Here is a 50,794-nt window from a genome sequence, read left to right as displayed (position 1 = left end):
ATTGACGCCAGCTCCCCGCGCAGGTCGATCGCGAGATTGCCGTCTTCCGGCGTCAGCACCACCGCATCGATGAGCGCTCGCAACCGTTCGAACGCTCCCGCTCTCAGCGCCTCGGCGCGGTCTGGCTGTTCACCATCGAACGCAAAGACTGGCGAGCGAAGCGCGGTCGCCCCGCCGCCGTCATCGGGCTGTTACCCGTGGAACGCGGGCCGACGTTGGCCGCAGACTATCTGCGATCGGTATTCAGCCCTGGCATGACCGCCCCGGTCCACATCCACTGGCGACCGGCCGCGTTCTTGCACTCACTGGCAACACCTGCCTGGAGACGCCAGAGGGATCGCAGGTCGGTCGAGGACCGGGCAATTGACTGACGATCAGGCCGGGGCCGCCCATGCTGCTCATGGCTGTCGGCAAAGAGGAGCGACGCGGTTTTGCGCTCATCCTGCATGACGCTACCAAATCGCCAACCACCTTGACTCAGCATTGGCGACCGCAAGGCTTTTGCGCACAGCTGTTGACCGTCGATCAAGCTCGGTAGCCGCTAAATCGTTGCTTATCCGTCATGCCGTTCAGCATGCGCGAGACGGTGCTCTAAGTCGGGCGTTCTATGGATGAACGAATGGCAGGTTCTTAGCGATGATCGATCTCTGATCGACGTCCAGGATCGGGTCGAGCCCGCAAACGTAACGCGGACACCACCGCGGACGGGTGGGCCAGCAATCACGCGCCCAACTTGGCCACTTCAGGATCGGTGACCCCGATACTGAAGCGGCCATTTCCGACGCGTGCGGACGCGCCTCACATCTACGTGTCGATAACGCCGCCATCCACACGCAACGCCGCGCCCGTGGTCGCCGACGCCAGTGGTGACGCGAGATAGACGACCATGTTCGCCACTTCTTCCACCGTGGCGGCGCGCTGAAGGATGGAACTGGACCGGTGCTGCTGCACGAAGGTCGCGGCAACCTCCTCGACCGGTTTGCCCGAACGGGCGCGCTCCGCCTCCAGCATTGCCTCGACGCCTTTGGACAGTGTCGGCTCAGGCAGCACCGAGTTCACGGTCACGCCGGTCCCGGCCATCCGTTTGGCGCGCCCGCGCGCCAGCGCGACGTCGGTCGTCTTGCTGACGCCATAGTGGATCATCTCGACCGGGATGTTGAACGCCGATTCCGATGCCAGGAAGAAAAAGCGGCCCCAGCCACTGGATTCCATCCCCGGCAGATACGCCCGGGCGAGCCGCACGCCGGCCATCACGTTGACCTGCCAGTGGCGATCCTAGATCGCGTCATCGGTCTCGAAGAAATCGGCCGGCTGGAAGATGCCGAGATTGCTGACGACGATGTCGGCCCTGGGCTCTGCGGCGACGAGCCGGTGGTGGCCGCCGATGCTTCCTAGGTCGGCCGCCACGCCGCGCGCGCTGCCACCAATGCTCGCGACCGCAGCGTCCACCTTGGCCTGCGTGCGGCCGTTGACGATCACGGTTGCGCCCGCGCGAGCCAGTCCCACCGCGATGCCGAAGCCGATGCCTTCGGTCGAGCCGGTGACGAGCACGGTCTTGCCATTGAGGTCGATGTTCATGGTGTTGGTCCTTTGATGGGTCGGAATGGTGTGCCGGTGGGGATCGAGGGCATGCCGGAGTCTTCGTGTGAGCGTTGTGACCGGGAGCGATCTTCATGGGGCCAATTCGGAGGCGCGCTGCTGTATCCAGTTACCGATATCGTTCGTGACACGGTCCCGGTCGAGATCGTTGAGCAGATCGTGGTAATGCCCTTCGTACAGCTTGAGCGTCTTGTCGCTCGCACCGGCAGCCTCGAAGAAGTCTTGGCTTCCCTGCGCGTTTGCCGCCTTGTCCCCGGTGCCGTGCAGGATGAGGATGGGCAGGACGATGCGGCCGAAGTCCACGCGCCATCGATCGGCAGCGCGCGCCAGTGCCGCTACCGTCTGCACCGGTTGCACTTCATCGCGCACCAATGGATCCAGCTCGAGCTGTTCGACCCAGGCGGGGTCGCGCGAAAAGTCCGCCATCTTCAGCCGCAGCACCCGCGCGTGCGGCACGATGTGGCTAGTGCCCTTCAGGATCGTCAGCGCGACATCGGGCGCGAACACGCGATAGGCGAAGCTCTCGCAGATCAGGCCGTCGATCCGCCGCGGATGGTCGAGCGCATAGGTCAGCGCAATCACCCCGCCGGCGCCGTGTCCGAGGAGGTAGACCGGCAGATCGGGGGTCAGCGAACGCGCAAGGTCGATGGCGCGAGCCAGATCCGACACATACGCGTCGAACGTGTCGACGTAAGCGCGCGCGCCTTCAGAACGGCCCCGGCCGCGCAGGTCGAGCGCGGCGACGGCGAAGCTGCGCTGGGCGAACACCTCGGCGGCACGCGCATAATGGCCGCTATGCGCATGGAAACCGTGGCAGAGGACCAGCGAGGCGCCGCCCGTGCCGATCGCGGGCCAGTGCCGGACGAATAACCGTCCGGCACCCCCGTCGAGTTCATGCACCTGCATGGTGGTCGAAGCGAATTGTGGCATCTCCTGTCTCCTTGGCGTGGGCGGATCAGCGCGGTGTTGCGGCGGAGACGAAGGCGGTATCGCTCGGCCCGGTGCCGGTGATGCGGACGACGGCCGCTTCGTTGCGGGTAGCCGCGAAGTGCGGCACCTTGCCGGGCTCGGTGTAGAACCCGCCGGCGCCCAGCGCGCGAAGCGTTGCGGTCGAGGTATCGGCGCCATAACCAAAGTACCAGGTGCCAGAGACCACGGTCGCCACGCGGTCTTCGCGGTGCGTGTGCGGTGCGATCGTGGTGTGCGCGGGTACGCGGATCTCCAGCGTATAGGGTCCGGGCTTGGCCGGATCGCCCGACAGCAGCACCGTGCGGATCCCGGCCATGCCCGATGTGCCGGTGCCGGCTCCCGTCGTCGCGATGCGATCAACCTGTTCGCTCGAGAGCGCGACCGGCCCGAACCGCACCCGCGTCGTGACGACCGGCGCGTCGAGATAGTCGCGGATCGCCTTGACGGTCGCGTCGGGTTGCTCCTCCATCAGCCAGTGGCCGGCATCGGCAATGACGCGTTCCTGCACATCGACCGCGCCGGCACGGGTGACCGCTGCCATGGTCGCGCCGAACGATTTCTCGCCGCCGATCGCGAGCACCGGCATGGTCAGCTTGCCGTGCGTGGCGATCCACGCCCGATTGTCGATCGCGTCTTGGTCGAACGCGGCGAATTGTAGGAAGCCGGCATGCATGCGGCCGGGGCCAGCGTAAAGCGCCGCATAATGCGTGCGATCCGCTTCGGTGAAACGCGCCGGCTTGGCCGAGAAATCGTTCCAGAAGCGATCGAGGTAGATCCGCTCGCGGCCCGCGACCAGCCGCTCCATGTCGGGCCCGCCGAAGCGGAAGTGCCACAGCAGCGGGTTCTTGAGGATATCTTCCCATGGCCCGATGCCAGGCACCGGCGCGTCCATCAACACCAGCTTGGTCACGCGGTCGCCATGTCGCGCCGCGAGCGCGTAGCCGACCATGTTGCCAATATCGTGCGCGACGACGTCGGCGCGCGCTGCACCCAGCGCATCCATCACGCCGACGATATCGTTTGCCTCGTTCGCCTTCTCGAAGCCGCTGTCGGCACGCGCCGACAGGCCCATGCCGCGCAAATCGGGCACGATTACCGTGTGGTCGCGCGCGAGTGCGTTGGCGAGCGGTACCCACATGTCGCCGGTGTCGCCATAGCCGTGCAGCAGCACGACCGCCGGACCCGATCCGCCGACGCGGACGTGGATCGTGGTGCCGTTGGTGGGGATGTCCTGTTCGTGGAAGCTGGCGGGGAAATGCGGAGCGCTCTGCGCGAGCGCGGTGGTGCTCGCGAGGCTGAGCAGGGACGCCGCCGCGAAGGCGAGGCGGCGGGGCTGGCGGTGCGTCGTCATCGTCTGTCTCCTGAAGGCGCTCCATGCGCCCAGGCAAAAACTAGACAGATTGTTGTCCTGTGATTAGCTAGATTGGAGTGCAAGAACTTTTGATTCCGGAGCAAAGATGGCCAGTTTCGATCGTGCGCGCGACCTCGCGGTGTTTGCCGCCGTCGCATCTACCGGCAGCTTCTCCGCAGCGGGCCGCCAGCTCGCGCTGACGCCGTCGGGAGTCAGCCGGACGATCGACCGGATCGAGGCGCGGCTGGGCACACGGCTGCTGTTGCGCACGACGCGCGCGCTTACCCTGACTGCTGAGGGCAGGACCTATCTTGGTGGTGCGCGGCGAATCCTCGCCGATCTCGACGAAGTCGAGCAGGGGATCGCCGACCAAGGCGCGCCGCGCGGCCGGATACGGGTGAGCGCCGCGGTCTCGCATGGCCGCGTCTGCATCGTGCCGCTGCTCAAGGCGTTCACGCGCGATCACCCGTTGATCGTCATCGACATCAACCTGTCCGACGAGAAGGTCGATGTCGCGCAGGGGCAGGCGGACGTCGCAGTGCGTTCGGGCCCGTTGCCTGACAGCCTGCTCATGGTCCGCCGACTGGGCGACAACGGTCGCACGATCGTTGCCTCGCCCGACTATCTCGCCGAACGCGGCACGCCCCGCGCGCCGGCGGATCTCGCGCAGCACAATTGCCTGAACTTCAACTTCCGTCGCGCCGAGCCGGTTTGGCCGTTCCGGACCGAGACCGAGACCGAGGGAATGACCGTACACGGCACGATCGAGGCCAATAGCGGCGAAACGCTGCTGCAACTGGCGCTGGACGGCGTCGGAATAGCGCGCGTCGGCAATTTCGCGATCGGGCGCGCGATCGCGGAGCGGAGTCTGGTGCCGCTGCTGGAGCCGTTCAATCCCGGCGACCGGGAGGTGTTTCACGCCGTCTTCGTCGGGGGGGCGAACATGCCGGCGCGCACGCGCTTGTTCGTCGATTATTTGGCGGAGCATTACGGCGAGTACAAGCACCAGCAATCTTAGCGGCTGCAATCGGCAGGGCCGCGAACGTTTGCTGCGGCGGTCGGCTGAGCCTAGGCGTACTTGGAAGATGAACCAATGTCCGCTGCTGGGAGCCGAAACCAGACCGCTAGCGACCGGGAATGGGTCCAGCTGCTTGCCAGTGCGTATTGAGATAGCTCGTTGGTGATGCCCACACTGCACGATATGTCCCGCAAAAGGCGTTTGGTCGCACTTGCGCTGAGACATTCTGCTCTCAACAGATTATGACAAAACCGTTAGATTGATAGTGACTCGCAACAGCGCTTCACCTAAAGGCCCTCCGTCAACGGGGGTTCAGTATGAGTTTTTCGAGTATATTGCTGGCGAGTGCAGCGTTTGTCGGGGCGCCTTTGCCAGCTCCGGCCGAGGAGCCCAGGACCGTAGAAGGGTCCACCAGATCGGACGATGCGCAGAAGTCGGACGAGATCATGGTCCTCGGCAAGAGCTATGGTCGCGAAGTCGGCAAGACCGTGACTCCGCTGAAGGACACGCCCAACACCATTACCGTGATCGACCGCGAGCAGATCGAGGCGCAGAACCTGTTCACGCTTGAGGACGCGCTGACCGCGACCAACGGCATCACCGTCAACGGCATCGGCAGCGAGGACCCGGCGTTCTTCTCGCGCGGGTTCGCGATCACGAATTACCTGATCGACGGCGTCCCGAGCTTCGCGTTCAACTTCCCGTCCGCGGTGCCGGACCTGTTCTTCTACGACCGGCTGGAAGTGCTCCGCGGCCCGGCAGGTCTGTTCAGCGGATCGGGCAATCCCGCCGGCAGCATCAACATGGTGCGCAAGCGGCCGCTCGACGCGTTCAGGATGCAGGCGAGCGCCGGTGCCGGCAGCTACGACAATCTACGCTTCGAGCTCGACGTCTCGACGCCGATCGGCAACAAGGCGGGCTTGCGGTTCGGCGCAATGGCGCAGGACCAGGACCAGTTCTTCGCAACCGCGCATCGCAACCGCATCGGCGGGTTCGCCGTCGGTTCGCTCGAGATCGGCGAGCGCACCATGCTGACGGTCGGCGGCTATTATGACCGCTTCCGTCCGGCGGTGCAGTCGGGGCTGCCCGGCATCATCGGCGGCGCCGACGGCAGCGATGGCCAGCTGCTCAAGGTAAAGCGGTCGACCTATCTCGGCGCCGACTGGAACCGGTTCAACGCCGAGACCTGGACCGGGTTCGCCGAACTGGCGCACAAGATCAGCGACCGCTGGACGTTGCGCGCGACCGGGCTGTTCACCGACGTCGATCGCGTCGACATCTACAGCTATATCGGCAGCCAGCCGGTCACCGCGACCAACGGCTCGACCAGCCACATCGCCTATCGCGGCGACAGCAAGCAGCAGACGCGCTCGTTCGACTTCAACGGCATCGGCAGCTTCCCGCTGTTCGGACGCGACCAGACGTTGATCCTCGGCACCGATTACCAGGCGAGTTCGGGCACGTCGTACAACACGCGGCTGTCCAACTATGCACGGATCGACGTGTACAATCCGGTATCGCCGTTCGAGCCGCCGCTGAACCCGTATGGCGCGTCGCCCTACTATCCGGTGCAGGGGACGGGGGCGACCTGTCCCAGTTCCAGCACCGCGATCACGCCGGCGCCTGCCAATTGCGTGCTCCAGGCCTATGGCAGCACTGGCACCGATATCGAGCAATACGGCATCTACGGGCAGATGCGGCTGAGCCCGGTCACCGGCCTGACGCTGATCGGTGGCGGGCGCGTGACGTGGTGGGATACGACGACGACCACGCTGCTGACGCCGAGCGGCGTGCTGCCACCGTCGACGCGCTACGGCGTCGACAACCGCTTCACGCCCTATGCCGGCATCGTCTGGGACGTGACGTCGCAGCTCAATCTGTATGCGAGCTACGCCGACAGCTTCACGCCGCAGGCCGCACCGGTCGGTCGGGCACGTCCCGACGGGCAGCAGATCGAGCCGCTGGTCGGCGCGCAATATGAGGCGGGTACCAAGCTTTCGCTGATGAATAATCGCCTGCTGCTGTCGGCGGCGGCGTACCAGATCACGCAGACCAACCGGTTGTTCAACGATCCCGACATCGCGACGGTCGTGCTTCAGACCGGCAAGGTCCGCGCGCGCGGTATCGAGGCCGAGGCGACCGGCGAGATCCTGCCGGGCTGGCGGATCAACGGCGGCTACACCTACACCAAGACCAAGTATCTGGAGGACCAGACCGCTGCGTTCGAAGGATTGTCGCTGGTGCCGATCGTGCCCAAGCACATGATCAAGGCGTTCACCAACTATGCGCCGGTCGACGGGCCGCTGGCGGGCGCGAGCCTGGGTGGCAGCGTGACGTGGTTCAGCGGCACCTATGGCGGCAATGCGGCGGTGTTCAACGCTGACGGTACGCTGCGCACCCGCTCCACGATCGTACGCCAGCCGGGTTATGCGGTGGTCGACCTGCGCGCGGGGTACAAGTTGAGCGAGCGGGTGGGCGTCTCAGTCAACGTCGCCAACGTGCTCGACAAGACCTATTACGCGCGCATCGCAGCGACCGGTCGCGGCAATTACTATGGCAGCCCGCGCACCGCGTTCGCGACGCTTCGGTACACGTTCGAGTGACGGCGGGCGACGCGCATGCCCGCGCGCGCTGGGCGCGGCGTGGCGACATCGCGTTGCGCGTCGTCGCTGCGGTTCCGCTGGCGTATGCTACGGCGAGCCTGTGGGCGATGGCGATCGCGCGGCTGCTGCCCGGTGACCGTGCCGAGGCGAGCGTCACTGCCGCGCTGATCGCGCTAGCCTTGTGCGCGATCGCGGCGATGTGGGCGTTCGCGGCGCGTAGCGGTTGGCGGGCGATCTGGACGCTGGCGCTCGCCGCCGGGATCGCCGCGGCGATCGCATGGATCTCGATCGACGCGACGGGGCGGTTATGAGCAAGGGCTTTCGACAATCGCAGGCGTTCCTGCACACATGGTCCGGGCTGCTGCTCGGCTGGATATTGTTCCTCGTGTTCGTCGCCGGCACGATCGCGTTCTGGCGCGAGGGGCTCAGCCGCTGGATGCGGCCGGAGATCGCGCGCGTCGAACAGCCGATGCGCGTGCTGGCCGGGTCGCAGGCGTTCCTGGCCAAAAAGGCTCCCGACGCGAAGAGCTGGATCATTTCGGTGGCGACCGAACGATCGCCCGGTGCGCAAGTCTTCTGGGTGCCACAACCCAAGCCGGGCGAAGAGCGTGGCAGGCGGGGCCGGCGAGGGCGCGGCGACACGCAGGCGCTGATCGGTGCCGACGGACAGGTCGCGCAGGCGCGCGAGACGCGGGGCGGGGAGTTCTTCTACCGCTTCCACTTCGATCTCCATTACATGCCGGTGATCTGGGCGCGGTGGCTGGTCGGGTTCGCGACCATGATGATGCTGGTCGCGATCATGAGCGGGATCGTCACGCACAAGAAGATCTTCAGGGATTTCTTCACCTTGCGCCGCGCGAAGGGCCAGCGATCCTGGCTCGACGGGCATAACGCGACCGCGGTGCTGGCGCTGCCGTTCCACCTGATGATCACATATACCGGGCTGGTCACGCTGATGGCGATGCTGATGCCGTGGGCGGTCGTCGCGAATTATGCCGATCAGAAAACCGTATTTGCCACACTGTTTCCCACCGCTGCGGCGGTCGAGCGGACCGGCCGTCCCGCACCGCTGGTCGACCTGCGACGGATCGCGGCGGATGCCGAACGCCGGCTCGGCGCACCGGCGAGCTTCATCGAGGTGAGCGATCCCGGCGATGCCGCCGCGCGCGTGTCGGTGAGCCAGAGCGCCAGTTCGATGCTGTCGTCGCGGACGCCGCGATTGACCTATGACGGCATGACCGGGCGCCTCGTCTGGCGTTCGCCGCCACCGGGCGCGGCGGCCGAGACCGCGGGCGCGATGATCGGGCTCCACGCCGGACGGTTCGCAGGAGACGGCGGCCGTTGGCTCTATTTCCTGTGTGGGATCGCCGGCACGCTGATGGTCGCGAGCGGCCTCGTGCTGTGGACGGTCAAGCGTCGCGAGCGCCTGCCCGACCCGACCCGGCCGCATTTCGGGTTCCGCCTGGTCGAGCGGCTCAACGTCGCGGTGATCGGCGGTTTCCCGCTCGGGATCGCGTGCTTCTTCTGGGCCAACCGCCTGCTGCCGGTAACACTCGGCGGGCGCGCGGACTGGGAGATGCATGTGATGTTCATCGCCTGGGCTATCGCCGCGGCGACGGCGTTCGTCGTCAGGCCGGCGCGCATGTGGTCGGCGCTGTTCGCGACGACCGGCGTGCTACTCGTCGTGTTGCCGGTGTACGACGTCGTCGCGACCGAGCGCGGGCTGTTCGCGTCGCTGGCGATCGGCGACCTGATGATCGCGGGCATCGACGCGACGATCGTGGTGTTTGGGGTCGCCTTTCTACTGCTCGCCCGCCGCGTCGCGCGCCATCGCCCTGCTGCGAAGCACGTTCGCAACCCAAGGGCCGTCACCGCCTCCAAGGTTCTGGAGCCCGCCGAATGAGTATCTTGTCACTCTTGCTCGCAACCGCGGCGTTTGCGCTGCTCGGCCTCACCACCGACGCGCATCATCGCCGTAGGTTCGGGAAAAGTCCGCAGGCGAGAGGCCGCAGGATATTGCGGACCGGTGGCTGGCTCACGCTGATTGCCAGCGTGGTCCCCGCGATGCTCGCCCGAGGCTGGATCTTCGGACCGATCCTGTGGGCGGGCGCGATCATGGCCGGTGCCGGGATCGCCTTCCTCGCCCTCAACTTCATTCCCGCACGCGACGCGCGGCGCTAGAAAGGACTTCGATTATGCGTTTCCCCTTGATCGCAGCATTCATTTTCTGCCTTCCCTCGACCGCGTACGCACACGAAATCTGGATCGAACGCGATGGCACCGGCCCCGCACGCATTTATCTGGGAGAGCCGGGCGAGCCGATGCCGGTTGGCGGTGATCCCGAATTCGCCAAGCTAAAAGCGCCGCGGATACTCGCTCAGCCAAGCGCGGTCCTGACGCGGCGCACCGGCTTCCTCGAAACGAACCTGCCGGCAGGCGACGTGCGCGCGTGGGACGATTCGGTGTTCGCGCTTTGGGGGCAGGACGGGAGGAAGGAGGGCGTAGTCTATTACGCGCGCGCCGGCCGTGTCGAGGCGCAGGCCAAGCTGCCGTTCGAACTCGCGCCGATCACCGCGAACGGATCGCGGTTTGTACTGACGCGCTCCGGCAAGCCAATGCCCGCTGCCACCGTCACGATGTACGCGCCCGATCGTTCGAAGATCGAGCTCACGACCGATGCCGCGGGTATGATCGACACGGGTATCGCCAAGCCGGGACGCCATCTTCTGGTCGCCACCGCCAAGGAGAATGGCCCGATTGCGCTTCCGGACGGCATTGCGCAGACCGTGTACCGCATCACGACGACCTCGTACGTCGTGCACTAGAATGGTGACGTTGTCGCGCAACGAACGGGCACTGCGTTCTATAGCAAAACCTCTCACCAATCGCGGCCGGACCCTCAACCGATCGGTTTTCATCGGTGAACGCGTCAAACCGCCTATGTAACGGTTTGGTGAGCGAGCGCTGCCCACCCGTCCGATGAATGAATGGCCGATATTGGTTAGCTGATAACAGCCTGCGAATGTCGGCTTGTGGGTCCGCTCGAACAAGCTTGGAGCCAGCGATCAGCGTAACTGAGTCGTGGTTGAAAAACGACCTCTGTCTGGCTGCTGACGCGGTAACATCGCCACGGTACAGGGTATTGGAGTTCTTGCGTGGACTGCGATCTGAACCTCCGGGCAGCCGCTCATGACATTCGTCTTCGCGATCGCGTTCATTGCCGATGTGGCCAGCTAACCGGTATGCGCAAGAAACTGTACCAGCGACGATGACGGAGACGACCCGATCCACCTGAATCCAGCAAAATTCGTTGCGCTTCCTCGGGCGTGGATGGCCAAGGCAACCGAAGACGTCGATCATGACGGCGTCCTTCGACAGATCGCGGAGGAGGCGGGGTGGTCGGGGCGCTATGCCTTCCTGATCATCATTTCGGCCGCGATCTCGCTGCTCGGGCTGCTGATGCCCTCGGTCGCGGTGCTGATCGGCGCCATGTTGCTGTCACCGTTGATGATGCCGATCATCGGCCTAGGCTTCGGCATTGCGACGCTCGACTTCCACGAGATACGCCGGGCGGCGACCGCGTTGACCTTGGGGGCTTCTATCGCGGTGGCGCTCTCAGTCGTGCTGATCCTGCTCTCGCCGATCCAGACGATCACGAGCGAGATCGCCGGGCGGACGCAGCCGACGTTGTTCGACCTGCTTGTCGCGTTGCTCTCCGCAATCGCGGGCGGCTATGCCCTGATCCGCGGGCGCGGGGGTACGGTCGTGGGCGTGGCGATCGCCATCGCCTTGATGCCGCCGCTGGTCGTGGTCGGGTTCGGTATCGCGACGTGGAACTGGGTGGTATTCTCGGGCGCGTTGTTGCTGTTCCTCACCAATGCCATCACCATTGCGCTGACCGCCGCGCTCGTCGCACGCTGTTACGGTTTCGGCGGCCATCTTTCACCGCACCATACCGGCTGGCAACTCGTGCTGTTCGCCGTCGCGATAGGGGTCTTGTCCATTCCCCTGGGGACCGGTCTGCGTCGAATTGCGTTCGAGGCGGTCGCACAGCGGCAGGTGCGCGATGCGCTGGGTGAGGACTTTCCACCCGGCGCGCGACTGAGCCAGGTTGAGATTGACCATGGTGCGAACCCGGTACGTGTTCGCGCGGTCATGCTGACGCCTCGGATCGAACCGGGAGCGGATCGTAAGCTTGCGGCTGACCTTCGCCAACGATTGTCGCGGCCGGTCGATGTCCATGTTGATCAGGTGCGCATCTCACCCGAAACCGGGGCGGTCGAGGCTGCGCAGATCGCGCGGGCGGGAAATGGCGATGCGCTGCGCGTCGCGCGCGAGCGTGATCGTGCAATCGCGGACGTTGCGCTGATTGCAGGCAGTCCCGTTTCATCCGTGCAGTTCGATTCAGCGGGGCGAACTATCCGCGCGACGGCAGCGCCCCTTACCGGTCTGGGCGTCGCCGGATATCGCGCTCTGGAACGTCGTGCGGACGCAGCGGTCGCGGACTGGCATGTCATTCTCGGTCCGCCGAGCGATGTCACCTTGCCGGACGTAGCGATCAAATCCGGCGTCATTGACGATCAAGCGCTCGGCGAAGCAGGCTGGGTATCGGCTCGGCTGTCCCGGACGGTCGATGTGCGGGGCGGGACCCTGCGGCAGCGCACGGCAATCGTGCAAGGTATCGTCGCTCGAGGAGGCAGGGCAGCCCCCGGTCTGGCGGGCGGTCGCCTGCGACTGGTATGGTCGGTCGAGACGGACCCATCTGCGTCTCAGTCAGGCGAGCGCAGGCCATAGCTGCGCATAGGCCCGCTCGAACACGGCGAGGTCATCAGGGGCAATCACCTGAACGGCGTGCTGTATCCGCAGCGATTAATAGGAATTGAAAGCAAGCAACGGTGCGCGGCTGGGATATGTTTGCTTCGTCAGGCAGATACGCGAGCGCGCCGACCCCAAACACGAAGTATGGTGATTTCCGACAGGGCGCTCACATTGCCCGACGTTCGCCCGATCTCACTTGCCGGCCGGCGTCCAGCTAGGCGTCCCCGATCGCCTGGATGATGCGATACGCGGCAACAACGTCGCGCTCGACCACTGCGGACGTGAAGCGTTCGATGATGGCGCGCAGGCGGTTGGTCGGCGCAGTCGCCGCGCTCAGGAGTGGGCCATCGACGAGGCGACTGCCCCATTCCATGCCCAGGCGCTGCGCTTCGTCATCGGCGCCGACGACGATCGATGGGAAGGGCAGGCCGATTTTCGGCGCCGCGAAATGATGCTGGTGCAAGCTCGTGCCTTCGGGGGCGACCAACAGGGCGCCGGCAACGTTCGCCGTATAGGCTTTCGGCGACAGTCGTGCCCACCATGCGGCCGCCGCGCAGGCACTGCCCTGTGCCAGGAGCATGACGGCACGATCGGACGCCGATACGGCGGCATCGATCCGCGCCGCCAGCGCCGTTCGCTCAGCAGCGGTACGGCTGCGCACTGCGATATGCTGCGCATCGCCAAACCGCGGAAACTCCCGGAACCGCCCGAATATCGAGACAGCATTGTCAGGGACGAGCGCGATGAGCGTCAGCCGAGGGTTATCCAGGACGGCAACAGACACAATCCGGTCTCCCTTTCCGTGAATGCCTAAGCTGCCTTCTTCCGGTCGACGACGCAACACAGCTTTTCGGATACGCGCCAGACCGTTCTATCCTGGGTCTCGGCTGAGATCAGGGCGGTTAGGCTCCACGCTATGTGACCGTCTTGTTTAGCGAGTCATGCAAAGCGAAGCTTTTCCTAATTCGGCCTCAGCGAACTCCGTCAGCTTGAAAAGGTTTTTCCGGGTGCATGAAGAACGACAGACCGGCGCCGACCAAGAGTAGCGCCAGCGATGCGCAGAACGGGATCGACCAGCTCCCCGTCAGGTCTACCGCCGCGCCGAACACCAGCGGGGAGAGGATACCGGCGATGCCGAAGCCGAAGTTCATCATGCCGCTGGCGGTACCTGCATATTGCGGCGCGATGTCCATCGGTACGGCCCAGATCGGCGCCACCACAAGCTCGGAGAAGAAGAACGCAAGCGACAGGCACAGGGCGACCGTCGTCAGGTCGTGGGTGAGGACCACGGGCACGAGAAATATGAAAGCACCGATCATCCCGACGATGATCAGGTTACGCCGCGCCGCCTGCAGGCTGCCGGTCCTGCGGTAGATATAATCACTGGCTGCTCCACCGACCCAGTCGCCGATCACACCACCCAACAGCACACCGCCCGAGAACAGCGCCGAGTGCTTCAGGTCGAGCCCGAAATTCTTGAAGAAGAACGAGGGGAGCCATGTCAGGAACACCCAGAGCGTCCAACCGTAGCAGAAATCGACGGCGGTGACGGGCGCAATCCGCCGCGCGAGCCGCCACCATGGAACGGGAGGCGTGATGGCAGCCTGTTGCGCGGCCGGGGCCAGTTCGGCGCGTTCCTCGTCGGACATGCCGGGATGGCGTTCCGGATTCTCCCGCGCGACCACCAGCCACAGGATCACCCAGACCGCGCTCGCCAGTCCGAGCACCACGAATGCCCCGCGCCATGATACGAGCGCCATCAACCCGACCAGCAGCGGCGGGGTCAGCGCATTGCCAAGCCGCGCGGCGGCGTGCGTGATCCCTTGGGCAAAGCCCCAGCGCGCCGGTGGCAGCCATGTCGCCATGGCGCGCGTCGCGGCGGGGAAAGCAAACCCCTCGCCAATGCCGAGCGCCAGACGCAGTGCGAACAGCGATGCCATCCCGCCGACAAGCCCAGTCAACACCGTCGTCACGCAAACGATCGCACCGCAGATCAGCAGCATGCGCCGCGGCCCGAAGCGGTCGATGACCCGACCGCCGAATAGCTGGATCAGTGCGTATGGATAGGAAAAGGCCGAGATCGCCAGGCCGAACTGGGTGTTGCTCATGCCCAGTTCGGCGGTCATCCGCGGGCCCACCGTCGCCAGGTTCACCCGGTCGATGTAAAGGACCAGATACATCAGGCAGAGCACCGCGAGGATGCGGTTGGGGATGCTCATCCACCGCGGGACGTGACGGGCGACCGCCTCGGACCGGCTCAAGCCATGGCCCGTCATGCAGGTCGACCCGTCCCCTTGATCTGGGTCCTGTGCATCACGCGCCGTGCGGCAGGATCGAACGCATCACGCCGGTGCATCGTGCAGCGATTGTCCCACAGCACCAGGTCACCCTTGCGCCATTGATGGCTCCAGCCAAACCGGTCGCCATCGACATGCTCCCAAAGCGCGTCGAGCAGCGCTTCGGATGCGGCCAGATCCAGACCATCGATATAGGCATTACGGCGGCGGCCGAGATACAGCGCGGGGCGTCCGGTTTCTGGATGCGTGTAGACCAACGGGTGCAGACTGCCCGGCGCCTCGCGCGGATCGTCGCTCGGCGTGACGCCCTGACGCAGGAAACCACCGCTATTGTAGGTGCCGTCGTGCTTTACGCGGCGTCCGGCGATGCGCGCCTTCAGGTCATTGGGCAGAGACTCGTACACGGCGTACATATCGACAAAGCTCGTATTGCCGCCCGTCGGTGGCACCTCCAGCGCATAGAGCGCGCTCGCCTGGGGCGGGACTTCGACATAGGACATGTCGGTGTGCCAGACCGCCTCGCCATTGCCGAGGCTGCCGATCGGGACGCCGCCCTCGACCACGTTCGAGACGACATAGAGTTCGGGCAGTCCCTCGACGAAGCGGCGGCCGGTCTCCTGGATGGGCGCGAGATCGAGGTCCCCGAACCGGCGGCTGAAGGCGATCAGGTCCGCGTCCGACAGCGATTGGTCGCGGACGAGCAGGACCAGATTGTCGAGCCAGGCCTGGTGCAGGTCGGCGAACTGCCGATCATCGAGCGTCCGAAGATCGATACCCCGAACCTCCGCGCCGACGCCCATTCCCGTTTTGACCACGTCGAGGCCAAATCGGCTCGCCAGAAGATCGCCCATCATCCGTACTCCATAATCGCACGTTCGCAGTCGACGACGGTCGATTGCCGCATGACGGTTTTAACGATTGACCGCCGACGTGGACCGCAAAGCATTTGTTTGGGCCGGTCAACCGGGACATATTTGCGTACAGCAACGGCGCGAATTGGGCGCCGCGTGGATCGCTGAAGGCAGTAGAGGCATTCCCCCATTGGCCATGATCCCGGCCAGCCTCGTGCCGATTACCCGTCGTCCGGGATAGCGGTCCATACAAAGGAACCATGCATGGTGCGCATCACGCTCGAACTTGCCAGCAAGATTATAACGGCGACGCTGGAGAGGAGGGTGGAGCTCGGTTTCAAGCCGCTCTGCGTGGCAGTGCTCGATCCCGGAGGGCACCTTGTCGCGCTGCAGCGTGAAGACGGGGCGTCGACGCTGCGGCCTCAGATCGCGATGGCCAAGGCGGGCGGGGCGCTCGCGCTGGGCGTATCGAGCCGCAAGATTGCTGAAATGGCATCGGAGCGTCCGACGTTCATCGCCTCGCTCGGGCCAATCTCTCCGCACGGCGTCGTGCCTGCGGCAGGCGGCGTGCTTATCGTCGACGCAGACGGCCAGTTGGTTGGGGCAGTGGGTGTGACCGGCGACACCTCGGACAATGACGAGGCGTGTGCGCTTGCCGGCGTCGCTGCGGCCGGGCTTTCGGTCCTGGAGTGAACGCGGCAAATTGCTCGCGCCGACCGCTGGCGTTTCGATCGACCCAAGATGTGCAAACCATGGCATCGCTGCCATTTTTCAGGCATTCTAGATTTGGGTGATGATTGATCGGACGGCGTCGATGATGGCGTCGACCTCGGTTCTCTTCATCCAGTCCGGCGTTACATCCGACCATGCAACAACGCCTGTTTCGTCGACCACAAGGGCCGTTGGGAAAGGCAGCTCCCACGTGCCGGTCCCGGTCACCTCGCCCAAGGGTGTTGACGCGGCCTGCCGGGTTGCCGAATTGGCTTCGAAGGTGATGCCGAGTTGGCGTGCGAGATGGTTGTCGCGGTCGGTCGCTATGGTGAAGTCGAGCGCGTGGCGCTGCTGTATCTCCGAGAGTTTCGAAGAAATCTGCGGGCTGATCGCGACGAGCGGGACACCCAGTTCGCGCAAGGTCGGCCACAGCACGCGCTGATAGACCGGTAGTGCGACGTTGCACGCGGGGCAGCCGGCGAACCTGAAGAAGATCAGCACGGCGGGACCAGTGGCGATCAGGCTGTCCAGTCGTATCGTCGTACCATTCACAGCTTCCAGCGCGAAGTTTGGCATCGGATCGCTGACTTTGATCGTGCGCGACCCATCGAAGCCGATGACGAGTTCGCGTCGCTGGCTGGCGTTCAGCTCCAGCTGCGCAGGCGTCCAGCTATGGTCACGCTCGTCTTGCAACGCGCCGAGCGCGGCGCGGACGGATTCGGTCATGAACGGTCTCCTCACACGTGGAAGCTGTTGGCGGGGCGATCGAGTCCGAGATGGCCGCGCAACGTCGATGCTGCGTAGTCGTGGCGGAAGACACCGCGTGACTGGAGCAACGGCACGACGTCGCGCAGCACCCGGTCGACGCCGGCCGGCATGAACGCAGGCATGACGACGAACCCGTCGCAGGCTTCTTCGACGAGCCAGCGTTCCATTTCGTCGGCGACGGTGCGCGGGCTGCCGACCATCTTGGCGAAGGACAGGCTGGAGCCGTACCAGCGACCGAGGTCGGCGAACGTCCAGCCTTCCTCGATCGCCTTGCCGATGACGTAGTGGAACCGGCCCTTGCTGCCCCGGATAAGGTCGCGGATGTCCGGAACGGGCTCGTCGAGCGCGTGGTCGGCGAGGTCGTAGTTCATGCTGCCCGACATGAAGCTGAGCCCCGCCAGCGGCTCGACCAGCGCGTCGAGTTCGCCGAGCAGGTCGGCGGCGGCATCGTCGCTGTCGGCGATGATCGGCACCATGCCGGGCAGGATCTTCACCGCGTCCGGCGATCGTCCGGCGGCGGCGACATCGTCTTTAAAACTGCGATATCCCGCCTTCGCACGATCGATGTCGGGGTAGACCGCGAAAACCACCTCGGCGTTGCGCGTTGCGAGATCCTGAAACGCGCCGGATGCGCCAGCCTGGATCAGGACCGGGTGGCCTTGGGGCGGACGTGGCAGCGACAGCGGGCCCTTCACGTCGAACCACTTGCCCGCATGATCGGCGTAATGGACCTTCGTCGGATCGCCGTAAGTGCCGGCCGCCTTGTCCGGCGCGATCGCGTCTTCCTCCCACGTGTCCCAGAGCCGGCGAACCACGTTCAGATATTCGGCGGCGCGGTCGTAGCGCGTGGCGTGATCGTAATGCTCGGCGCGTCCGAAATTATGCGCTTCCGCGTCGCTGACCGAGGTGACCGCGTTCCATGCCGCGCGGCCGCCGCTGAGATGGTCGATCGACGCGAACATTCGGGCGACGTGATAGGGCTCGGTATAGCTGGTCGAGATCGTCCCGCCGAGGCCGATACGCTCGGTCGTGACCGCAAGCGCCGACAGCAGCGTGAGCGGCTCCGTCCCGCGTGACGCGCGGTAGCGGACCGTCGTTGCGAAGTGGTTCCCGTAGAGGTCATCGACCGCCAGCTTGTCGGCGACGAACAGCATGTCGAGCTTGGCGGCTTCGGCCTGTGCGGCGAGGCGGCGGTAGAAACCGAAGCCCTGGTCCGCGTCGCTCGCCTGCGGATGACGCCAGCCGCCGTGGTGGATACCGTCGGCGGTGACGAACAGCGCAAGGTGCATCTGACGGGTCACAGCGACACCCCGACGCGGGCGTAATAGGAGCCGCCACTGAGCCCGAACGGCGCGAACCCACCATAGGCACCGCTGCCGTCGGCGGCGATCAGGCCGTTACGATCGGGATAGGTGTCGAACAGGTTGTTGGCGCCGACCGCGAGCGTGACGCGGTCGGTCAGGTCGTAGCCGATGTCGAGATCGGCCACCCACTTGCCGCCGAAGGTCCGGTCGCCGGTCGCGACGTTGCTGGACTCGATATAGCGGCCAAAGCGGGTTGCGCGGGCGAGGGCATGGACGCGGCCGAGCGACCAGTCGTTGGTCAGCACCAGCTTCGTACGTGGCAACGCAACGACCAGGTCGCGTTGTGCCTGCCTGCCGAACAGCACGACGTTGAGCGAACTCAGCGCGGCAGGGTTGTCGGCAATGTTGAGGATCTTGGTCTTGTTGTAGCTATAGGCTGCGCTCAGCCGGAACACGCCGAATCCCCTGGTGCGCAGCGTGTATTCCGCCACCGCGTCGATACCGCGGGTGCGCGTGTCGATCGCGTTGGTGAAGAATTGCGCACTGTCGACGCCAGATACCCCGTTCGCGACCAGGATGTCGCGGATCGCGGTGCCGCCGTTCGACGCCGTACCGAGGAACTCGGTCTTGACGATGCGGTCGTCGACGCGGATCTGATACGCGTCGAGCGTCAGATGCAGCGCGCCAGCTTCGTAGGTGACGCCCGCCGTGTAGTTGAGCGACTTTTCCGGCTTCAGCGACTGCGCACCCAGCGCGATCGCCGCGGCGCTGTTCACCGGCAGGAACTTCGCGATCGTCGAGACGGGCGTGTTGCCGATCACCGTCGTCGTATTTTGCGTGGTCGAGAAGCCGGTCTGCGCCAGCGCCGGTGCACGGAACCCGGTGTTGACGCCGCCACGGATCGCGAGGCCGGGTGCGAGTTCGTAGCGGGTCGAGAGCTTGCCGCTGACGGTGTTGCCGGCGCTGTCGTCATAATGCTCGAACCGACCGGCCACGCCGACGAACCACGCCTCGGTGACGTTGGTTGAGAGATCGACATAACCGGCCAGATTGTTGCGGCTGAGCGAGGCGGCGTCGGCGGGCGAGGTGCCGGTGAACGACACGAGGCCCGGCGACGGATACCGGCCGCCATAGAGCTGCCCGAACGGCGTCGTATCCACGGGAATCTGATAGCCCCCGTTGCGGTAGCTGTCGGGCTCGCCTGCGCGCGACTGGAAGCGTTCCCAGCGATGCTCGGCGCCGATCGAGATCGACAGCGGCTTGGCGAGGCCGATCGATACGTCTCGGGTAACGTCGAGATTGTTGACCCACACGTCCTGGATCTGCGTGCCCATATAGAAGCTCGTCGGGCTGGTCGGCCCGATCGAGGGGTTCAACGTGTTCTCCGAGCCGAGCCAGACGCGGTCGCGCCCGAAGCTCGAACTCAGGTCCCAGGTCCAGCCGGCAAGCTCGCCCTTCGCACCACCGGTTAGCTGGAAATCGGTTTCCTTGATCCGGCGATAGGCCTGGAAGCCGGTCGGGTAGAGCTGGGGCAAGACGTTGAGGCCGTTGGTGTTGGCTTGGCCACCAAAACCGGTGGGGGAGGGGATATACGCGCCGCGCGCGTCCCTGATGTCACGGTAGCTCAGCGTCGAGAAGCTGTAGAGCCGCAGCGTATCGCCGACCGGCAGCTCGGCATTGTACGAGCCGTTGATCATCTTGTCGCGGTTCGACCGGCCATAACCACCGGCATAGACATGATCGAGCGTCGCCTCGCGCGGGTCCGGCTGGCCGTTCACCAGCGGCAGAATCCGCGGCACGGCGTCGGCCGAGGAGTCCGCGCGATCATGGTATTTCGCTTCGACCGCGGCGCGAAAGAACCCGCCTTCGCCGAGCGCTGTGCCGTAGCTCAGGTCGGTCTGGAGCAGCGGCGCACCCTTTGAATATTGCTGGCCGCCGGTGATCGAGAAGCGGCCGCCCTTGGGTGCGTCGTCGAGGATGATGTTGATGACGCCGGACACCGCGTCCGAGCCATATTGCGCGGCGGCGCCGTCGCGGAGCACTTCGATGCGGCCGACCGCGTTGGTCGGGATCAGGTCGATATCGACCGGGGTCGAGCCGCCAGAGATGCGCGAGAGGTTGTTGATCAGCGAGGTGGTGTGGCGCCGCTTGCCGTTGACCAGCACGAGCAGGTAATCTCCCGAGAGCCCGCGGATCGCGATCGGCTTGACGCTCGCCGAGGTACCACCGCCGCCGAGCGCGGGCATCGTCAGCGAGGGCACGATGTTGCCGAGAATCTCCTTCAGCCCGGTGCGGCCGGTCGCCTGCAACTCGCGGCGGCTGATGACGTCGATCGGTACGGGGCTGTCGGCGACCGCCCGCGCCTGGCCACCGCGCACGCCGGTGACGACGATCGTGTCGTCGGTGCCGCCGCTTGCATCCGGCGTGGTCAAGGTCGTGGCGGGGGCAGGCGGTGCCTCTTGGGCGAAGGCGGGCTGTGTGAAGGTCGCAAGCGCGACACCGGCGAGCAGGCGGGAGGTCGATGTCATGATGATGTCCGTGAGCAAGGCGCGCGTCTCCGGTCCCGCCGAAGCGGGAGCGCGCGAGATAAAGAGCGATTGGTCGGGCGGCGGGGGCCGCTAGCGGGTCAGGCCCGCATTCGGAGCTTACCGCGTACTGTTCGGACCCTGGTCGAGCGGGAGATACGCATCGTCGAGCGGCCGATTGCCGGCCAGCGCGCCGGCAGTGCGGAACTGTGCGACCACGTCACGCTCTTCTGCCTTTACCGTAGCATCGACGGGTACCCGCGCCATCGGCAGGTGCTTGGCATGGAACAGCGCGATCGTCAGCGGCAGGCCGGTTTCCCTAGCGAGCACTGCGGCATAGGCATCGGGATGCGCGCGCGCCCAGTCGAGCGCACGGGTTTCGCGTTGCAGGAAGTCCTTCAGGATCGCCTGCTTGCTGACCGCCGTTGTCGCGTTCGCCGCATCGAAGGCATAGCCGCTCAGATAATCGGCGCCGTCCGCGACGACCCGCGCGCCCTGCGCCAACGCCGCTCCGCTATAGGGCGACCAGATCGACCAGGCATCGGTCGAGCCGGTGTCGAAAGCCGCCTTGGCATCGCCGGGCGCAAGGAAGGTGAGGAGCACGTCGGTGGGCTTGAGCCCCTTCGCGTCGAGTGCGCGGAGAAGAAGGTAGTGGCCGACCGAGCCGCGGGTCGTCGCGACCCGCTTGCCGCGTAGTCCGCCGGCATCGACGATCCGCGACTGCGCCGGCACCAGGATCGCGAGGCTGCCCCGCGGCCGCGAGGTGGCGGATTGCACGGCCACCGCCTTGATCGGGCTGCCACTCTGGTAAGCGAACTGGAACGGTGCGTCGCCGACCATCCCGACATCCACCGCGCCCGCGCCGATCGCCTCCAGCAAATTCTGCGCGGCGGGGAATTCGGACCATTCGATACGGTAGGGTGCGCCGTCGAGCGCACCCGATGCGAGCATCAGCGCCTTGGTGCCGCCGCGCTGGCTGCCGACGTGCAATACATCGCCGCTTGCGGTGCCGCGTCCCAGCCACGCGTACAGACCTGCCGCTAGCACGGCCGCGAGCAGCAACGGCCACCATCGCTTCAGGCCTTCCCTGGGCGGGGGTGGCGCCGAAGCCACCCCTTCGTCGTCCGTCCAGTCCGGCATCAGCCTACCGCCCACTGCGGTTCGACGAGGTCGCGTTCGGCATCGCGCGCGGCGATCAGTTCGTGGACGACCGGCAGCAGGTCGCGGCCATAGTCGATCGCATCCTGCAACGGCTCGAAGCCGCGGATTAGGAAATGGTCGATGCCGAGGTCGTAATAATCGAGCATCGCGTCCGCGACCTGTTCGGGCGTGCCGACCAGCCCGGTCGAATTGCCTTGCGCACCGCCTAGTGCTGCCACCCCGGTCCAGAGGCGTTTGTCGACGCGGTAGCCCTGGTTGGCGGTATCGAGAAGTCGCTGCGAACCGGCGTTCGGTGGGGCGTGGCCGCTGGTCGCTGCACCGGCCGAGACGCGGAGGTCACGGACCTTCTCGACGATCTGGTCGGCCTTTTTCCATGCCGCTTCTTCGGTATCGGCGATCACCGGGCGCAGCGACAGCGAGAAGCCGGGGCTGCGGCCATAGCGCGCGGCGGCGTGGCGGATCGTGCCGACCGCCTCGCGCACCTGCGCCTGCGTCTCGCCCCACAGTGCGTAGACATCGGCATGGCGCCCGGCGACGTCGATCGCGGCGGGCGACGATCCGCCGAAGAACACGGGCAGGTTGGTCGGCTTGATCTGGCTGAACGCCTGGCGGACGTTGTAGAAGCGCCCGTCATGATCGAACGGCGTGGCCGACGACCATTCCTGTTTCAGGATCTCCAGATATTCGTCGGTGCGCGCGTAGCGATCGTCCTTCACCGAATGATCGCCGTCGCGCGCCATCTCGCTGTCCGCGCCGCCGGTGATGATGTGGACCGCGACGCGGCCGCCCGAGAGCTGGTCGAGTGTCGCCAACTGGCGTGCGGCGAGCGTCGGCTGGGTGAAGCCGGGGCGGTGCGCGATCAGGAAACCGAGCTTGGTGGTAATGGCGGCGGCGTGCGCGGCCACGATCTGGCTTTCGGGGCTGTCGGAGCCGAACGGGATCAGGACGCGGTCGAAGCCACCCTTTTCCTGCGCGATCGCGGCGGCCTCGACATAGGCCTTGTCGAGCCCGCGCGCCTTGCCGACGCCGTGGATCTCGGACGCGTCGTTGAAACCGATATAGCCGATGAACTTGACGGGCATGACGTGTCTCCTGTGATGTTCGAGGAAATTAGATGACGTAGAAGCCGTGCGTGCCGTCGCGCGCGAGCTGGTCGACCAGGCCGTATTCCCAGTCGAGATAGGCCTGCATCGCGGCAGCGGCGTTGTCGGTGCCTTCGTAGGGGCGCTTGTACCGGTGCGCGGGGTCGCCCGGCGGGATCGTCTGGCCGGGACCGGTTTCGAGGTCGCCCCCAGTGCCATTGGCGAACCCGCCATCGAGCACGAACACCTTCCAGCCGAGTTGCGCGAGCCACGACGCGGTCATGTCGGCTCGCGGCCCAATATCGTCGGCCAGGACGATCCGCGCACCGCGAACCGGCGCGGCGATGTCGGTTTCCTGCACCAGCTGTCCGCCGGGATAGGACCGGAAGCCGGCGATGTGGCCGGCGACATATTCGTCGGGGCGGCGCACGTCGAAACGGTAGAGCGTGCGGCTGGTGTCGCGTTCGAGCACCGCGAGCTCGGCGGGCGTCAGGCGTTTTACACCCGCGCGGTAGGCGACGGCGCGGGCGGTGGCGGCGGTCTCGTCGGTCTGTCGAACTTCCGGTGCAGGACGATCGCTGCCGTGCGCGAGCGACTGGCCGGCGAGCGTCCAGCCGATCGTACCGTTGCGCAGCGCGACGACGCGGTTGGGGATGCCGACGTTGATCAGCGACTGCGTGCCGATGATGCTGCGGGTGCGGCCGGCGCAGTTGACGATGATCGTCGTGTCGGGATCGGGCACCGCCTCTGCGACCCGCAACACGAGTTCGGCGCCCGGCACGCTGGTCGAGCCGGGGATGTTCATCGTCGCATATTCCTCGAACCGGCGCGCATCGAGGATCGCGATGTCGGCCTTCTCCTCGATCAGCGCGGCGACGTCTTCGGCGGCCAACCACGGCGTGTGCCGGCGCGCCTCGACCAGTTCGCCGAACGCCTTCGAGTAGGAGTTCACGTCCTCGAACACTTCGAAGCCAGCCGCCCGCCAGCCTCCGAGGCCGCCTTCGAGGGTTGTAATTTGGGTGTAGCCGAGCGCGGTCAGCGCTTTGGCAGCGGCGGGTACGTAGCCTTCGCCGTCGTCGTACAGGACGATCGGTACGTCCTTGCGCGGGAGGCGGATCGTCGCTTCCAGTTCGATCCGATCGAAGGCGAGATTCGCGGCGAACAGCGGGTGTCCGGTCGCGAACGCGGCTTCGTGACGGACGTCGAGCAGCGCGATTTCATGCCCGAGCAGCAGCGCGGTGCGGATTTCGGTGGGGGTAGTCATGCGGTGGCTCCCGAGCGGTCCCAGAGGTTCGGCAGCACGGCGTTGGCATAGCCCGACACGAACCGCTTCGGGGTACCCGCCGCATCATAGGTGGCGCGTTCGACCGCACCGATATTGCTGCCGTAGAGGTGGATGCTGATCGACACGCGGTCATCGAACGCATTCGATACGCGGTGGATGTCGCCGACCGAGGGCGAGACCGCCTCGACTTCGCCGGCTTCGAGCCGTTCGATCGCGCCGACCGCGTGCAAGCCACCATCCGGGTAGCGCGCGAACCGTTCGGATAGCTCGGCACCGCGCAGCACGCCGACCAGGCCCCAGACGCGGTGGTCGTGGATCGGCGTGGCCTGTCCCGGCCCCCAAACGAAGCTGACGACGGAAAACCGCTCGCGACTGTCGCAGTGGAGCAGGTATTGCGAATAGCGATCCGGGTTTGGGGCGGCGTAGGCGTCCGGCAGCCAGTCGTCATGCGCGACGAGCTGGCCAAGCGCGGCGCTGCCTTCCTCCAGCAGCGAGCGTTCGTCGCGGCTGCGGTCGAGCAGCGTGCCGATGCCGGTGACGAAATCGCGCAGACGATCGAGGCGTGGGCGGTCTTGTACGAGGCTCGCCATCATTCGGCCTTCACGAAGGGCAGGGGCTCGTCCCGTTCTACGCCGAGCGCGCCCAGCAACCGTTCGCGCAATGCCGTCGCGATCCCGGTACGTTGTGCGCGCGGGACCGAGATGCGTTCCTCGACGACGATCCGCCCGGCATCGAGCACCAGTACCCGGTCGGCCAGCGCGATCGCCTCGTCGACGTCGTGCGTCACCAGCAGCACGGCAGGCTTGTGCGCGCGCCATAGCGCCATCACGAGGCCGTGCATTTTCACCCGGGTCAGCGCGTCGAGTGCTGCAAACGGCTCGTCGAGCAGCAGCAGTTTCGGTTCGCGGACCAGCGCGCGGGCGAGCGCCACACGCTGCGCCTCGCCGCCGGACAGCGTCAGCGGCCAGACGTCGAGCCGGTGGCCGAGACCGACCTCGCGCAACGCTGCCTCCGCCCGGTCGCGCACGTCCGGTCCCTTCAGTCCGAGCCCGACATTGCGCCAAACGCGCTTCCACGGCAGCAACCGCGCATCCTGGAACACGACGGCGCGAGAGGTCGGGATCGTCACGTCCTGCGTCTCGGCGGTATCGAGGCCGGCGAGCGTCCGCAGCAACGTCGTCTTGCCCGATCCAGAGCGGCCGAGCAGCGCGACGAACTCGCCTTGGGCGATATCGAGATGGAGATTGTCGAGGACGGTGTTGGTACCGAAGCTGCGCGAGAACCGCGTGAGCTTGACGACGGGGCGGACGGGCTGCGGCATCGCGATGATGTGCGAGATGGTCATGGTTCAGGCCTCCACGAGCTTGGGGCGCCACGCGAGCGCACGGTCTTCGATCAGGCGCACGGACTGGTCGGCGGCGAGGCCGAGCCCGGCATAGACGAGCAGGCAGACGACGATGATGTCGGTCCGCATGAAATCGCGCGCGTTGTTGATCAGGAAGCCTAAGCCCGCCGACGCGTTGATTTGTTCGGCGACCACGAGGATCAGCACGGCGACCGAGAAGGCGTAGCGCAGACCGACTAGCAGTTGCGGTAGCGCGGCGGGCAGCACGATGTCGGTGACGATCTGCGCGCGCGACAGGCCGAAGCTGCGCCCCGCGTCGATCAGGCGGACATCGACGCCGCGGATGCCGTTGTAGAGGTTGAGATAGACCGGAAACAGCGTCGCGAACGCGATCAGCGCGATCTTGGGGGTCTCGCCGATCCCGAACCAGACGATGAACAGCGGCGACAGCGCCAGCGCGGGCAATGTCCGCAGCATTTGCACGGGAGAGTCGACCGCCGCTTCGCCCTCGCGGGTGAGGCCGGCGACCAGTGCGAGGACGATGCCGAGGCTCACCCCGATCACGAGGCCCGCCGCCGCACGACCGAGCGATACGGCAAGGTTGGCGGGCAATTCCCCCGATACGATCATGCCCCACAGCGTGCCCAGCACCTGCGAAGGCGCTGCCAATGTACGCGTGGGGATCAGGCCGATCCGGGACGCCGCTTCCCAGGCCAGCATGAGCGCTATCGGCGATACCCAGCGGCTACGCTGGAGCCTGCTCTGCCATGATCGGCTGGTGGATCGTTGGGACGTCTTCGCCATGGACAGCCTTTCGGACGCTCGTTTTCCGGAGCGCCTTCAATGCGTCTTCAATTCCTATCGCTTCAATAGAGAATGACTTGCCAGCCTTATGAGCATTGCAAATACGAGCCTAAAACCGCATCGATCTCAGCACCTTAGGGGAACGGGAAAGAAAGCCTTTGCGGGCGTGAAGAGCGTCAATCTGCGCTGGCGGATTCGACGATCGAACGAAGGACGACGTCGTGGAGCCGGTCGAGTACCGGATGTCGCGTGTCGTTGATGCGCAGGACATAGGCGACGCGGGGCAGCGCGGGGAGCCCGTCGTGAATCTCCGGATCGAGCCCCATCAAGGCGTCGGTGCGACAGGTTATACCGATCCCGCCGGTCACTGCCGCGCGCAGGGCGGACAGGCTCGGCGTCTCCAGGACGATCCGGTAGGGCCTGCCCGCCGCCTCCAGCGCGGCGATCGCGGCATCGCGGAACCGGCATGGCTTCTGGAGTACGGCCAAGGGCAGGATCGCAGCGGATGTCAGGCGCGGATTGCCGAGCCAGTGCATGTCGGCGGTGGCGACGGCGGCCTTGTCGGTGTCCTCGCCGATGCACAGGACGATGTCGAGGCGGTCGGTCGCGAGCAGATCGAGCAGTTCGGCCGACCCTGCGACGCGAACGTCGAGCGAGGCGTCGGGGTTACTGGACGCGAACACCGACAAGACGCCGGACAACAACGTCTCCGCGAAATCCTGCACGAAGCCGATCCGCGCGGGGCCGGCGAGGCTGCCGTCGCCAAGTGCTGCCAGCGCACGATCATTGACCGCAAGCAGGTCGCGCGCGTGCGGCAGGAACCGTTCGCCCTGCACCGAGAGGACGAGCCTGCGTCCTTCGCGGCGGAACAGCGCCACCTGGAGCAGTTCCTCAAGTCGTTTCATCTGCAAGCTGAGTGCGGACTGGCTGACGAACACGCGGTCCGCGGCACGCAGCATCGAGCCGGCATCGACGATCGCGACGAAGCTGCGCACGACGTCGGTGGGAATGTTGACGGCCATGATCGGTCCTAGAAGCCAGGCTCATATGCGTTAGCAGACAATCTACATTGATTCGATAGGAAATGAAGCGCTCCTTGCTGCGGGAAGGAGCGCAGCCTTGGTACATCGTAATCCTCGACCCGGATCGCAGCACGGCTGGCACGCGCCGTGCTCGACCGATCGTCTTCACGTGAAGCCTGTCGGCGACCTGACCGACACGGTGCTGCCATGAGTGCGCAACTCCTATCAATTGCGCCGCAGGTGCCGACGCTTGATCTGGATGCTGTCCTGCCGGGTGTAACCGCAGCGTTCGCGGCGACCGCTGCGCACCATGATCGCACAGGCACGCTGCCGGTCGAGAACTTCGCGCTGCTGCACCGTCACGGCCTGCTCGCGCTGACCGCGCCACGCCGGCTCGGCGGTGGTGGCGGCGATCTGGCGGAGGCTCGGCGTGTGATCGCCGCGGTCGCGCGCGGCGAACCGGCGACCGCGCTCGTCCTGACGATGCAGTATCTGTTTCATGCCGGGCTCGACGATCGCTCCGGTTTCTCGGAGGCGCTGAAGACGCGTGTCGTCGGCGAGGCGTTGCGCGATGGTGCGCTGATCAACGCGCTGCGGGTGGAGCCGGATCTGGGCACGCCGGCGCGGGGTGGCCTTCCCGGCACGATCGCGCGGCGCACGGCCGAGGGTTGGCGGCTCGACGGGCGGAAGATTTTCTCGACCGGCTCCACCGCGCTGACCTGGATGGTGGTCTGGGCGCGTTCGGACGATGCCGAGCCGCTGGTCGGCGGCTGGCTGGTGCGCGCCGATACGCCGGGCATCCGGATCGAGGAGAGCTGGGATCATCTCGGGCTGCGCGCGAGTGCCAGCCACGATGTGGTGTTCGAGGACGTTCTGGTGCCGTTCGATCAGGCGCTGGAGCCCAGGCCGGTCGGCAAGCAGCCGCCCTATTCCGCTGCGTTCGCCAACTGGTCCGCGGTGCTGACATCGGCGATCTATGACGCCGTCGCACGGAATGCGCGCGACTGGCTGGTCGGCTGGCTGATCGATCGCAAGCCGACCAATCTCGGTGCGTCGTTGTCGACCTTGCCGCGGTTCCAGGAGGTGGTCGGGACGATCGACGGATTGTCGCTGCAGAACCGGTTGCTGCTCGATGCCGGTACGTCGGGTGCGACGAGCGGGTTGGAGGCGGGGCTGGTCAAGCACCTCGTCACCGAGAACGCGATCGCCGCGGTCGAGAAGGCGATCGCCGTCACCGGCAATGCGGGGCTGACGCGACACAACCCTTTGGAGCGACACCTGCGCGACGTGTTGTGCGGCCGCATCCATACGCCGCAGGGCGATGTCGTGCTGGGCAGCACCGGTCGCGCGGCGTTTGCGGAGCGTAGCGCGTGACGCGTGTGCAGGTCGCCAGCCAGTTACCGGCACTCTTCAACGACGCCTTTGCAGCCTCGACGCAGGCGGCGGAGATCGTCAGCATCGCGCCCGGATCGGCCGGGCTCGCGCACGGGCCCGAGATCCTGATCGCCGCGCCGTTCCGACGGCCGGGCGATGCGTTCCCTGCGCAGCCGAGGGGCTGGCCGTTCGATCTTCGCTGGATCCAGCTCGTCTCGGTCGGCATCGATTTCTATCCGGACTGGCTGTTCGAGGGGCCGGTGGTCACCACCGCACGCGGGGCGTCGGCGATCGCGCTGGCGGAGTTCGCGCTTGCCGCGATCCTGGCGGAGGCGAAACACCTTCCCGACATCTGGATCAGCGATCGCAAAGACTGGGTCGCCAAGCCGCTTGCGACCGTCGCCGGCACCACGCTCGGGCTGATCGGGTTTGGGGCGATCGGCGAGGCGCTAGCACCGCGCGCGCAGGCGCTGGGGATGCGGGTGATTGCCACGCGCCGCTCGGACCTGCCGCTCGCAGCGGGTGTCGAGCGTGCCGATCCCGCGACGATCTTCGCGCAGGCCGACCACGTCGTCCTCGCCGCGCCGGCGACCGCGCAGACCGAGCGGATGGTCGACGCGAAACTCCTGTCGTTGGCCAAGCCGAACCTGCACCTGATCAACATCGCGCGCGGCATCCTGATCGACGATGATGCGTTGCTCGCCGCGCTGGACGAAGGGCGGGTCGCGCGCGCGACGCTCGACGTTACATACCCGGAGCCGCTGACCGCCGGGCATCGTTACTACACGCATCCCCGCGTCCGCCTGTCGCCGCATACCAGCGTCCACACGACCGAGACGCGCCGCAATCTTTCGCTGAGTTTCGCCGCCAATCTCGATCGCTTCCGCCGCGGGCAACCGCTCGACGGCGTGGTGGATCGCGCCCGTGGCTATTGAGGAGACAGACGATGACCAACCCGCTTCCCCTGCGGCGCACGGAGCCGGCCGAGACTGCGATCGTCGAGGCGCTGTTGCCCGAGTTCGGGTCTTCCGTCATCCCGGTCCACGCCGATCCCGCGGTCGAGCGGCTGTATCGCAAACAGCGTCTCGCCGCCGCGTACCGGCTGTTCGGGCGCAACGGCTACGACATGGGCGGCGCGGGCCACATCACGGTGCGCGATCCCGAATGGCCCGATCATTTCTGGGTCAACCCGTTCGGCGTGCATTTCGGCCGGATCAAGGTGTCGCACCTGATGCTCGTCAGCCACGAGGGCGTGGTCGTCGAGCCCCCCAAGGGCGTGCCCGCGCGCCTCAACCGCGCGGCGTTCGCGATCCATTCGGAGTTGCACAAGGCCCGGCCCGACGTGATCGCGGCGGCGCATTCGCACTCGCTGTACGGCAAGGCCTGGTCGTCGCTCGGTCGACTGCTCGATCCGCTGACACAGGATTCGGCGGCCTTCTACGACGATCACGCGCTGTTCGAGGAATATAGCGGCGTCGTGCTCGACGCGAGCGAGGGCGAGAAGATCGCGCACGCGCTTGGTCATCGGAAGGCGGTGATCCTCCAGAACCACGGCATCTTGACGGTCGGCCATTCGGTCGAGGCGGCGGTCTGGCGCTATCTCGCGATGGAGAATGCATGCCAGGCGCAATTGCTCGCCGAGGCTGCGGGCACGACCAAGCCGATGAGCGACGCGGTCGCGCGGCACACCGCGTCGCAGGTCGGCACGGAGGTCGGCGCGTTGTGGGCGTTCCAGCCCTATTGGGACGTGATCGTCGCGCAAGAACCGGACCTGCTCGATTGAGCCCGCTGGTTTCCCGCCGCGCGGTGATCGGGGGTGCGCTGGCCCTGTCGGCGTGCGGACGCGGGGGTTCCAAACCGGTCGCGCTGAAGGACGTTACGCTCCGCGTCGCCACCTACAAGGGCCAGATCGACTCGTTCTTCGCGCAGGCCGGCGAAGCGGCACCGCCCTACACGGTGAGCAAGGCGCTGTTCGCGGGCGGCAACCAGATCGTCGAGGCGATCAACGCCGGCGCGATCGACTTCGGCGGGATGAGCGAGATACCGCCGATCTTCGCCGCCGCTGCGGACCCGCTGTTCCGGCTGATCGCGGTGCAGCAATACGACGTGAACAATCAGGTCGTTCTGGTGCCGGCTGGCTCGACCATCCACGATGCGGCGGGTCTGCGCGGCAAGCGGATCGGGTATGTCCGTGCGACCACCTCGCATTACATCCTGCTCCGCCTTCTCGACGAAGCGGGCCTCACGTTCGCCGACGTCGTGCCGATTGCGCTGTCGCCCTCGGACGGACTGACCGCGTTCCAGCAGGGACGGCTCGACGCATGGGTGATCTACGGCGTGCAGGGCAGCCTCGCGCGCTCGACCGGCGCGCGCGTGCTCGCCACCGGCAAGGGGAGGTTGTCGGGCAATTATGTCGTCGCGGCGTCGACCGCCGCGCTCGCCGATCCGCTCCGCGTCGAAGCCATCGGCGATTATCTCGGCAAGATCGCGCGGACCTTCGCATGGTCGGTGGCCAACCCCGCCGCATGGGCGACCGCGCTAGCCAAGGATACCGGAGTTCCCGAAGCGATCTGGCTACAGCAGTTTCGAGAGCGCAGTTCCGATCCGCGAATAGTGCCCGTCACCGATGCGGCGATCGCCTCGCAGCAACAGGTTGCGGACCGGTTCGCGACGGCAAAGGTGATTCCAGCCAAGGTCGATGTCCGCCCGCTCTGGTCGACCGCCCTCAATGCACGGATCGGGAAGATATACTGAAGAACAGTCAATGATACATATGTGTATCGACGAACAATCGGTAGTTTGAGACCGGATACCTAAAGCAACTCGTACGAATACCAGATTGACTCCATAGTTCATCGACATAATGAGGGGTCGCATTGATGGGTCGTACTACACGGCGTTTGCTGAAGATATCGGTCGCAACCATGGCTTTTGGGTTGGCATGGTCCGCGAGCGCGCAGACGACGGGCGGTCCGTCGATCACGGATCCGGTCGATACGTCCGACAGGACCGAGACGTCGGATCGCGGTGAGATCATCGTCACTGCCGAGCGCCGTTCGACCGACCTGCAAAAGACGCCGATCGCGATTTCCGTGTTCGGCGGGCAGCTCGCGCAGGATCGCGACATCCGCGACGTGCGCGATCTGGCAGGGCAGGTCCCTAATCTGTTCGTGCCCCGCACCTCGATCAGTCACACCACGCAGACCTTCTCGTTGCGCGGCGTCGGCGAAAGCGACCCGATCCAGGAGCCGGTACTCGCCGTCTATGTCGACGACGTCTACATCCCGCGCCAGATCGGCTCGATGGTCGAGTTCAATGATCTCGAACGGATCGAACTTTTGCGCGGGCCTCAAGGGACCCTCTACGGCCGTAATTCGAGTGCGGGCGCGCTGCGGATCATAACCCGCGATCCGGACCAGGAAACGCATCTGAAGGCCGCGATCGGCTATGGCAGCAAGAACGAGGTCGACGCGCGCGCGCTGGTCAGCGGCCCGCTGAGCGATACTCTGGCCGCCAGCTTCTCGTACATCCACCACAGCCGCGACGGCGTGACGAAGGACCCGACGCTCGGCCACGACGTCAACCGGATCGACGTCGACTCGTTCAGGGGCAAGCTGCGCTGGACGCCGAACGCCGATCTCGACGTGTTGCTGACCGCCAATCTCGTCCGCGACCGTTCCGACTCGCGCAGCTATATTCCGGTCAACCAACCCGGTGTCGTGTTCGACAAGCGCACCTCTTATTCCGAGGTCGAGCCGCATCAGGATCTTGATGGTCGTTCGGGGTCGCTCCGCATCAAATATGCGCTCGGCGAGCATCTCAGCCTGAAGTCGATCACCGCGGTCGGCGGGTTCAACCTCGATCCGGTCTCGTACGACAATGACGGCCAGTCCGCGCTGATCCAGAAGAACCTGATCCATTACAATGATCGCTACGTGACGCAGGAAGTGCAGTTGAATGGCGATTACGGCGCACTGACCTTTACCGGCGGGTTGTTCTATCTGCACGAACGCTTCTTCGTCGAACGCGACGGGTTTACACGCCTCGGCACGTCGCCGACGGCTGCCGTATCGGGACTGCGCGCACACAACATCACGACCACCGACGCCTACGCGATCTTCGGTGAGGCAACCTATCGGTTAGGGTCGGTATTCAGCGCCACCGGGGGCTTGCGCGGTACGATAGAGCACAAGGATTTCGTGTTCGACAACAAGGTCATCAACCTCGCACGTGTGCCCACCGCGCAGTCGATCGCGGGGGAGGCGGACGAGACGTGGCGTGCGCTGACCCCGAAAGCCTCGGTGCAGGCGCAATGGAACTCGACGCTTCTGCAATATGCCAGCTATTCGCAAGGCTTCAAATCGGGTGGGTACGACAATCGTGCGACGCGGCTCGATCTGGCCACGTTGCCGTTCGCGCCGGAGAAGGTCAGCACCTACGAAACCGGGCTGAAGGCGACCCTGTTCGATCGTGCGCTGCGGTCGAACATCGCGGTGTTTTACAACGACTATCAGGACTTGCAGGTGTCGTTCTTCGATCCGGTCTATCAGGGATCGCGGCGTGGCAATGCGGGCAAGGCGCACAGCTGGGGCATCGAGATCGAGAACAGCGCCACCCTGACCGACCGTTTCAGCGTGCAACTGGCAGGCGGGTATCTCCACGCGACGTTCGACGACTATAAGGGCGCCGGCGGGGCCGGGGTGAATGCCGATGGCAACCGCCTGACCAATGCGCCGAAATGGACCGTAACTGGCGGCGCGAGCTATGAGTTGCCCCTGGCGGCCGCTGGCTCGCTGAGGCTGGCCGCCGACGCGAATTACCAGTCTTCTTACTACGTATCCGCGCTCAACCGCCCCCAGGATTGCTCGCCTGGGCAAGCCTATGTGAACGGTACGATCACGTGGAATACCCCGAACCCGCATGTCGACGTCGCACTATCGGTCCGCAACGTGCTGAACACGAGCAAGCAGGTCGCGTCGGTCTACAACCCGTCGATCGGCGCGTGGTACCGGAATTTTCCGGACCCCCGGACGGCGTTGCTGACGCTGCGCTTCAGCCGGTAGATGGCATCCGCATGATATGTAACCGCGCCTCGTTTAATCGAAGACATTCCGGGCAGGGGTTTGAGGTTTGTAAATTTGATCGCGGAGATGAACGAACGGCTGAAGCCGGGAGGTGGGGAAGGGGGCGCGAATGTCCGGCTATGGGGCCAGACGTAAGGCTATTGCCTGCCATGCTCTCGACCGAGTGTCACAAATGCAATGATGCCTGCGGTCACAGCTGAAAATGCCGCGAGTAGGGCGGCGGTGTGGAACGCCTGGGCCAACTGTACGACCGATGCGCCGACAACGGCGCCGGCCAGCGCCGTCGCGATCAAGCCGCCGGTTCGTGCAATCGCGCTGTTGAACCCCGATGCGGTGCCGGTGTGGTGATCGTCGACGGACGAAAGAACTGCGGTCGTGAGCGGAGCGACCGCGCCGGCCATCCCGAGCGCTATCACCACCAGACCGGGCAGCACGTTGCTCCAATAGCCGGCCCCCGGGTCGACGGTCGCCATCAACGCGAAACCGACACCGGTAACGATCGGCCCGATCGTCAGCGGCCAGCGCGGGCCGATCCGCTCGCTCAACCGTCCGGCAAAGCGCGACGCGGTGCCAATCACGATCGAGAAGGGGAGCAATGCGAAACCTGCCTGGGTCGGCGTGTATCCGCCGCCGACGATCAACAGATACGGCAGCAACACCAGCAACCCGCCCAGCGCGCCGTACAGCAGCAGCGTCAGCAAGGTCAGCCCGACGAAGGGGCGTGACGCGAACAGCGTCAGCGGCATCATCGCGCGGTCGCCTAAACGGTGCTCCTGGCCGACGAACGCGACCAGCAGGACGATGCCGATGCCCAGGCCCGCACCGATTTTCGGCGACAGGACATGACCGCTCGACCACAGGGTCAGCGCCCATGTCAGGATGCCGAGCGCGGCGGTTACCAAGATCGCGCCGAGCCAATCGAGTGGTTGCTCGCCGGGATCGCTCTCCTCGACATAGCGCAGGGCGACCAAGATCGCAGCCACCGCGACAGGCAGATTGAGGTAAAAGATCGTCCGCCAGCCCAGCGTGTCGACCAGCCAGCCGCCAAGCGGTGGACCGACGGCGCTGGCGATAGCGCCGGCTGCGGCCCATGTCCCGACCGCTCGCCCCCTTGCTTCGCCTTCGAACGAACTGCCAAGAATTCCCAGGCTGTTGGGCATCAGGATCGCGGCGCCGATGCCCTGCAGTCCGCGCGCTGCCAGCAGGATCGAAAGCGTCGGCGCCGGCGCGCAGCCGATCGACGCAAGCGCGAACAGGACTGTGCCGAACACCAGCATCCGCCGGCGGCCGTAATGATCGCCCGCTGCGCCACCAAGCAAAAGCAGCGCCGAGAGCGGCAGTAGATACGCGTTGATGATCCAGGGGAGGTCTGACGCACCGCCGCCGAAATCCTTGCCGATCGCGGGAAGCGCGACGTTGGTCACCGAGCCATCGATAAAGGCAAGGCTCGAGGCGAGCATCGTCGCGGCTATCGTCCAGCCAGGGTAGCGAACAGCTGTGGTCCGTGCGGCCCCTGCATGAGGGTGGTCGCCAGACCGCGGCGGTGGCGCATTCATGGTTCGGTTCGACGGAAACAGCATGTCTCGTGGTCGTTCACGAGACCGCAGGCCTGCATCCAGGCGTAGACGATGACGGGGCCGACGAACTTGAACCCGCGCTGCTTGAGCGCCGCTGATAGGGCTTCGGAGGCAAGCGATCGCGTTAGCGCCTTGGCACCGTCGCCGATCACTGGCGTACCATCGACGAAACTCCAGACGAAGCCGCTGAAATCCTCGCCGGCGTCGCGCATCGCGATATAGGCGCGGGCATTGCCGATCGTCGCTGCGATCTTGGCGCGTGAGCGGACGATACCGGCGTTGCCGAGCATCGCCGCGATGTCCGGCTCGCCGAACCGCGCAACGGTGTCCGGATCGAAGCCCGCGAAGGCCGCCCGGAATGCGTCGCGTTTGCGCAGGATCGTGATCCAGGCCAGCCCGGCCTGAAATCCGTCGAGCATCAGCTTTTCCCACAGCGCGCGCGGGTCACGTTCGGGCACGCCCCATTCGTCGTCGTGATATGCCGCAAGCAAAGGGTCGCCCTGCGCCCATCGGCAACGCGATAGCTCGGCGTGGGGCATGCCGGGCATTGCCGAGTCTTTGCGGTCGATTTGCATACTGGCCGAGACGATGCTCGCTCGGTGCCGGTGTGTCGATACCGTTCGCCATCGCCAGCGCGGATCAGGTCTCGATGGCGTTAAGCAGTTCGGCGTTGATCTGGTCGAACCGGACCGAATGCTATTCTCGCCTTTCAAGCCGTCCAGGCAGCAGATCGTCCGCCGAGCGCTGCAGTCCAACCAAATGAACGAATGGGTGGAGTTGGTATGCGGGAAGGGCGTCTGAATGTCTGCGAGTGGGTCCGTCCAGCCGTCAGCCGCCTGTGCAATTAGGGCAGCACGGCTGGTTTGGCGGGGCCTCCGTATCGACGGAGCGGCTGGCTGGCGCGATCAGCTAATCTATCGCATTGCTCAGTTGATATGACAGGTTACTCCTCATCGGGCGTCGCGACACTGCTCACGTTGGCGACGGCGGCGCTGGCTGCGCCGCCCGCGGTCCATACGCCTGCTCCCGGAAGCCCGGAACGTACCGCGATCGTCAAGACGCTCCACGCGGGCGACGATAGCGCGCAATCGCGTTTCACCTTCCGCGTGTTTCGCGTCCTTTCGGCTGGCCCGGGTACGATTGCCTATGTTCGCGGCGCAGGGCCAGTCGGCACCTTCCAGGCCATCCTGAAGCGCGACGGCCAGGCTGGATGGCGCAAAATATGGGGCGAGGGCGATGGCGGCAGTAACAGCTGCGAAGTCGGCGCGCGGCATTATGCCTGGGCCTTGCAACTTCTCCGGACCTACACGGCCACCCCCGACGCGATTTTTCCGGGCATCGTTGCGCGGGCGAGGGACTTGAGACGCATGGCGAAAGCGGAGCCCGACGTGCAATGCGTCGGTGATTTGGATGGCGGCCCCAGCTGATCGCGGGACACTGGCCCCTCACTTGGCGTTATTGATCGGACGCCGCGCTCGATGCCGCTTCCACCACGGCCGAAGCCTGTTCCGCCATCTGCCTGCAGAGCGTGCGTTCGGACGACTTCTGCGCGCGGGCATTGTCCGCCAGCGACATGGTCTGTCCTTCGCGAACCTCTTCGGGGCGGGCGGGGTTGCCCGAGTCCATCAGGCCGATCACCTGCGGCCCGACAATGTCGCCACGTCGACCGACGGCTTGCTGAGCAAACGCCGCCGGGGTCACGGACATGCCTGCGATCGTCGCGACGACCGACTTGCGGGTATTGGCGACATCAACGGCAGTGGCGAACCCCTTGCCCATGCAATATTCCATCAGGCCAAGGTGATTGTAGACCGAGCCGAACGCGGTCTGCAGTTGTTGGTCGGTCGGCAGCTCCTGCGCCTGCAAGGGGCCAAGCGCCAACGCGCTGGCAAGAATGGTGGCCGTCATGCGACCGGCGAGCGCGGTACGAAATTCCTGCATTCAGGTCTCCTAAGCCGGTGCGAGGACGCTTTCGATGTCAGGCCGTGGAAGTAGCGGCGGCGTGCTGTCGATATAGGTCAGCCAGTGAAGCCAGATGGTGTATGTCCGCATCCTTGTAAGCCGTATCTGGCAATTCAGCGCCATGCTCCCTCGAATGCTGCCACCGACCCAGTTTTCATAGACGGCGCCGCATTCGGATGTTCGATAGGCCACCCATGAACGCTCGGCCTGAACGAGCTTCTGTTCCGATGCGAGTTCACGCTCTTCTCGAAGGCGTTTTATCGCCGCCTTATAATAGCGGTTCAGTTCGGCATCGGCCTTGTCGAAACGATCTGCGAGGCAAGCGTCGATTTCTTGCGTCGACGATCCAGGGCATTGGCCAGCATCGGGCACTGCAACGGCTAACGCCAAAGCAAAGATCGCTAACATCATAGGCCTCCGGTCTCGGATATCTGAGCGCCGATCCGCTGCCCGAAGGGATCGGGCTTTGCAACGCGCATCCGCAGGATATGGCTACGGTGCAGTGGCGCGCGGGAGACGCAGCGATGACCACGGGATGACCGCCCAATCCGGCGCGTCGCACGGTCGCTGCGCTCTCGGGAAATAGGCGCCTAGCCAAAGGCCCTTTTCGGAAAGCGCCCACGCCGGAAAATCCCAGACTTCGGGATCGGAATAATCGCATGCGTCGTCGTCGCCCTTGCTCGGCGGCTCCATCTCCTCGGGATGAAAGCGCTTCAGCAACGCGACAACGCCCGGCGCGAAGCGGTTGCTGCGATATTTGTACCACGCGTCACTATCTTCCGCCGGAACCGATTCCGATCCGAAGGGGAGCAGCGCGTCCAGTACCAATTCCCTGCCGGTAGCCATGTCATAGCTATGGCCCTCGGTGCCGAAGTCCGGGTGCGCGGTGCCCGCGCAGCTCCAGCCGCCCGTCCAGACATAGCTCATATGATTCACCCCGAGCCAGGGCTTGTCCGCCTCCGCAACATCGGTGCCGGGCTGTCCGTCCGATCCGGTGCACGCGAACCAAGCGGAGACGTTCTGCCATTGGTTGCGGGCAAGAGCGTGGTTGACCTCCGCCACCGCAGCCGTGGAATAGCCGCCTTCGATCCGGAACAGCCGGATGCCGGAAAGCGGTTCCCGATACCACCGGATCGTCTTGCCGTTGATCGTCTCTGCCTGCTGCGGGGTGAGGTGGAGACCAGCGAGACGCCAACGCTCATAAACGCTGAGTTTGGCCGGCAGGTCGGCCGGAAGGCTGGCCGGACCGGCCGTAGGATGCAGGCTTACGGCCAGGCGTCTGGCCTTGGCAGTCGTCAGCGTGCCGACTAGGTTCGGTCCAATTCGCTTCAGGAGCAGGTGATCGCCGGTCGTTCGCGACTCCAGGGTCAGCGTTGTCCCCGTCGCTGTGCCGGACAGATCGATGTCGAGCCGCGACGTCTGGTAGAAATAGTGACCATCGACCTCGCCCTTGTCCTCCGTCATCGCCACGACGATGCGCGCGGTACCAGCCACCCCTTCGAACACCGTCTCCGACCCAGCCGAAGCGCTTGCTGGCAGCATCAGAGCGCAGAACGCACCGGCTAGAGCATGAAGTCGATGCATGGGAAGACCAAACCATTGGGTGGGCGTGAGGCACCGCGTTAAGGCATCTCCACGCCGACGGCGACGGTAAATTGCCATGTCGAGTGAGCTGCAATCGGGGCCGTCACGCGCCGCCTAAAGCGCGTCGCGGCGTGCCTTCGGAGGCATGAACTTTTTCGATCGGAGGCGTCGTGCTACGCGGCGCCCTGAAGAGTCGGCCAAAGGATGGATCGTGTTCAAGCGAGTTGGATCGGCGGTAGCGGCCATGGGATTGCTAGTCACCTCCGGGGCGTATGCCGCGACACGTTCGCCCATCGATCTGCAATGTACGGCGGTCACGACCTGGGTATGCGCGGAAGCAAAGGCTTGCGAGCGGCGCGGCGACGAGGCCAAGGAAAGCTACAGCTTCGACCTGGTGGCGATGACGTATCAGGCGCCGCACGATCGGGGAGCAATCACGGAATTCGCAACAGACGACGGCGGCTTCATGACCTTCGTAGTCAGTGGTGGCCGACGTTACGTCCACAAGAACGCCGATGCCGGCGACCCGATGACATCGTTCCTGTACATGTCGTCGCACGATATGCGCGAGCTGCGGTGCAACGCCCGCTATGCCCCGGACGCATCAGCCGTTGCATCCGACGCCAGCCGCGGTCTCACCGGTCGTTACTACCTGTCAGGTGTGATGGAGACGGGATCGGAGCTGGTGCTACGCCCCGATGGAAGCTTCGCCTGGTTCATGAGCTATGGCGCCGCGGATCAAACGGCGGAGGGCAAGTGGCGGATCGATGGCGAAGCGGTCCTTCTGGAAGCCGGTCCCAGCGCTGGCGCAGAACCGGCCTTCCGGCAATTGCGGCTGCGGATCGACCATGGTGCGCTGCTCCTGAACGGCTCGGGTAAGGGCCGGTACGAGCGGCATCCGTAAACGCTGGAGTTGATCCTGCGTACTGGCGGGGTAATACGCTGAGCATGGATCATCGCTACCACCGCGCGACCACGTTGCCGCCGCGCTCTGCTCTGAGGCGTATTTCCGTGCGAGCGATGGTCGTTGCCGCGGTCGCTACCGCGTTGGCGGCATCGCCATCCTTGGCCCAGGCCGAGGAGGAGGCTGCGCCGACGCCGGCATTGCTGACGCAGGTGCTGTCCTGCCAGTCGCGCGACGCGCTCGGAACCTTCGCCGAGCTGCTCTTCCTGCAGAATCGACCGCCGGCGTGGATGCGCCCGAGTAAACTGCCCAAGGCGCTCGACGGTATGATCGGGTTGTATGGCTTCGCGGTGAAGGGAAATGTCTCGGTGTTCGGGGAGCCGGTCGACCACGTCTATTTTATGAGCGACTGGGTTGTCGCGCTACTGCCCCGCGCAAGCGCCGAGCGGGTGATTGCTGCCCAGAAGATGACGCGTGCGCCGATCGCGATGACGGAACAATATTACCGTTTCGTCGATCCCGAGATTGGGCCGATGATCGGCGGGTTCGCGCCGACCGGTGATGCGATGGCGAAAGTGTTTGTCGATGCCTTCGGCGGCGATCCGGGGGCGAAGACCGCGAAGAATCCGCCGTCGCCGGATACCAAGATGCTGCTGGTCGGGTGCAACTACGCCATGGCGTCTCAGGACGATTTTCTGGCTGCGGCGCGTGGCGCCGAGGATACGATGCGCAAGGCGGGCGCGGATATTCGACGGATGGTCGAAGAGGGTGAAGCTCGCCCGCCACGGTAATTATTTTGCGGAAGGCGCGCGGCCGGGAGTGGCGTGACTGCGGGACGACCTCGCAGGATGGCTTTGGATAAAGCAGATCATCACGATCGCCAAACACCCGCATATCCAGAATGCCGGGCGGTCGTCCACATTCCGCAGTCTGTCTATGAGTGGGCAAAAGTTCTTCGCGGTAGAGCCTTTTTCCCGCTCGTCGAACGGAACCGGGCGTGCTGCAGAGATGTGATTAACGAACGTCCGTAATTAGATGGCGGACAGTCACATGCGAATGTCCACAAGTGGTCATGCCGTCGATCGGCGATGGTACGGTCGTTTTGCAGGTTCTTGGGCCTGTCGGTTTTGGAAACGCAGTCTACTCAGGGCTCATCGCCGATTTAAGGCGAGGGGGAATTTGCTCATGTCGAAGGTCAATGGCCAAACCCTGGCGGCGTCGCGACCACGCTCCTTTTGCACCAGAGCACTCAGCAACATCCTCCGTTCGGCTGCTTCAACGGCGCTATTGCTCACCGCGACCGCGAACGCACAGGATAAGCCTGTCGAAACGGGGCGAGACCTGGTCGAGGATCTCCACACCGCGTTTGGCGAGCATCACGCGCGCGCCGTGCACGCCAAGGGTATCATTCTCAAGGGGCGGTTCGAGCCCACCAGAGCCGCGCGATCGCTGAGCCGGGCGCCGTTGTTCGAGCATGCTACGCCGGTCATCGTGCGATTTTCGAACTTTACCGGTTTTCCAGACATTGCCGACAATGACCCCGCCGCCAACCCGCGTGGCATGGCGATAAAGTTCGGGTCGCCTGCCGCCCCTTCACTCGACATCGTCACGCACAATTTCGACGGGTTCCCGACCCGGACCGCCACGGAGTTCGGCGCGCTGTTGTGTGCGATCGGCACGAGTGGTCCGGGGGTTGCCGCACCGACGCCGCTCGACGGGTTTCTTGCCTCACATCCAGATGCCAAGACGTTCCTGACAACACAGCACCCGGCGCCGCTGAGTTACGCGACGACGGCATATTTTGGGGTCAATGCGGTGACTTTCACCGATCGCAAGGGGCGTGCGCGACCGGTGCGCTATCGCTTCGTCCCCGCAGCGGGCGAGCATTATTTTGGTACCGGGGCGGGCCCAGCGCCTGACTATCTGCAACCTGAGATCGCCAAACGCGTAAAGGACGGGCCGGTCCGCTTCGACTGGTACGCGCAGCTCGGCGAGCGCGGGGACCTGCTCGACGATCCGTCGATCGCGTGGCCGTCGAGCCGGAAACTGGTAAAGCTGGGCACGATCACGATCGAAATGCTGGCTGCGAACACCGCAGAAGCCGACCGTGCGCTGACGTTCCTTCCGGGGAGGATGCCGGACGGTATCGCCGCTGCGGACCCGATGCTCGCGATCCGTACCGAGGCGTATCCGGTGTCTTTCGGCGAACGACAGTAATTCGGGGCCGCTCGCCCGCGGTGCAATGGAAGATCACCAATGTTCAAGCCGCGTCGGTACGACCCCGCGATTACCGTGTCGTTCGATGCGGGCGCGTTTAAGGAAACCCAGTCATGACGGCGACCCAGCATGCAACGGCCGCACGGGACGCGAAGCGGCGACATGCGGAGGCGCTCGGTATCGACGAGGCCTTTGTCGCGCGAATGATCGAGCGGTTCTACGCCAAGGTGCGGCAAGACGACGTCCTGGGACCGATCTTTGCGGCGCATGTCGTCGACTGGACGCCGCATCTCGTACAGATGAACCACTTCTGGCGTTCCATACTGTTCAGCTCGGGCGAATTCGCTGGAAATCCGATGCTCAAGCACCTCGTCATTCCCGATCTCGGGCGTGCCGAGTTCGCCCATTGGCTCATGCTGTTCGAGGAGACGCTAGGCGAAATCGGAACCGAGGCGGCACGGGCTCACGTGATCGAGCGCGCCCGGAACATCGCGAACAGTCTGCTCAGCGCGGCGATCGTGCACCGGGGCGGCGGCCTTGGACTGAGCAAGGCCGACACGCTCTAAGCTGCGGCGCGCGGGACTCTCTCGGTCATCGACGGGGGCGCGTCGGTACGGTCCCGTGCTGCTGCGCGCGCAACGTATCGATCAGCAATCGCACTTGTCGCTGGACGCGGGGCACGACCGAAGCGTCGCGAAGCGCGTCCGCGGCAAACGCGTCATCGGCGAACGCGAGTGCATCGGGCATCACGATCACACCCATGTGCTGGAGAATCGTGCGAAGGTGCTGCAGCGCGATCGCGCCGCTCTCGACGTCCTTAGAAACCGACATGATCGCTGCGATCTTGTCGCGGAAAGGGGCGAGGCTGCCGGTGCCGAAGGTCGGCTGAGATCCCCATTCGAGGGCGTTCTTGAGCAGGACCGAGACCGAGCCGTTATACCCCGGAGAACAGATGAGCAGGCCGTCGTGCGCGCACAGGATTTGCCGAATGACCAGAACGCCTTGCGGAACCGCGGACCGTTCAAGGCTAGGACCATATACGGGCAAATCCAGGTCACTGAGATCCAGTACCGAGACATCGGCCTCGATCGCGACGGCGGCGTCGATCGCCAAGCCGAGCAGCCGCGCATTGCGTGATCCGCTGTGTGCGCTTCCGGACAGGGCCAGCAGCGCGATCCGGCTGCCGGCCGGCATGCGCCGCGATCTATCCGATGCGGGCTCGTCATCGTACGGGGGCGGTTGGTCGTTCACGCCGCGATACCATCAGTCGGAGGGCTCCGGCGTAAGGCCCAAGAGCTGACGCAGCGACTATACCAAACGCTGGGATGCCAGCTTGGTACAGCGACTTTGCCATATCTCGGGTCTCCAACGGACTCCGCTTGGAAGTTAATACAGATCAACAGGACGGCTTCGGCGTCGCGCTGTGTACCTATTCCAGCGGAAGGCAGAATTCATGAAGATCGTAGTGATTGGCGGAACCGGGCTGATCGGTTCGAAGGTCGTCGGCAAGCTGGCCGCGCTTGGCCATGACGCGCTCGCCGCAGCGCCCAGCACGGGCGTCGACACGATCACCGGCGAGGGCTTGGCTGCGGCGCTCGACGGCGCCGAGATCGTCATCGACATGGCCAACTCGCCGTCGTTCGAGGACCAGGCGGCGATGGATTTCTTCACGACCGCGGGCCGAAACCTGATCGAGGCCGAGCGGGTCGCTGGCGTGAAGCTGCACGTCGCGCTGTCGGTGGTCGGCACCGAGCATCTGCAGGGCAGCGGGTATTTCCGCGCGAAGCTGGCCCAGGAGACGCTGATCGAGGCGGGGCCGATACCCTATACGCTGCTCCACGCGACGCAGTTCATGGAGTTCCTGCGCGGGATCGCCCAGTCCGCGACCGAAGGCGACACCGTGCGGCTGTCGCATGCGCTGATCCAGCCGATGGCCGCCGAGGACGTCGCCGATGCGGTGGTCGAGGCTGCGCTCGCGCCGGCGGTGAACGGTACGATCGAGGTCGGCGGCCCCGAGACATTCCCGATCGACGAGATCGTCTCGCGCGTGCTCGCCCATGACAGGGATCCACGGACCGTCGTGGTCGATCCGGACGCGCGCTACTTCGGCGTAAAGCTCGAACAGAATTCGCTGATCCCCGGTCCCGACGCGAAGCTCGGCAAGACGCGCTTCGACTGGTGGATCGAGAACGTCGCGCCGCCGCCAAAGCGCTGACGAGGTCAGCGCATTCCTTTGCAGGAGATAGACGATGAAGACATTCTGCCTCGGCCTGGGGGTCGTGCTCGGCATCGGAGCGGTCGCGAACGGCCTCTGCATGCTCGCGTCGCCGACCGGCTGGTATTTCGCGGTGCCCGGCGTGACCACGACCGGTCCGTTCAACCAGCATTTCATCCGCGATATCGGCCTGATCTACCTCTTTCTGGGCGGTGCATTTTTTTTCGGTGCCGCCCGCCCGCACTACCGGGTCGTCGCCTGGGCCGCGCCGGCCTTGTGGCTTTCGGGGCATGCGCTGTTCCACTTCTGGGAAGTCGCGGTCGGCATCTGCCGTACGTCCGCGCTGGCGCGTGACTTCCCCGCGGTGACGCTGCCCGCGCTGCTCGGCACGCTGATCGCGGTGTGGGCGATCGGCGATCGCCGCGCGGCACGACGTCCCACCTGAGCCGATCTCATTTCAAGGGCCGATCTCATTTCAAGGGCCGATCTCATTTCAAGGGCCGATCTCATTCCAAGGATAGTATCATGACGACACGCTTGAACATCGTCGCGCTCGCGCCGGACGCCGTAAAGGGCTTGATGGCGGTCGAAGCGAGCATCGCCGGATCGGGTATCGAGCATGGTCTGCTCGAACTGGTGCGGCTGCGGGCGTCGCAGATCAACGGCTGCGCCTATTGCATCCACATGCATGTCACCGACGCGCTGAAGAACGGCGAGACCGACATGCGCATGCATCTGCTCGCCGCCTGGCGCGACTCGTCGGTGTTCACCGACCGCGAGCGAGCCGCGCTCAACTGGACCGAAACGCTGACGCATGTGTCGAGGGCGGGTGCGCCGAATATCGACTACGCCGTGCTGCAAAGCCAGTTCAACGCGGTCGAGATCGCCAACCTGACCGTGCTGATCGGTACCATCAACCTGTGGAACAGGCTGCAGATCGGCCTGCACGCGGTGGCCCCCCTCGATGCGCCGACCGCGATCGCCGCTGACGCCATCGAACTAGGATATATCCGATGAAACTCTATTATTCTCCGGGTGCGTGCAGCCTTGCCGCGCATATCGCCCTCCACGAAACCGGGGCGTCGTTCGACAGCGAACGCGTCGACCTGACGACCAAAACGACGAGTTCGGGCGCAGATTTCGATGCGGTCACGATAAAGGGCTATGTCCCGGCGCTCGTGCTGGACGACGGCGCGCTGGTCACCGAGAACATCGCGATCCTCGATTATCTCGCCGGCATCTACCCGCAATTCGCGCTCGATGGCCCGCTCGGACGGACCCGCCTGCTCGAGGCGCTCGCCTATATCTCGACCGAGATCCACAAGAGCTACAAGCCGTTCTGGCATGATGGCTCCGACAGCCAGAAGGCGATCGCAAGCGCCTACATCAGCAAGCGGCTCCAGTATCTCGCCGATCGGGTCGCGGGCGCATATCTGCTTGGTGACAGGCCGAGCGTCGCGGACTTCTACCTGTTCGTCACGCTGCTGTGGGCGAGCCGGTTCGGCGTGACGATCCCGTCCGCGCTCGTGCCGGTGTACGACAACCTCCGCGCTCGTGTGGCGGTGCAGGCCACGCTGGCGGCGGAAGGTTTGCGATAAACGCTAACGGGGGGCGGGAATCCTGCAGCATCGCAGCGTATCGCGTTTGCGACGTGTTCCTTGGAGACCAGCATGATTGCCCATCTCAAGATCGACTTCGTGTCGGACGTCGCCTGCCCGTGGTGCATCATCGGCCTGCGCGCCCTGGAAGAGGCGCTGGCGCAATCCGCCGACGCACTCGATGCGGAGATCGCGTTCCAGCCGTTCGAATTGAACCCGACGATGCCGTTCGGTGGTCAGAACATCGGCGAGCACGTCGCGCAGAAATACGGATCGACGCGCGAGCAGTCGGCCGCGAACCGGGCGATGATCGTCGATCGCGCGGCCGAACTCGGCTTCACGATGGCGATGACCGACGACAGCCGGATCTACAACACGTTCGATGCGCACCGGCTGTTGCACTGGGCCGGCATCGAAGGACGGCAGTCCGAACTCAAGCACGCGCTGTTCGACGCCAACTTCACCGACAACGCCGATCCGGGTGACCATCAGGTCCTCGTCGCTGCCGCTGCGAAGGCCGGGCTCGACCCGGTGACGGCGGGCGAGGTGCTGAACTCGGGGCGCTACGCCGACGAAGTCCTACAGGCCGAGGAGTATTGGCGAGGTCGTGGGATCAACGCGGTGCCGGCGATCGTGATCAACGGCAAGCATCTGATCTCTGGCGGACAACCCGTCGCGGTGTTCGAACCGGCGTGCGGCAGATCTCGAGCGCAGTTGGTACAGGCGGTTAGCCAGGTCTCGGGTCTGGCGATCGTACCGTGCATCGATAGACCCGTCGCATGACGAGGCATCAGCGACGAGGATCTGGTCCGATGACAATTGCAGTAGTTGGCGGCACGGGAATGGTCGGTCGCCGGCTCGTCGCGGGGCTGCGCGTCGATGGCCACGACGTCGTCGTCGTCGCGCGCTCCTGCGGGATCGATACCGTTACCGGCATGGGGCTCGCAGAGGCGCTCGACGGCGTGAATATCGTCATCGACGTCTCCAGCCCCGGCTATGCGGCGGCGGACGACATGCACGCTTTCTTCGACGCGTCGTGTTGCAACCTGCTGGAAGCCGAGCGAAGCGCCGGTGTCGCGCATCACATTGCCTTGTCGGCGGTAGGCACCGATCGACTTGGCACTACCGGCTATTTCCGCGCGAAACTGTTGCAGGAGCGTCTCGTCGCGGGATCGGCCATTCCGTTCACGATCCTGCGATCGACGCCGTTCTACGAATATCTGTACGGGATCGTCGACCTTGGTGGGGACGGCAGGTGTCTCCATTTGGCGCCGTTGCTGATGCAACCGATCGCGGTGAACGACGTGGTCGCGGCACTGCAACGGATCGCGCTGGAGCATCCGGCGAATGCGGTGATCGAGATCGCCGGTCCCGACGTGCGCCGCCTCGATCGGTTCGCCGAGGATATCCTCGGCGCCAACGAGGACCCGCGCGACATCGTGGTCAGCCCCGAGACGCCGTATTTCGGCGCGCACATGCAGGGCGAAGCTCTGGTCGTGAGTTCGGGTTCGTCAACATCGTCGATCAGATTCGACGACTGGCTGCGCGAGTCTCTTGAGATATCCAGCACCGCCGATTTAGCGCGGCGACCGGTGGAGATGGCGTTTTCAAGCACGCCCCCTTCCGCTCGACTGGATGGGTCGGGTTGAGTATCGACGCGACGAAAGTGGTGCCATGCCGAGCGTCGGGAGCCTGTTGTCATGCACGAGTTAGGCATCGATTTCTTCGGTCTCGGGAAGCACTACCACCGATGGCGCGAGCGCAGTTCGGCACTGAAATCCAGCGCAGGTCACTGTACGTAGGATCGCCGGAGACGGTCGCGCGCAAGATCGCACGGACGTAAAGGGGCTGGGCTAGCAGCGCTTCCATATGAAATACGGCGCCGGGCCTCGTGCCGATGGTTCGGGATATGTCCGCCCGGCCATTCACGCAGCGCGCGCGAACCGAACTTGGGTATCCATTCAGCCATCGACGATGTCCGCGTATTCCGGATGCTTTCGGTAGAAGTCGGCCATGAACGAGCAGCTGAGCACGACTTTCCGCCCGGCCTGCCGGATCAGGTCGAACACGCCGGTGGCCAGCGCGGTCGCGAAGCCTTGGCCACCATATTCGCTCGGAACCTCGGTATGGATCAGGACCACGCGGGCATTGTCGTTGATGCGGTAATAGGCAGCGGCAATGGCCTCGCCGTCGATCGACGTCTCGAACCGGTGCTGTGCTTCATTGTCGACGACGGGCCTGATCGTGCGGCTCATGCGGCGGCCAATATCGGTTGCCCGGTCCACTCCTCGGCGATCCGGTCGAGCTCGATGCGGGCGCGATCCAGTGCGGCGGCGCGGTCGTCTGGCTGCGCGAACTGCACGGGTTGCGCATCGACGAAGCGCGGGTCGACCGCGCCCATGAATCCGAACGCCGCGCGCAGGGCAGGGGTGAGCGCATCCATCCCCGCCAACGGCGAACCGGGGCGCAAATCGCCGCCGCGCGTCGTTAGGAACAGTATCCTCTTCGTTCCCAACGCGCCGACATAGCGACCATCGGCGGTCGCGACATAGGTTATCCCGGCACGGACCACCGCGTCGATGAACGCCTTGAACGCCGCCGGCATCGACCAATTGTACATCGGCATGGCGAATACCAGCGCGTCGGCGTCGAGCATTCGGGCGCACAATGCATCTGAGGCGACCAACGCTCGCTTCATCTCGACCGTGCGGTCCGCGGCCGGTGTATAGCTCGCGATCGTGAACGCTTCGGTCATGGCCGGAGCAGGGTCGGTTACGAGATCGAGGTGATCGATCGTCAGCGACGGCATGCCGAGTGCGAGCGTCTCGACGAAGTATCGACCCAGGGCGCGCGAGTTCGATCGTTCGCTCTTGGGACTGGTATCGACGTGGAGCAGTTTCATGCATCAGTCCTTGTCATAGGGCGCGGTCGGCTCAGTTAGCCTCCGCCAGCAGTTGCTTGAGGGACGCGCAGGCCTTTTCGAGATACCCAGGCCGCAGGTTGGTCACGCCGAGCAGGAAGCCCGGCGTCGCAGGACCATCGCCACCCCTCCAGCGCGAAAGCGGCGCTGGCGCGATGCCGAGCGCGAGCGCACGTTCGGCCATCGCGGAGTCGTCGCTCCCATCGGGAAGCGGCACGCGAACGGCGAGCCCGGCAAAAGCGTCTACCCCGAAATTCATGCCGAGACACGCGTTGAGCGCGTCGCGTCGCTCTCGGTACAGTGCTTTCATGTGGCGCAAGTGGCGCAGATAATGACCTTCGGCGAGGAAACACGCGAGCGCAAGTTGCGTCGTGGCATTCGGCGCGGGATTGAGGAAGGCTGCAACCTCGCCAAACCGCTCGGCGAGCGACAGCGGCGCGACGACGAACCCGAGGCCGAGCGCCGGGCTGAGGGTCTTGCCGAAGCTGCCGATATGGATCACCCGGCCGTTCGGATCGGTCCCCGCGAACGCCAGCGCTGCGCGTCCCGACAACTGGAGCTCGCTCAGGTAATCGTCCTCGATGATCCAGCCGTCTTCGCGCACTGCCCACGCCAGCAGTTCTCGTCGGCGTTTCGGAGACAGGGCGACCCCGGTTGGCGCCTGCTGCCCAGCAGTCACCACCGCGATCGCCGCGTCGGGCGCGATCTCGACACCGCGGGCGACCAGAATACCATCCGCGTCGACCGGGACATAGGCCACCGACATGCCGGCGAGTTCCAGCGCCCGCCGCGCCATCGGAAATCCCGGATCTTCCATCCAGGCGGTGCGGCCTTGTGCCCGCAAGGTCAAAATCGCGAGGCTCAGGCCATTCTTGTAGCCGCTTGTCAGGATGATCTGGTCGGGCAGGCACCGAATACCGCGCGCGATCGCCAGATAGCTTGCGATCTGCGCGCGAAGATCGGGATGGCCGCGCGGATCCGGCGGGCCGACCGGTGCCATCGCATCGTCGCGCACCGCCTTGGTCCGCATCCGCGACCAGAGTTTCGCGGGGAAAGCATCCTGCGCCGGCACACCCATCTGGAAGGGGAGCGGCTTCAGATAGAAACCGCGCTCGATCCCCTGCATCGGGCGAGGAATGTCGACATGAACCGCGGCGGGCAGGCTGATCGGCTTTTCCGCGACACGCGTTCCGGCGGCGCCAGAGGATATCACGAGCGATTCATCGATCAACCGTTCGTACGCCGTCCTGACGGTACCTCGGGCGACGCCAAGCTGAGTCGCCATGTCGAGCCATGATGGCAGCCGCGCGCCAGGCTCCAGACGACCCTCGACGATCGCATCGCGCAAATTTATCGTTATCTGTTCGGCAATTGGAACAGGTCGATCGCGATCGATGACGATCGACAGGGGCGAAGCAGCCGATGGCATGCTCATGTTCGTTTCCCTGAAAGTTAGTTTGCCCTGCCGGTCAGGTGGTATCGCTGTACAGCTTCGTCGCAGGACTGTCTTGAGGTCTTCCAATGTTCTGAGGAATTATAGATTTTGGGTCGAGGGTATTGGACAGTCACTGGGCACTGGGCACTGGGCACTTGGCAACGGTAGCCCAAGGCTAAGCTTATCACGCAAAAGCAGCGAAGTCTCGTGGCTCGCCCGAAGCCTGTCTAGCCGTTTGCGACCTGACCAACGATCCGAAAATCGCAGATGAACAAGCAGCTGGTTTCGGGAGGCGACGAACGCGACTTGAGCGTCTGCTTCTCTATCGCGGCCTGAGTCAACAGGCGCAGACCACTCTCCGCCGCCGCGAGTGCGCCGGTTTGAGGAATTGGTAGGCGACGAAAATACAAA

At 65.1% G+C, this 50,794-nt stretch carries 49 protein-coding genes and 1 pseudogene; 24 read left to right on the top strand and 26 right to left on the bottom strand.

What is annotated here, in order from left to right; translation table 11 throughout:
- Nucleotides 1–804: 804 nt before the first annotated feature.
- From C8J39_RS18385 to C8J39_RS18375, 3 genes and pseudogenes are all read right to left on the bottom strand, one after another.
- A pseudogene (locus C8J39_RS18385) lies at nucleotides 805–1,578 on the bottom strand (SDR family NAD(P)-dependent oxidoreductase).
- 93 nt (nucleotides 1,579–1,671) lie between these two features.
- Nucleotides 1,672–2,529, bottom strand: a complete 858-nt coding sequence (locus tag C8J39_RS18380) for an alpha/beta hydrolase (RefSeq protein ID WP_120301769.1) — start codon at nucleotides 2,527–2,529, stop codon at nucleotides 1,672–1,674.
- A gap of 25 nt (nucleotides 2,530–2,554) precedes the next feature.
- Nucleotides 2,555–3,919 (bottom strand): alpha/beta fold hydrolase, encoded by a 1,365-nt coding sequence (locus C8J39_RS18375; RefSeq protein ID WP_120301768.1) that lies wholly within the window; start codon nucleotides 3,917–3,919, stop codon nucleotides 2,555–2,557.
- Nucleotides 3,920–4,025: 106 nt separating this feature from the next.
- Between C8J39_RS18375 and C8J39_RS18370 the strand changes: the two genes are divergently transcribed.
- The 7 genes from C8J39_RS18370 (at nucleotide 4,026) to C8J39_RS18340 (ending at nucleotide 12,334) form a co-directional block, all read left to right on the top strand.
- A complete protein-coding gene (locus C8J39_RS18370) occupies nucleotides 4,026–4,937 on the top strand; it encodes a LysR family transcriptional regulator (RefSeq protein WP_120301767.1) in 912 nt (303 codons plus the stop codon).
- A 317-nt stretch (nucleotides 4,938–5,254) separates the two neighbouring features.
- Complete coding sequence (locus C8J39_RS18365) at nucleotides 5,255–7,540, top strand: TonB-dependent siderophore receptor (RefSeq protein ID WP_243650256.1); 2,286 nt, start codon at nucleotides 5,255–5,257, stop codon at nucleotides 7,538–7,540.
- Nucleotides 7,537–7,851: a hypothetical protein gene (locus C8J39_RS18360; protein WP_120301766.1), complete on the top strand. Its 315-nt coding sequence runs from the start codon at nucleotides 7,537–7,539 to the stop codon at nucleotides 7,849–7,851. The genes C8J39_RS18365 and C8J39_RS18360 overlap by 4 nt, the downstream gene beginning before the upstream one ends.
- Nucleotides 7,848–9,443 (top strand): PepSY domain-containing protein, encoded by a 1,596-nt coding sequence (locus C8J39_RS18355; protein WP_120301765.1) that lies wholly within the window; start codon nucleotides 7,848–7,850, stop codon nucleotides 9,441–9,443. The genes C8J39_RS18360 and C8J39_RS18355 overlap by 4 nt, the downstream gene beginning before the upstream one ends.
- Complete coding sequence (locus C8J39_RS18350; protein WP_120301764.1) at nucleotides 9,440–9,721, top strand: DUF3325 domain-containing protein; 282 nt, start codon at nucleotides 9,440–9,442, stop codon at nucleotides 9,719–9,721. The genes C8J39_RS18355 and C8J39_RS18350 overlap by 4 nt, the downstream gene beginning before the upstream one ends.
- A gap of 14 nt (nucleotides 9,722–9,735) precedes the next feature.
- A complete protein-coding gene (locus C8J39_RS18345; protein WP_120301763.1) occupies nucleotides 9,736–10,365 on the top strand; it encodes a DUF4198 domain-containing protein in 630 nt (209 codons plus the stop codon).
- 505 nt (nucleotides 10,366–10,870) lie between these two features.
- Entirely contained in the window at nucleotides 10,871–12,334 is a 1,464-nt protein-coding gene (locus C8J39_RS18340) for a DUF389 domain-containing protein (protein ID WP_120301762.1), read from the top strand.
- Nucleotides 12,335–12,572: 238 nt separating this feature from the next.
- Here C8J39_RS18340 and C8J39_RS18335 read toward each other — a convergent pair whose 3' ends face one another.
- The 3 genes from C8J39_RS18335 to C8J39_RS18325 all read right to left on the bottom strand — a co-directional run bounded on the left by C8J39_RS18335 (nucleotide 12,573) and on the right by C8J39_RS18325 (nucleotide 15,509).
- Nucleotides 12,573–13,202, bottom strand: a complete 630-nt coding sequence (locus tag C8J39_RS18335; RefSeq protein WP_183038034.1) for an alpha/beta hydrolase — start codon at nucleotides 13,200–13,202, stop codon at nucleotides 12,573–12,575.
- Between the two features lie 127 nt (nucleotides 13,203–13,329).
- The gene (locus C8J39_RS18330; protein ID WP_120301760.1) at nucleotides 13,330–14,634 is read right to left on the bottom strand and encodes an MFS transporter; all 1,305 of its coding nucleotides are present in this window, start codon (nucleotides 14,632–14,634) and stop codon (nucleotides 13,330–13,332) included.
- Complete coding sequence (locus C8J39_RS18325; RefSeq protein WP_120301759.1) at nucleotides 14,631–15,509, bottom strand: TauD/TfdA family dioxygenase; 879 nt, start codon at nucleotides 15,507–15,509, stop codon at nucleotides 14,631–14,633. The genes C8J39_RS18330 and C8J39_RS18325 overlap by 4 nt, the downstream gene beginning before the upstream one ends.
- A 261-nt stretch (nucleotides 15,510–15,770) precedes the next feature.
- Here C8J39_RS18325 and C8J39_RS18320 point away from each other — a divergent pair, with 261 nt between their 5' ends.
- The gene (locus C8J39_RS18320; RefSeq protein ID WP_120301758.1) at nucleotides 15,771–16,199 is read left to right on the top strand and encodes a heme-binding protein; all 429 of its coding nucleotides are present in this window, start codon (nucleotides 15,771–15,773) and stop codon (nucleotides 16,197–16,199) included.
- 87 nt (nucleotides 16,200–16,286) lie between these two features.
- Here the strand turns inward: C8J39_RS18320 and C8J39_RS18315 are convergent, their stop codons facing one another.
- From C8J39_RS18315 to C8J39_RS18270, 10 genes are all read right to left on the bottom strand, one after another.
- A complete protein-coding gene (locus tag C8J39_RS18315; protein WP_120301757.1) occupies nucleotides 16,287–16,943 on the bottom strand; it encodes a peroxiredoxin-like family protein in 657 nt (218 codons plus the stop codon).
- 11 nt (nucleotides 16,944–16,954) lie between these two features.
- Entirely contained in the window at nucleotides 16,955–18,286 is a 1,332-nt protein-coding gene (locus C8J39_RS18310; RefSeq protein ID WP_243650255.1) for an LLM class flavin-dependent oxidoreductase, read from the bottom strand.
- Entirely contained in the window at nucleotides 18,283–20,817 is a 2,535-nt protein-coding gene (locus C8J39_RS18305) for a TonB-dependent siderophore receptor (RefSeq protein ID WP_120301771.1), read from the bottom strand. Before C8J39_RS18305 ends, C8J39_RS18310 begins: the two co-directional genes overlap by 4 nt.
- 117 nt (nucleotides 20,818–20,934) lie before the next feature.
- Nucleotides 20,935–21,954 carry an ABC transporter substrate-binding protein gene (locus C8J39_RS18300; protein WP_120301755.1) on the bottom strand — a complete coding sequence of 340 codons (1,020 nt, stop codon included), beginning with the start codon at nucleotides 21,952–21,954 and terminating at the stop codon, nucleotides 20,935–20,937.
- Nucleotides 21,954–23,057, bottom strand: a complete 1,104-nt coding sequence (locus tag C8J39_RS18295; RefSeq protein WP_120301754.1) for an LLM class flavin-dependent oxidoreductase — start codon at nucleotides 23,055–23,057, stop codon at nucleotides 21,954–21,956. Before C8J39_RS18295 ends, C8J39_RS18300 begins: the two co-directional genes overlap by 1 nt.
- Before the next feature lie 28 nt (nucleotides 23,058–23,085).
- Nucleotides 23,086–24,321 carry a rhodanese-like domain-containing protein gene (locus C8J39_RS18290; protein WP_120301753.1) on the bottom strand — a complete coding sequence of 412 codons (1,236 nt, stop codon included), beginning with the start codon at nucleotides 24,319–24,321 and terminating at the stop codon, nucleotides 23,086–23,088.
- Nucleotides 24,318–24,932: a cysteine dioxygenase gene (locus tag C8J39_RS18285; protein ID WP_120301752.1), complete on the bottom strand. Its 615-nt coding sequence runs from the start codon at nucleotides 24,930–24,932 to the stop codon at nucleotides 24,318–24,320. Before C8J39_RS18285 ends, C8J39_RS18290 begins: the two co-directional genes overlap by 4 nt.
- Nucleotides 24,932–25,687 carry an ABC transporter ATP-binding protein gene (locus C8J39_RS18280; RefSeq protein ID WP_120301751.1) on the bottom strand — a complete coding sequence of 252 codons (756 nt, stop codon included), beginning with the start codon at nucleotides 25,685–25,687 and terminating at the stop codon, nucleotides 24,932–24,934. Before C8J39_RS18280 ends, C8J39_RS18285 begins: the two co-directional genes overlap by 1 nt.
- A gap of 3 nt (nucleotides 25,688–25,690) precedes the next feature.
- Nucleotides 25,691–26,491, bottom strand: a complete 801-nt coding sequence (locus C8J39_RS18275; protein ID WP_120301750.1) for an ABC transporter permease — start codon at nucleotides 26,489–26,491, stop codon at nucleotides 25,691–25,693.
- A 176-nt stretch (nucleotides 26,492–26,667) separates the two neighbouring features.
- Nucleotides 26,668–27,513 carry a LysR substrate-binding domain-containing protein gene (locus C8J39_RS18270; protein ID WP_120301749.1) on the bottom strand — a complete coding sequence of 282 codons (846 nt, stop codon included), beginning with the start codon at nucleotides 27,511–27,513 and terminating at the stop codon, nucleotides 26,668–26,670.
- A gap of 207 nt (nucleotides 27,514–27,720) precedes the next feature.
- Here C8J39_RS18270 and C8J39_RS18265 point away from each other — a divergent pair, with 207 nt between their 5' ends.
- The 5 genes from C8J39_RS18265 (at nucleotide 27,721) to C8J39_RS18245 (ending at nucleotide 33,950) form a co-directional block, all read left to right on the top strand.
- Entirely contained in the window at nucleotides 27,721–28,887 is a 1,167-nt protein-coding gene (locus tag C8J39_RS18265) for an acyl-CoA dehydrogenase family protein (RefSeq protein ID WP_120301748.1), read from the top strand.
- Complete coding sequence (locus tag C8J39_RS18260) at nucleotides 28,884–29,822, top strand: NAD(P)-dependent oxidoreductase (RefSeq protein ID WP_120301747.1); 939 nt, start codon at nucleotides 28,884–28,886, stop codon at nucleotides 29,820–29,822. Before C8J39_RS18265 ends, C8J39_RS18260 begins: the two co-directional genes overlap by 4 nt.
- Before the next feature lie 11 nt (nucleotides 29,823–29,833).
- A complete protein-coding gene (locus tag C8J39_RS18255) occupies nucleotides 29,834–30,670 on the top strand; it encodes a class II aldolase/adducin family protein (RefSeq protein WP_120301746.1) in 837 nt (278 codons plus the stop codon).
- The gene (locus C8J39_RS18250; RefSeq protein ID WP_120301745.1) at nucleotides 30,667–31,641 is read left to right on the top strand and encodes an ABC transporter substrate-binding protein; all 975 of its coding nucleotides are present in this window, start codon (nucleotides 30,667–30,669) and stop codon (nucleotides 31,639–31,641) included. Before C8J39_RS18255 ends, C8J39_RS18250 begins: the two co-directional genes overlap by 4 nt.
- 170 nt (nucleotides 31,642–31,811) lie before the next feature.
- Complete coding sequence (locus tag C8J39_RS18245; RefSeq protein ID WP_120301744.1) at nucleotides 31,812–33,950, top strand: TonB-dependent receptor; 2,139 nt, start codon at nucleotides 31,812–31,814, stop codon at nucleotides 33,948–33,950.
- Nucleotides 33,951–34,108: 158 nt separating this feature from the next.
- On the opposite strand, the gene C8J39_RS18240 is transcribed toward C8J39_RS18245, so the two are convergent.
- A complete protein-coding gene (locus tag C8J39_RS18240; RefSeq protein WP_243650254.1) occupies nucleotides 34,109–35,431 on the bottom strand; it encodes an MFS transporter in 1,323 nt (440 codons plus the stop codon).
- 92 nt (nucleotides 35,432–35,523) lie between these two features.
- Complete coding sequence (locus C8J39_RS18235; protein WP_243650253.1) at nucleotides 35,524–36,096, bottom strand: DNA-3-methyladenine glycosylase I; 573 nt, start codon at nucleotides 36,094–36,096, stop codon at nucleotides 35,524–35,526.
- A gap of 429 nt (nucleotides 36,097–36,525) precedes the next feature.
- Between C8J39_RS18235 and C8J39_RS18225 the strand changes: the two genes are divergently transcribed.
- On the top strand, nucleotides 36,526–36,975 hold the full coding sequence (locus C8J39_RS18225; protein ID WP_147420690.1) for a hypothetical protein: 450 nt from the start codon (nucleotides 36,526–36,528) through the stop codon (nucleotides 36,973–36,975).
- Between the two features lie 28 nt (nucleotides 36,976–37,003).
- On the opposite strand, the gene C8J39_RS18220 is transcribed toward C8J39_RS18225, so the two are convergent.
- From C8J39_RS18220 to C8J39_RS18210, 3 genes are all read right to left on the bottom strand, one after another.
- Nucleotides 37,004–37,489, bottom strand: a complete 486-nt coding sequence (locus C8J39_RS18220; protein WP_120301739.1) for a hypothetical protein — start codon at nucleotides 37,487–37,489, stop codon at nucleotides 37,004–37,006.
- A gap of 9 nt (nucleotides 37,490–37,498) precedes the next feature.
- Nucleotides 37,499–37,921, bottom strand: a complete 423-nt coding sequence (locus C8J39_RS18215) for a lysozyme inhibitor LprI family protein (protein ID WP_120301738.1) — start codon at nucleotides 37,919–37,921, stop codon at nucleotides 37,499–37,501.
- Nucleotides 37,922–38,002: 81 nt separating this feature from the next.
- Entirely contained in the window at nucleotides 38,003–39,052 is a 1,050-nt protein-coding gene (locus C8J39_RS18210) for a hypothetical protein (protein WP_120301737.1), read from the bottom strand.
- A 187-nt stretch (nucleotides 39,053–39,239) separates the two neighbouring features.
- Between C8J39_RS18210 and C8J39_RS18205 the strand changes: the two genes are divergently transcribed.
- The 4 genes from C8J39_RS18205 to C8J39_RS18190 all read left to right on the top strand — a co-directional run bounded on the left by C8J39_RS18205 (nucleotide 39,240) and on the right by C8J39_RS18190 (nucleotide 42,781).
- On the top strand, nucleotides 39,240–39,998 hold the full coding sequence (locus C8J39_RS18205; RefSeq protein ID WP_147420688.1) for a hypothetical protein: 759 nt from the start codon (nucleotides 39,240–39,242) through the stop codon (nucleotides 39,996–39,998).
- A 107-nt stretch (nucleotides 39,999–40,105) separates the two neighbouring features.
- Nucleotides 40,106–40,789 (top strand): hypothetical protein, encoded by a 684-nt coding sequence (locus C8J39_RS18200; protein ID WP_147420687.1) that lies wholly within the window; start codon nucleotides 40,106–40,108, stop codon nucleotides 40,787–40,789.
- Between the two features lie 496 nt (nucleotides 40,790–41,285).
- Nucleotides 41,286–42,215, top strand: coding sequence for a catalase family peroxidase (locus tag C8J39_RS18195; protein ID WP_207897006.1), 930 nt, complete (start codon nucleotides 41,286–41,288; stop codon nucleotides 42,213–42,215).
- 113 nt (nucleotides 42,216–42,328) lie between these two features.
- A complete protein-coding gene (locus C8J39_RS18190; RefSeq protein ID WP_120301733.1) occupies nucleotides 42,329–42,781 on the top strand; it encodes a group III truncated hemoglobin in 453 nt (150 codons plus the stop codon).
- 25 nt (nucleotides 42,782–42,806) lie between these two features.
- On the opposite strand, the gene C8J39_RS18185 is transcribed toward C8J39_RS18190, so the two are convergent.
- Nucleotides 42,807–43,409 carry an NADPH-dependent FMN reductase gene (locus C8J39_RS18185; protein ID WP_120301732.1) on the bottom strand — a complete coding sequence of 201 codons (603 nt, stop codon included), beginning with the start codon at nucleotides 43,407–43,409 and terminating at the stop codon, nucleotides 42,807–42,809.
- A 259-nt stretch (nucleotides 43,410–43,668) separates the two neighbouring features.
- On the opposite strand from C8J39_RS18185, the gene C8J39_RS18180 reads away from it, so the two are divergent.
- From C8J39_RS18180 to C8J39_RS18155, 6 genes are all read left to right on the top strand, one after another.
- Nucleotides 43,669–44,430, top strand: a complete 762-nt coding sequence (locus C8J39_RS18180; RefSeq protein WP_120301731.1) for an SDR family oxidoreductase — start codon at nucleotides 43,669–43,671, stop codon at nucleotides 44,428–44,430.
- A 34-nt stretch (nucleotides 44,431–44,464) separates the two neighbouring features.
- Nucleotides 44,465–44,875: a hypothetical protein gene (locus tag C8J39_RS18175; protein WP_120301730.1), complete on the top strand. Its 411-nt coding sequence runs from the start codon at nucleotides 44,465–44,467 to the stop codon at nucleotides 44,873–44,875.
- An 80-nt stretch (nucleotides 44,876–44,955) separates the two neighbouring features.
- Entirely contained in the window at nucleotides 44,956–45,447 is a 492-nt protein-coding gene (locus C8J39_RS18170; protein WP_120301729.1) for a carboxymuconolactone decarboxylase family protein, read from the top strand.
- On the top strand, nucleotides 45,444–46,028 hold the full coding sequence (locus tag C8J39_RS18165) for a glutathione S-transferase C-terminal domain-containing protein (protein WP_120301728.1): 585 nt from the start codon (nucleotides 45,444–45,446) through the stop codon (nucleotides 46,026–46,028). Before C8J39_RS18170 ends, C8J39_RS18165 begins: the two co-directional genes overlap by 4 nt.
- Nucleotides 46,029–46,100: 72 nt before the next feature.
- The gene (locus C8J39_RS18160; protein ID WP_120301727.1) at nucleotides 46,101–46,811 is read left to right on the top strand and encodes a DsbA family oxidoreductase; all 711 of its coding nucleotides are present in this window, start codon (nucleotides 46,101–46,103) and stop codon (nucleotides 46,809–46,811) included.
- 29 nt (nucleotides 46,812–46,840) lie between these two features.
- Nucleotides 46,841–47,677 carry an SDR family oxidoreductase gene (locus tag C8J39_RS18155; protein WP_183038033.1) on the top strand — a complete coding sequence of 279 codons (837 nt, stop codon included), beginning with the start codon at nucleotides 46,841–46,843 and terminating at the stop codon, nucleotides 47,675–47,677.
- Nucleotides 47,678–47,989: 312 nt separating this feature from the next.
- Here the strand turns inward: C8J39_RS18155 and C8J39_RS18150 are convergent, their stop codons facing one another.
- The 4 genes from C8J39_RS18150 to C8J39_RS18980 all read right to left on the bottom strand — a co-directional run.
- Nucleotides 47,990–48,283, bottom strand: a complete 294-nt coding sequence (locus C8J39_RS18150) for a GNAT family N-acetyltransferase (protein WP_120301726.1) — start codon at nucleotides 48,281–48,283, stop codon at nucleotides 47,990–47,992.
- Entirely contained in the window at nucleotides 48,280–48,930 is a 651-nt protein-coding gene (locus C8J39_RS18145; protein WP_120301725.1) for an FMN-dependent NADH-azoreductase, read from the bottom strand. The genes C8J39_RS18150 and C8J39_RS18145 overlap by 4 nt, the downstream gene beginning before the upstream one ends.
- Before the next feature lie 31 nt (nucleotides 48,931–48,961).
- A complete protein-coding gene (locus tag C8J39_RS18140) occupies nucleotides 48,962–50,383 on the bottom strand; it encodes a PLP-dependent aminotransferase family protein (RefSeq protein ID WP_243650252.1) in 1,422 nt (473 codons plus the stop codon).
- Nucleotides 50,384–50,610: 227 nt separating this feature from the next.
- The coding region (locus tag C8J39_RS18980; protein ID WP_220669838.1) for a hypothetical protein at nucleotides 50,611–50,794 on the bottom strand (184 nt) is incomplete at its 5' end.

The organism is Sphingomonas sp. PP-CC-1A-547, assembly GCF_003610375.1.
Classification (GTDB): Bacteria; Pseudomonadota; Alphaproteobacteria; order Sphingomonadales; family Sphingomonadaceae; genus Sphingomonas.
This window is presented reverse-complemented; position numbering and strand designations above follow the sequence as displayed.

Bases quoted from the DNA above. Each gene is read 5' to 3' on its own strand.
- C8J39_RS18380 (WP_120301769.1), bottom strand. From the start codon at position 2,529: ATGCCACAATTCGCTTCGACCACCATGCAGGTGCATGAACTCGACGGG.
- C8J39_RS18375 (WP_120301768.1), bottom strand. From the start codon at position 3,919: ATGACGACGCACCGCCAGCCCCGCCGCCTCGCCTTCGCGGCGGCGTCC.
- C8J39_RS18370 (WP_120301767.1), top strand. From the start codon at position 4,026: ATGGCCAGTTTCGATCGTGCGCGCGACCTCGCGGTGTTTGCCGCCGTC.
- C8J39_RS18365 (WP_243650256.1), top strand. From the start codon at position 5,255: ATGAGTTTTTCGAGTATATTGCTGGCGAGTGCAGCGTTTGTCGGGGCG.
- C8J39_RS18355 (WP_120301765.1), top strand. From the start codon at position 7,848: ATGAGCAAGGGCTTTCGACAATCGCAGGCGTTCCTGCACACATGGTCC.
- C8J39_RS18350 (WP_120301764.1), top strand. From the start codon at position 9,440: ATGAGTATCTTGTCACTCTTGCTCGCAACCGCGGCGTTTGCGCTGCTC.
- C8J39_RS18345 (WP_120301763.1), top strand. From the start codon at position 9,736: ATGCGTTTCCCCTTGATCGCAGCATTCATTTTCTGCCTTCCCTCGACC.
- C8J39_RS18340 (WP_120301762.1), top strand. From the start codon at position 10,871: ATGGCCAAGGCAACCGAAGACGTCGATCATGACGGCGTCCTTCGACAG.
- C8J39_RS18330 (WP_120301760.1), bottom strand. From the start codon at position 14,634: ATGACGGGCCATGGCTTGAGCCGGTCCGAGGCGGTCGCCCGTCACGTC.
- C8J39_RS18325 (WP_120301759.1), bottom strand. From the start codon at position 15,509: ATGATGGGCGATCTTCTGGCGAGCCGATTTGGCCTCGACGTGGTCAAA.
- C8J39_RS18320 (WP_120301758.1), top strand. From the start codon at position 15,771: ATGGTGCGCATCACGCTCGAACTTGCCAGCAAGATTATAACGGCGACG.
- C8J39_RS18315 (WP_120301757.1), bottom strand. From the start codon at position 16,943: ATGACCGAATCCGTCCGCGCCGCGCTCGGCGCGTTGCAAGACGAGCGT.
- C8J39_RS18305 (WP_120301771.1), bottom strand. From the start codon at position 20,817: ATGACATCGACCTCCCGCCTGCTCGCCGGTGTCGCGCTTGCGACCTTC.
- C8J39_RS18300 (WP_120301755.1), bottom strand. From the start codon at position 21,954: ATGCCGGACTGGACGGACGACGAAGGGGTGGCTTCGGCGCCACCCCCG.
- C8J39_RS18295 (WP_120301754.1), bottom strand. From the start codon at position 23,057: ATGCCCGTCAAGTTCATCGGCTATATCGGTTTCAACGACGCGTCCGAG.
- C8J39_RS18290 (WP_120301753.1), bottom strand. From the start codon at position 24,321: ATGACTACCCCCACCGAAATCCGCACCGCGCTGCTGCTCGGGCATGAA.
- C8J39_RS18285 (WP_120301752.1), bottom strand. From the start codon at position 24,932: ATGGCGAGCCTCGTACAAGACCGCCCACGCCTCGATCGTCTGCGCGAT.
- C8J39_RS18280 (WP_120301751.1), bottom strand. From the start codon at position 25,687: ATGACCATCTCGCACATCATCGCGATGCCGCAGCCCGTCCGCCCCGTC.
- C8J39_RS18275 (WP_120301750.1), bottom strand. From the start codon at position 26,491: ATGGCGAAGACGTCCCAACGATCCACCAGCCGATCATGGCAGAGCAGG.
- C8J39_RS18270 (WP_120301749.1), bottom strand. From the start codon at position 27,513: ATGGCCGTCAACATTCCCACCGACGTCGTGCGCAGCTTCGTCGCGATC.
- C8J39_RS18265 (WP_120301748.1), top strand. From the start codon at position 27,721: ATGAGTGCGCAACTCCTATCAATTGCGCCGCAGGTGCCGACGCTTGAT.
- C8J39_RS18255 (WP_120301746.1), top strand. From the start codon at position 29,834: ATGACCAACCCGCTTCCCCTGCGGCGCACGGAGCCGGCCGAGACTGCG.
- C8J39_RS18245 (WP_120301744.1), top strand. From the start codon at position 31,812: ATGGCTTTTGGGTTGGCATGGTCCGCGAGCGCGCAGACGACGGGCGGT.
- C8J39_RS18240 (WP_243650254.1), bottom strand. From the start codon at position 35,431: ATGCTCGCCTCGAGCCTTGCCTTTATCGATGGCTCGGTGACCAACGTC.
- C8J39_RS18235 (WP_243650253.1), bottom strand. From the start codon at position 36,096: ATGCCCGGCATGCCCCACGCCGAGCTATCGCGTTGCCGATGGGCGCAG.
- C8J39_RS18220 (WP_120301739.1), bottom strand. From the start codon at position 37,489: ATGCAGGAATTTCGTACCGCGCTCGCCGGTCGCATGACGGCCACCATT.
- C8J39_RS18215 (WP_120301738.1), bottom strand. From the start codon at position 37,921: ATGATGTTAGCGATCTTTGCTTTGGCGTTAGCCGTTGCAGTGCCCGAT.
- C8J39_RS18210 (WP_120301737.1), bottom strand. From the start codon at position 39,052: ATGCTGCCAGCAAGCGCTTCGGCTGGGTCGGAGACGGTGTTCGAAGGG.
- C8J39_RS18205 (WP_147420688.1), top strand. From the start codon at position 39,240: ATGAACTTTTTCGATCGGAGGCGTCGTGCTACGCGGCGCCCTGAAGAG.
- C8J39_RS18190 (WP_120301733.1), top strand. From the start codon at position 42,329: ATGACGGCGACCCAGCATGCAACGGCCGCACGGGACGCGAAGCGGCGA.
- C8J39_RS18185 (WP_120301732.1), bottom strand. From the start codon at position 43,409: ATGCCGGCCGGCAGCCGGATCGCGCTGCTGGCCCTGTCCGGAAGCGCA.
- C8J39_RS18180 (WP_120301731.1), top strand. From the start codon at position 43,669: ATGAAGATCGTAGTGATTGGCGGAACCGGGCTGATCGGTTCGAAGGTC.
- C8J39_RS18175 (WP_120301730.1), top strand. From the start codon at position 44,465: ATGAAGACATTCTGCCTCGGCCTGGGGGTCGTGCTCGGCATCGGAGCG.
- C8J39_RS18170 (WP_120301729.1), top strand. From the start codon at position 44,956: ATGACGACACGCTTGAACATCGTCGCGCTCGCGCCGGACGCCGTAAAG.
- C8J39_RS18165 (WP_120301728.1), top strand. From the start codon at position 45,444: ATGAAACTCTATTATTCTCCGGGTGCGTGCAGCCTTGCCGCGCATATC.
- C8J39_RS18160 (WP_120301727.1), top strand. From the start codon at position 46,101: ATGATTGCCCATCTCAAGATCGACTTCGTGTCGGACGTCGCCTGCCCG.
- C8J39_RS18155 (WP_183038033.1), top strand. From the start codon at position 46,841: ATGACAATTGCAGTAGTTGGCGGCACGGGAATGGTCGGTCGCCGGCTC.
- C8J39_RS18150 (WP_120301726.1), bottom strand. From the start codon at position 48,283: ATGAGCCGCACGATCAGGCCCGTCGTCGACAATGAAGCACAGCACCGG.
- C8J39_RS18145 (WP_120301725.1), bottom strand. From the start codon at position 48,930: ATGAAACTGCTCCACGTCGATACCAGTCCCAAGAGCGAACGATCGAAC.
- C8J39_RS18140 (WP_243650252.1), bottom strand. From the start codon at position 50,383: ATGAGCATGCCATCGGCTGCTTCGCCCCTGTCGATCGTCATCGATCGC.